This window comes from Polaromonas sp. JS666, assembly GCF_000013865.1.
Classification (GTDB): Bacteria; Pseudomonadota; Gammaproteobacteria; order Burkholderiales; family Burkholderiaceae_C; genus Polaromonas.
The window spans coordinates 3,109,654-3,165,453 of the sequence record NC_007948.1; the positions used below are offsets into that span (position 1 = coordinate 3,109,654).

Annotated in this window: 60 protein-coding genes and 2 tRNA genes (2 of these 62 cut by a window edge); 48 read left to right on the forward strand and 14 right to left on the reverse strand. The window is 62.3% G+C overall.

The genetic code is table 11. The features are described 5' to 3' along the window. The 6 genes from BPRO_RS14680 to adk all read left to right on the forward strand — a co-directional run. Window positions 1-509, forward strand: partial view of a MotA/TolQ/ExbB proton channel family protein gene (locus tag BPRO_RS14680; protein WP_011483859.1) — the 3' portion only. Its footprint begins 130 nt before the window's first position; the window shows 509 of its 639 coding nt (coding positions 131-639); its start codon lies off the left edge, out of view; its stop codon occupies window positions 507-509. A gap of 127 nt (window positions 510-636) precedes the next feature. Then, a complete protein-coding gene (locus BPRO_RS14685) occupies window positions 637-1,065 on the forward strand; it encodes an ExbD/TolR family protein (RefSeq protein ID WP_011483860.1) in 429 nt (142 codons plus the stop codon). A gap of 63 nt (window positions 1,066-1,128) precedes the next feature. Then, entirely contained in the window at window positions 1,129-2,160 is a 1,032-nt protein-coding gene (gene lpxK, locus BPRO_RS14690) for a tetraacyldisaccharide 4'-kinase (RefSeq protein ID WP_041388843.1), read from the forward strand. Then, window positions 2,141-2,323: a Trm112 family protein gene (locus BPRO_RS14695; protein WP_011483862.1), complete on the forward strand. Its 183-nt coding sequence runs from the start codon at window positions 2,141-2,143 to the stop codon at window positions 2,321-2,323. Before lpxK ends, BPRO_RS14695 begins: the two co-directional genes overlap by 20 nt. A gap of 28 nt (window positions 2,324-2,351) precedes the next feature. Further along, window positions 2,352-3,119, forward strand: coding sequence for a 3-deoxy-manno-octulosonate cytidylyltransferase (gene kdsB, locus BPRO_RS14700; protein ID WP_041389857.1), 768 nt, complete (start codon window positions 2,352-2,354; stop codon window positions 3,117-3,119). A gap of 185 nt (window positions 3,120-3,304) precedes the next feature. Further along, entirely contained in the window at window positions 3,305-3,961 is a 657-nt protein-coding gene (adk, locus tag BPRO_RS14705) for an adenylate kinase (protein ID WP_011483864.1), read from the forward strand. A 51-nt stretch (window positions 3,962-4,012) separates the two neighbouring features. Here the strand turns inward: adk and BPRO_RS14710 are convergent, their stop codons facing one another. After that, entirely contained in the window at window positions 4,013-4,963 is a 951-nt protein-coding gene (locus tag BPRO_RS14710; protein ID WP_011483865.1) for an asparaginase, read from the reverse strand. A 140-nt stretch (window positions 4,964-5,103) separates the two neighbouring features. Between BPRO_RS14710 and lexA the strand changes: the two genes are divergently transcribed. The 9 genes from lexA to BPRO_RS14755 all read left to right on the forward strand — a co-directional run bounded on the left by lexA (window position 5,104) and on the right by BPRO_RS14755 (window position 15,007). Next, window positions 5,104-5,808, forward strand: a complete 705-nt coding sequence (gene lexA, locus BPRO_RS14715; protein WP_011483866.1) for a transcriptional repressor LexA — start codon at window positions 5,104-5,106, stop codon at window positions 5,806-5,808. A gap of 149 nt (window positions 5,809-5,957) precedes the next feature. Further along, complete coding sequence (locus tag BPRO_RS14720) at window positions 5,958-6,326, forward strand: hypothetical protein (protein ID WP_157045806.1); 369 nt, start codon at window positions 5,958-5,960, stop codon at window positions 6,324-6,326. A 193-nt stretch (window positions 6,327-6,519) separates the two neighbouring features. Beyond that, entirely contained in the window at window positions 6,520-7,527 is a 1,008-nt protein-coding gene (locus BPRO_RS14725; RefSeq protein ID WP_011483868.1) for a D-2-hydroxyacid dehydrogenase family protein, read from the forward strand. 592 nt (window positions 7,528-8,119) lie between these two features. Continuing rightward, window positions 8,120-9,637, forward strand: coding sequence for a 3-hydroxyacyl-CoA dehydrogenase (locus BPRO_RS14730; RefSeq protein ID WP_011483869.1), 1,518 nt, complete (start codon window positions 8,120-8,122; stop codon window positions 9,635-9,637). A 162-nt stretch (window positions 9,638-9,799) separates the two neighbouring features. Beyond that, entirely contained in the window at window positions 9,800-10,579 is a 780-nt protein-coding gene (locus tag BPRO_RS14735) for an oxepin-CoA hydrolase, alternative type (RefSeq protein WP_011483870.1), read from the forward strand. Window positions 10,580-10,874: 295 nt separating this feature from the next. Continuing rightward, window positions 10,875-11,600: a Crp/Fnr family transcriptional regulator gene (locus tag BPRO_RS14740; protein WP_011483871.1), complete on the forward strand. Its 726-nt coding sequence runs from the start codon at window positions 10,875-10,877 to the stop codon at window positions 11,598-11,600. A 4-nt stretch (window positions 11,601-11,604) separates the two neighbouring features. Beyond that, the gene (locus tag BPRO_RS14745; protein WP_011483872.1) at window positions 11,605-12,696 is read left to right on the forward strand and encodes a phosphotransferase family protein; all 1,092 of its coding nucleotides are present in this window, start codon (window positions 11,605-11,607) and stop codon (window positions 12,694-12,696) included. A gap of 47 nt (window positions 12,697-12,743) precedes the next feature. Beyond that, complete coding sequence (locus BPRO_RS14750) at window positions 12,744-14,003, forward strand: acyl-CoA dehydrogenase family protein (RefSeq protein WP_011483873.1); 1,260 nt, start codon at window positions 12,744-12,746, stop codon at window positions 14,001-14,003. A 299-nt stretch (window positions 14,004-14,302) separates the two neighbouring features. Next, window positions 14,303-15,007 carry a glutathione binding-like protein gene (locus tag BPRO_RS14755; RefSeq protein WP_011483874.1) on the forward strand — a complete coding sequence of 235 codons (705 nt, stop codon included), beginning with the start codon at window positions 14,303-14,305 and terminating at the stop codon, window positions 15,005-15,007. A 26-nt stretch (window positions 15,008-15,033) separates the two neighbouring features. On the opposite strand, the gene BPRO_RS14760 is transcribed toward BPRO_RS14755, so the two are convergent. Next, window positions 15,034-16,047: a TRAP transporter substrate-binding protein gene (locus BPRO_RS14760; RefSeq protein ID WP_011483875.1), complete on the reverse strand. Its 1,014-nt coding sequence runs from the start codon at window positions 16,045-16,047 to the stop codon at window positions 15,034-15,036. Window positions 16,048-16,493: 446 nt separating this feature from the next. Here BPRO_RS14760 and BPRO_RS14765 point away from each other — a divergent pair, with 446 nt between their 5' ends. From BPRO_RS14765 to BPRO_RS14850, 19 genes are all read left to right on the forward strand, one after another. Next, a complete protein-coding gene (locus BPRO_RS14765) occupies window positions 16,494-17,657 on the forward strand; it encodes a tyrosine-type recombinase/integrase (RefSeq protein WP_011483876.1) in 1,164 nt (387 codons plus the stop codon). Further along, window positions 17,654-18,196: a hypothetical protein gene (locus BPRO_RS29615; RefSeq protein ID WP_011483877.1), complete on the forward strand. Its 543-nt coding sequence runs from the start codon at window positions 17,654-17,656 to the stop codon at window positions 18,194-18,196. Before BPRO_RS14765 ends, BPRO_RS29615 begins: the two co-directional genes overlap by 4 nt. A 99-nt stretch (window positions 18,197-18,295) precedes the next feature. Then, window positions 18,296-18,496, forward strand: a complete 201-nt coding sequence (locus BPRO_RS14775) for a helix-turn-helix domain-containing protein (RefSeq protein ID WP_041388845.1) — start codon at window positions 18,296-18,298, stop codon at window positions 18,494-18,496. After that, a complete protein-coding gene (locus tag BPRO_RS14780) occupies window positions 18,496-18,774 on the forward strand; it encodes a hypothetical protein (protein ID WP_011483879.1) in 279 nt (92 codons plus the stop codon). The genes BPRO_RS14775 and BPRO_RS14780 overlap by 1 nt, the downstream gene beginning before the upstream one ends. Further along, the gene (locus BPRO_RS14785; RefSeq protein WP_011483880.1) at window positions 18,767-19,228 is read left to right on the forward strand and encodes a CHC2 zinc finger domain-containing protein; all 462 of its coding nucleotides are present in this window, start codon (window positions 18,767-18,769) and stop codon (window positions 19,226-19,228) included. The genes BPRO_RS14780 and BPRO_RS14785 overlap by 8 nt, the downstream gene beginning before the upstream one ends. After that, the gene (locus BPRO_RS14790; protein WP_011483881.1) at window positions 19,225-20,463 is read left to right on the forward strand and encodes an AAA family ATPase; all 1,239 of its coding nucleotides are present in this window, start codon (window positions 19,225-19,227) and stop codon (window positions 20,461-20,463) included. Before BPRO_RS14785 ends, BPRO_RS14790 begins: the two co-directional genes overlap by 4 nt. Further along, window positions 20,463-20,795, forward strand: coding sequence for a hypothetical protein (locus BPRO_RS14795; RefSeq protein WP_011483882.1), 333 nt, complete (start codon window positions 20,463-20,465; stop codon window positions 20,793-20,795). Before BPRO_RS14790 ends, BPRO_RS14795 begins: the two co-directional genes overlap by 1 nt. A 171-nt stretch (window positions 20,796-20,966) precedes the next feature. Continuing rightward, window positions 20,967-21,440 carry a terminase gene (locus tag BPRO_RS29620; protein WP_157045807.1) on the forward strand — a complete coding sequence of 158 codons (474 nt, stop codon included), beginning with the start codon at window positions 20,967-20,969 and terminating at the stop codon, window positions 21,438-21,440. Next, entirely contained in the window at window positions 21,437-21,694 is a 258-nt protein-coding gene (locus BPRO_RS14800) for a hypothetical protein (RefSeq protein WP_011483884.1), read from the forward strand. The genes BPRO_RS29620 and BPRO_RS14800 overlap by 4 nt, the downstream gene beginning before the upstream one ends. 5 nt (window positions 21,695-21,699) lie before the next feature. Continuing rightward, window positions 21,700-21,996 carry a hypothetical protein gene (locus tag BPRO_RS14805; protein WP_011483885.1) on the forward strand — a complete coding sequence of 99 codons (297 nt, stop codon included), beginning with the start codon at window positions 21,700-21,702 and terminating at the stop codon, window positions 21,994-21,996. Beyond that, a complete protein-coding gene (locus BPRO_RS14810; protein ID WP_232291413.1) occupies window positions 21,993-23,159 on the forward strand; it encodes a phage major capsid protein in 1,167 nt (388 codons plus the stop codon). Before BPRO_RS14805 ends, BPRO_RS14810 begins: the two co-directional genes overlap by 4 nt. Then, window positions 23,159-23,446: a hypothetical protein gene (locus BPRO_RS14815; protein WP_011483887.1), complete on the forward strand. Its 288-nt coding sequence runs from the start codon at window positions 23,159-23,161 to the stop codon at window positions 23,444-23,446. Before BPRO_RS14810 ends, BPRO_RS14815 begins: the two co-directional genes overlap by 1 nt. Beyond that, window positions 23,443-23,658: a hypothetical protein gene (locus BPRO_RS14820; protein ID WP_041388848.1), complete on the forward strand. Its 216-nt coding sequence runs from the start codon at window positions 23,443-23,445 to the stop codon at window positions 23,656-23,658. The genes BPRO_RS14815 and BPRO_RS14820 overlap by 4 nt, the downstream gene beginning before the upstream one ends. Further along, window positions 23,658-23,852, forward strand: a complete 195-nt coding sequence (locus BPRO_RS14825; RefSeq protein WP_041388849.1) for a hypothetical protein — start codon at window positions 23,658-23,660, stop codon at window positions 23,850-23,852. Before BPRO_RS14820 ends, BPRO_RS14825 begins: the two co-directional genes overlap by 1 nt. A 164-nt stretch (window positions 23,853-24,016) precedes the next feature. Beyond that, on the forward strand, window positions 24,017-24,607 hold the full coding sequence (locus BPRO_RS29625) for a hypothetical protein (RefSeq protein WP_157045808.1): 591 nt from the start codon (window positions 24,017-24,019) through the stop codon (window positions 24,605-24,607). A gap of 46 nt (window positions 24,608-24,653) precedes the next feature. After that, window positions 24,654-25,199 carry a DUF2569 family protein gene (locus BPRO_RS14835; protein ID WP_081430520.1) on the forward strand — a complete coding sequence of 182 codons (546 nt, stop codon included), beginning with the start codon at window positions 24,654-24,656 and terminating at the stop codon, window positions 25,197-25,199. Between the two features lie 141 nt (window positions 25,200-25,340). Continuing rightward, the gene (locus BPRO_RS30720) at window positions 25,341-25,463 is read left to right on the forward strand and encodes a hypothetical protein (protein WP_011483890.1); all 123 of its coding nucleotides are present in this window, start codon (window positions 25,341-25,343) and stop codon (window positions 25,461-25,463) included. 68 nt (window positions 25,464-25,531) lie between these two features. Continuing rightward, window positions 25,532-25,819 carry an ADP-ribosyl-[dinitrogen reductase] hydrolase gene (locus BPRO_RS14845; RefSeq protein ID WP_041389863.1) on the forward strand — a complete coding sequence of 96 codons (288 nt, stop codon included), beginning with the start codon at window positions 25,532-25,534 and terminating at the stop codon, window positions 25,817-25,819. Between the two features lie 18 nt (window positions 25,820-25,837). After that, window positions 25,838-26,212, forward strand: a complete 375-nt coding sequence (locus BPRO_RS14850) for a hypothetical protein (RefSeq protein ID WP_011483892.1) — start codon at window positions 25,838-25,840, stop codon at window positions 26,210-26,212. 150 nt (window positions 26,213-26,362) lie between these two features. Here BPRO_RS14850 and BPRO_RS14855 read toward each other — a convergent pair. Together BPRO_RS14855 and BPRO_RS14860 are read right to left on the reverse strand one after the other, a co-directional pair. Continuing rightward, window positions 26,363-26,439: transfer RNA gene (locus BPRO_RS14855), tRNA-Arg, on the reverse strand. Between the two features lie 58 nt (window positions 26,440-26,497). After that, window positions 26,498-26,574 (reverse strand) — tRNA-Pro (locus BPRO_RS14860). A 283-nt stretch (window positions 26,575-26,857) separates the two neighbouring features. On the opposite strand from BPRO_RS14860, the gene BPRO_RS14865 reads away from it, so the two are divergent. The 10 genes from BPRO_RS14865 (at window position 26,858) to BPRO_RS28035 (ending at window position 39,080) form a co-directional block, all read left to right on the forward strand. Then, window positions 26,858-27,256 (forward strand): DUF488 domain-containing protein, encoded by a 399-nt coding sequence (locus BPRO_RS14865; protein WP_011483893.1) that lies wholly within the window; start codon window positions 26,858-26,860, stop codon window positions 27,254-27,256. Window positions 27,257-27,340: 84 nt separating this feature from the next. Continuing rightward, window positions 27,341-27,832: a flavodoxin domain-containing protein gene (locus BPRO_RS14870; RefSeq protein ID WP_011483894.1), complete on the forward strand. Its 492-nt coding sequence runs from the start codon at window positions 27,341-27,343 to the stop codon at window positions 27,830-27,832. A gap of 127 nt (window positions 27,833-27,959) precedes the next feature. Beyond that, window positions 27,960-29,546, forward strand: a complete 1,587-nt coding sequence (locus tag BPRO_RS14875; RefSeq protein WP_011483895.1) for a benzoate-CoA ligase family protein — start codon at window positions 27,960-27,962, stop codon at window positions 29,544-29,546. Window positions 29,547-29,715: 169 nt separating this feature from the next. Further along, window positions 29,716-30,903: an ABC transporter substrate-binding protein gene (locus BPRO_RS14880; protein ID WP_011483896.1), complete on the forward strand. Its 1,188-nt coding sequence runs from the start codon at window positions 29,716-29,718 to the stop codon at window positions 30,901-30,903. A gap of 296 nt (window positions 30,904-31,199) precedes the next feature. Beyond that, entirely contained in the window at window positions 31,200-31,826 is a 627-nt protein-coding gene (locus tag BPRO_RS14885; protein WP_011483897.1) for a LysE family translocator, read from the forward strand. 9 nt (window positions 31,827-31,835) lie between these two features. Further along, the gene (locus BPRO_RS14890; RefSeq protein WP_011483898.1) at window positions 31,836-32,699 is read left to right on the forward strand and encodes a branched-chain amino acid ABC transporter permease; all 864 of its coding nucleotides are present in this window, start codon (window positions 31,836-31,838) and stop codon (window positions 32,697-32,699) included. Beyond that, entirely contained in the window at window positions 32,696-33,718 is a 1,023-nt protein-coding gene (locus tag BPRO_RS14895) for a branched-chain amino acid ABC transporter permease (protein ID WP_011483899.1), read from the forward strand. Before BPRO_RS14890 ends, BPRO_RS14895 begins: the two co-directional genes overlap by 4 nt. After that, entirely contained in the window at window positions 33,711-34,463 is a 753-nt protein-coding gene (locus tag BPRO_RS14900) for an ABC transporter ATP-binding protein (RefSeq protein WP_011483900.1), read from the forward strand. Before BPRO_RS14895 ends, BPRO_RS14900 begins: the two co-directional genes overlap by 8 nt. Further along, a complete protein-coding gene (locus BPRO_RS14905) occupies window positions 34,460-35,200 on the forward strand; it encodes an ABC transporter ATP-binding protein (protein ID WP_011483901.1) in 741 nt (246 codons plus the stop codon). The genes BPRO_RS14900 and BPRO_RS14905 overlap by 4 nt, the downstream gene beginning before the upstream one ends. A gap of 190 nt (window positions 35,201-35,390) precedes the next feature. Next, a complete protein-coding gene (locus tag BPRO_RS28035) occupies window positions 35,391-39,080 on the forward strand; it encodes a PAS domain S-box protein (protein WP_198140935.1) in 3,690 nt (1,229 codons plus the stop codon). Between the two features lie 20 nt (window positions 39,081-39,100). Here BPRO_RS28035 and BPRO_RS14915 read toward each other — a convergent pair whose 3' ends face one another. Beyond that, complete coding sequence (locus BPRO_RS14915; RefSeq protein ID WP_011483903.1) at window positions 39,101-39,943, reverse strand: IclR family transcriptional regulator domain-containing protein; 843 nt, start codon at window positions 39,941-39,943, stop codon at window positions 39,101-39,103. Window positions 39,944-40,072: 129 nt separating this feature from the next. Here BPRO_RS14915 and pobA point away from each other — a divergent pair, with 129 nt between their 5' ends. Both pobA and BPRO_RS14925 read left to right on the forward strand, forming a co-directional pair. Beyond that, entirely contained in the window at window positions 40,073-41,242 is a 1,170-nt protein-coding gene (gene pobA, locus BPRO_RS14920; RefSeq protein ID WP_011483904.1) for a 4-hydroxybenzoate 3-monooxygenase, read from the forward strand. A gap of 184 nt (window positions 41,243-41,426) precedes the next feature. Then, window positions 41,427-42,359: a CoA transferase gene (locus tag BPRO_RS14925; RefSeq protein ID WP_011483905.1), complete on the forward strand. Its 933-nt coding sequence runs from the start codon at window positions 41,427-41,429 to the stop codon at window positions 42,357-42,359. Between the two features lie 85 nt (window positions 42,360-42,444). On the opposite strand, the gene BPRO_RS14930 is transcribed toward BPRO_RS14925, so the two are convergent. From BPRO_RS14930 to BPRO_RS14970, 9 genes are all read right to left on the reverse strand, one after another. After that, on the reverse strand, window positions 42,445-43,356 hold the full coding sequence (locus BPRO_RS14930) for a DMT family transporter (RefSeq protein ID WP_011483906.1): 912 nt from the start codon (window positions 43,354-43,356) through the stop codon (window positions 42,445-42,447). 229 nt (window positions 43,357-43,585) lie between these two features. Then, window positions 43,586-46,081: a YgiQ family radical SAM protein gene (locus tag BPRO_RS14935; RefSeq protein ID WP_011483907.1), complete on the reverse strand. Its 2,496-nt coding sequence runs from the start codon at window positions 46,079-46,081 to the stop codon at window positions 43,586-43,588. Window positions 46,082-46,335: 254 nt separating this feature from the next. Further along, window positions 46,336-47,613, reverse strand: a complete 1,278-nt coding sequence (gene fahA, locus BPRO_RS14940; RefSeq protein ID WP_011483908.1) for a fumarylacetoacetase — start codon at window positions 47,611-47,613, stop codon at window positions 46,336-46,338. 56 nt (window positions 47,614-47,669) lie between these two features. Beyond that, entirely contained in the window at window positions 47,670-48,974 is a 1,305-nt protein-coding gene (gene hmgA, locus BPRO_RS14945; RefSeq protein WP_011483909.1) for a homogentisate 1,2-dioxygenase, read from the reverse strand. A gap of 21 nt (window positions 48,975-48,995) precedes the next feature. After that, entirely contained in the window at window positions 48,996-49,460 is a 465-nt protein-coding gene (locus tag BPRO_RS14950; protein ID WP_011483910.1) for a MarR family winged helix-turn-helix transcriptional regulator, read from the reverse strand. Window positions 49,461-49,482: 22 nt separating this feature from the next. Then, a complete protein-coding gene (locus tag BPRO_RS14955; RefSeq protein ID WP_011483911.1) occupies window positions 49,483-50,457 on the reverse strand; it encodes a Bug family tripartite tricarboxylate transporter substrate binding protein in 975 nt (324 codons plus the stop codon). A gap of 53 nt (window positions 50,458-50,510) precedes the next feature. Continuing rightward, on the reverse strand, window positions 50,511-50,714 hold the full coding sequence (locus BPRO_RS14960) for a hypothetical protein (RefSeq protein WP_232291414.1): 204 nt from the start codon (window positions 50,712-50,714) through the stop codon (window positions 50,511-50,513). A gap of 17 nt (window positions 50,715-50,731) precedes the next feature. Continuing rightward, window positions 50,732-52,315, reverse strand: a complete 1,584-nt coding sequence (locus BPRO_RS14965; protein WP_232291567.1) for an FAD-dependent oxidoreductase — start codon at window positions 52,313-52,315, stop codon at window positions 50,732-50,734. Window positions 52,316-52,550: 235 nt separating this feature from the next. Beyond that, complete coding sequence (locus tag BPRO_RS14970; RefSeq protein WP_041389875.1) at window positions 52,551-53,012, reverse strand: CHRD domain-containing protein; 462 nt, start codon at window positions 53,010-53,012, stop codon at window positions 52,551-52,553. Window positions 53,013-53,445: 433 nt separating this feature from the next. On the opposite strand from BPRO_RS14970, the gene BPRO_RS14975 reads away from it, so the two are divergent. Further along, on the forward strand, window positions 53,446-54,381 hold the full coding sequence (locus BPRO_RS14975) for a Ku protein (protein WP_011483914.1): 936 nt from the start codon (window positions 53,446-53,448) through the stop codon (window positions 54,379-54,381). Between the two features lie 25 nt (window positions 54,382-54,406). After that, window positions 54,407-55,800, forward strand: partial view of a DNA ligase D gene (gene ligD / locus BPRO_RS14980; protein ID WP_011483915.1) — the 5' portion only. 1,255 nt of this gene lie beyond the right edge of the window; only the first 1,394 of its 2,649 coding nucleotides appear in the window; it begins with the start codon at window positions 54,407-54,409; its stop codon lies beyond the right edge, outside the window.

The following is a 55,800-nucleotide window of genomic DNA, read 5'->3' on the forward strand; positions in this document are numbered from 1 at the left end:
TTGACGAAGCCATCACGGTCTCCCGTTCCGCCGTACCGGCGCCAGAGGTGGTGTCGCAACTGGAACAAAACTCGGTTCTTGGCGAGGTGCTGGCCAGCGGGTTTCGTGCCCTGAACGCCAACCCGCGGATCAGCGAGGACGATTTGCGCTCCATCCTGGAGGGAGCCGGTCGCCAGGCAGCCCACAAGCTGGAGCGTTACCTGGCCGCCCTGGCCACCATTGCCTCTGCTGCGCCCTTGCTGGGACTGCTGGGCACCGTCATCGGCATGATCGAGATTTTCGGCGCCCAAGCTGGTGCCGGCGGCGTCAGCAGTTCCGGCGGCGGTAACCCGGTGCAGATGGCGCAGGGTATCTCGATCGCCCTGTACAACACCGCATTCGGGCTGATGGTGGCCATACCATCCCTGATTTTCTGGCGCTATTTCCGGGCCCAGGTTGACGGTTACCTGCTCACGATGGAGCTGGCTGCGGAGCGCTTCGTGCGCCACCTCAATACGCTGCGGAAATGAATATGGCCCCCACGCTTGCCACTGCGTGTGCTGCGCTGCCCCCCGAGGGGGCTGAACTTGCTCGGGGCGGCCCTTCGCTGCGTTCAATGGCCCCCACGCTTGCCACTGCGTTTAAAGGGAGCCCCTTATGAACTTTCGCCCTCACCCGCATGATGAACCGGAGATCAACCTGATCCCCTTTATCGACGTGTTGCTTGTTGTGCTCATCTTCCTGATGCTGTCGACAACCTACAGCAAGTTCACCGAACTGCAGGTAAAACTACCGGTAGCCGACGCTGAACAGCAGCGCGACTACCCCAAAGAGGTGATCGTCGCAGTCAGCAGCGATGGCCGCTACATGGTCAACAAGACCCTGGTGGAAGGCCGCGGGATCGGGGTGCTCGGTGCGGCACTGGTCGAAGCGGCCAAAGCCGGCAAGGACAGCATCATCATCATCAGCGCCGATGCCAGCGCCACGCACCAGGCGGTCATCACCGTCATGGAAGCGGCCCGCCGCCAGGGGCTGACGCAGATCACCTTTGCCACCCAAAGCAGCGCCATGGCCGGCGCGAAATAGATTTCCGGGCTCTTGCCGGCTCTTCCTTAACCGGCTCTTCCTTAACAACATGGCGAGAAACGCGTGAAAAACCTCCTGTTGAGGACCTGGCTCACACGGGGTTGGCTGGCTCGTCTGCTGTGGCCGCTGGCGCAACTCCACGGCCAGGCCGTACGCCTGCGCCGCGCCTTGTACCGCAGCGGCATTCTCGAATCCTGTCGTTTTGGGGTTCCCGTGATCGTGGCCGGCAATGTCGTGGCCGGTGGTGCAGGCAAGACGCCACTGGTGATGGCGCTGGTCCGGCATTTGCAGGCACAAGGCCTGCAAGTCGGCGTGGTGTCGCGCGGCTACGGACGGTCCAGCCATGAAAGTCTTGAGGTGAGCATCGGAACACCAGTGGCCCAGTCGGGTGATGAACCGGCCCTTATAAAGCGCGCAACCAATGCGCCTGTTTTTGTCGCCAAAAAAAGAGCGGATGCCGTGCGCCGGCTGCTGGCGACATACCCCTCCACGGCCGTCGTGGTGTGCGACGACGGCTTGCAGCACTACGCCCTTCAGCGAGATATTGAAATTGCCGTGTTTGACGACCGGGGCGTGGGCAACGGCTGGTTGCTGCCGGCTGGCCCACTGCGCGAACCGTGGCCAGGGCGCAGGCAGCAAGGCCTTGACCTGGTGCTGCACACCGGCCTGAAGCCGGCTTTTGAAGGCTTCACCTCCGGCCGGCAACTCGCCGACCATGCCATCGCTGCCGATGGCAGCCAGATCGCGTTAACCGCGCTGCGGGGCCGCACCTTGGTGGCACTGGCCGGCATTGCCAATCCCGAAGCCTTCTTTGCCATGCTCAGGGCACGCGGCCTGGTGCTGGAGCAGACCTTGTCCTTGCCGGATCACCACGATTTTGGCGCCGGCGATCTCGCGGCCTGCGCAGGCAAGACCGTGCTGTGCACCGAAAAAGATGCCGTCAAGCTGTTTGGCAAGCCGGGCCTCGCCTCCTTGCAGCTTCTGGCCGTTCCCCTGGTGTTTTCGCCCGAACCGGCTTTTTTTGCGGCGCTTGATGCACTCCTGGCGCCTCTGCTTTCTCAATTACCATCAGGCCATGGATACCAAACTGCTTGAATTGCTGGTCTGCCCCGTGACGAAGGGCCCGCTGGTCTACGACCGTGAAAAACAGGAACTCATCTCCCGCAGCGCACGGCTGGCCTACCCGGTACGCGACGGGCTGCCGGTGCTGCTGGAAAGCGAAGCCCGAACCCTGACCGATGAGGAACTGGGTCTGTGATGTTTGCCAATTTCCTGCCCGCATGAGCATGCGCTTCACTGTCCTCATCCCGGCCCGCCTGGCTTCCACGCGCCTGCCCAACAAACCGCTGGCCGACATGGGCGGCGCACCCATGGTCGTGCGGGTGGCGCAGCGTGCCATGCAAAGCACAGCTGCCCGCACGGTGGTCGCGACCGACAGCACCGACATCATCGACAAATGCGCGGCGTTTGGCGTTGCAGCGGTACTGACCCGTGCCGACCATCCCAGCGGCAGCGACCGGCTGGCTGAAGCCTGCACCGCACTCGGCCTGGCTGACGATGACATCGTTGTGAATGTGCAGGGTGACGAGCCCCTGATCGACCCGGCCCTGATCGACGCGGTGGCGCGCCTGCTCAATGAACGCCCTGACTGTGCGATGAGCACGGCGGCGCATTCGATTGACCAGATGGCTGACCTGCTCAATCCCAATGTGGTCAAGGTGGTGCTGGATGCGCGCCAGACCGCGTTGTACTTCAGCCGTTCGCCCATCCCCGCGGCACGGGACTTTGCCGGCAAACCCTGGTGGGAAGATGGCGAAAAGGGCTGCAAGCTGCCCAAACCGCTGCGCCACGTCGGCATCTATGGCTATCGCGTCGGCTTCCTGCGGCAGTTTCCCACCCTGCCCCAGGCCCCGCTGGAGCAACTGGAGTCGCTGGAACAGCTGCGCGCGCTCTGGCATGGCCACCGGATTGCCGTGCACATTACCGATGAAGCGCCCGGCCCCGGTGTGGATACGCCGGAAGACCTGGCCAGGGCACGCCAGTTCTTTCCATAGCAGCCCGATCAGCCTGCACCGGCTGTGTAAGCTGCCGTCAGGGGCGTGCATGCTATCCTTGCACAAGAAACAGGCGTGAGGTTTGCGTGACGTGCCCCTCAACACCTGACAAGCAGCCCATGGAGATACCGGCGCGCCGGACTCCCGGGTTGCCTTCCTGAATTCATAAAAATCCGAGGACATCCATGAGACTGATTTTGTTGGGCGCGCCTGGCGCAGGAAAAGGGACGCAAGCGACCTTCATCTGCCAAAAATACGGCATTCCCCAGATTTCCACCGGCGATATGCTTCGTGCAGCCGTCAAGGCAGGAACCCCGTTGGGCGTTGAAGCCAAAAAAATCATGGATGCTGGCGCGCTTGTCAGTGATGACCTGATCATCAACCTGGTAAAGGAACGTATCGCCCAGCCCGACTGTGCAAAGGGTTTCTTGTTTGACGGTTTTCCCCGCACCATTCCCCAGGCCGACGCCATGAAAGCTGCCGGCGTGAAGATCGACTACGTGCTTGAAATCGATGTGCCTTTTGAAGCCATCATCGAGCGCATGAGCGGGCGCCGCTCACACACGGCATCGGGCCGCACCTACCACGTGAAATACAACCCGCCCAAGGTCGAAGGCAAGGACGACGTCACCGGTGAGCCGCTGATCCAGCGCGAAGACGACAAGGAAGAGACCGTGCGCAAGCGGCTGGAGGTGTACAGCGCGCAAACCCGCCCCTTGGTGGAGTACTACTCAAGCTGGGCAAAAACTTCGCCCCAGGCAGCCCCCAAATACCGCGCCATCAGCGGCATGGGCGGTGTGGATGAGATCACCGAAAGAGCCTTCCAGGCCCTGTCAAGCTGAGGCGACCCGAAAGGCCTTCGGGCCATCCTGAAGACGGCATGGCGCCGGGCCTCAGCCCAGCAAACGAAGCATCAGGTCTATCCGCGCCTTCACCGGACTCAACCCCTGCGAATCGGGAATGAGATCACCCGGTTTGGGCAACACCCGGCCATTGGGGCAGCGCGTTGCGCGAACCACGCTGACGCCGGCGGCCTGCGCCTTGAGCAAAGCAGCTTCCAGTGCCTGATGTACGGTGCCGTTGCCCGTAGTGGCGACAACCAGGCCCCGGACGCCTTGCTGCATAAGGGCTTGCACCACGGCGCCACGGGCACCGGCGTGACTCATGACGATTTCAACATGCGGCCAGTCCGTGGCGTCGTCGAGGGCTGCCATTATTTTCGTGGCGTCCGGCGCCCGGCTTGCGTCAGCTTCAGGCCAATTCCTCAATAACCTCAGGCTACCCTCCTCGACATAGCCCAGCGGGCCCGCGTCGCCCGAACTGAACGCGTCCACCTGGTAGGGATGCACCTTCTGCACGTCCCGCGCAGTGTGGACGGAGCCAGCGCAGACGGCCACCACCCCTTTCGCCCCGGAGTGCCGGGCCACGGCCACGGCATCGAGCACGTTCTGCGGGCCGTCCGGTACCAGGGCCGTTGCCGGGCGCATGGCACAGGTCAGCACCACCGGCTTGGCGGGACCGCAGACTGCCTGTAAAAAATACGCGGTCTCTTCGAGCGTGTCGGTGCCGTGGACAACAACGATCCCTGCGACATCAGGCTGCGCCAGAAAATGGTTGACGCGTCCGGCCAGTTTCGCCCACACGGCAAAGCTCATGTCCTTGCTGTCAAGCTGCGCAACCTGCTCGGCGATCAATGGGCCGGCATCGGCCAGCCCGGGAATCGCCGCCACCAGCTGCTCAATACCGACTTCCGCCGCGGTGTAACCGATATTGTCCGAGGCCGAGGCTGCGCGACCGGCAATCGTGCCGCCGGTACCCAAAATCACAATGGTTTGACGATTCATATGGAGGGACTTGCGTTCTTTTAAAAACTGGATGAAAATACAGTTACTGGATATTAAAACAGGTCACTACAACAGATGACGCACGCGACAACCCCGGGTTGCCCGGCGCACTCAACCTGAGAAACCAAGGAGTCCTGGTCATGAGCATATTGAACGATTTTTCGCACTTATCCTCCGAAGGTCCCAAGCTCACGGCACGGCAGCAGCAAATCCTGGAATTGATCCAGAGCGCCATCACCCGCACCGGCGCGCCGCCAACCCGCGCCGAAATCGCCAACGAATTGGGCTTCAAGTCTGCCAACGCCGCTGAAGAGCACCTGCAAGCCCTGGCCCGCAAAGGCGTGATTGAACTGGTCAGCGGCACCTCGCGCGGCATACGCCTGCGCAGCGATACCTTGCGCTCCATCCACGAATCCAGAGTCAAACAGTTTTCCCTGCCGTTGCAAAGCCTGGCCCAACTCGCCCTGCCTCTGGTGGGGCGGGTTGCTGCTGGCAGCCCGATTCTCGCGCAGGAACACATCGAGCAGACCTATTATTTTGAAAGCAGCCTGTTCCAGCGACAGCCCGATTACCTGCTCAAGGTGCGTGGCATGAGCATGCGGGACGCCGGCATCATCGACGGCGATCTGCTGGCCGTCAAGCAGGCCAAGGAAGCCAGGAACGGCCAAATTGTCGTGGCCCGTATCGGCGACGAAGTGACGGTCAAGCGTTTTAGGCGCACCAAGCATCTGATTGAATTGTTGCCTGAGAACCCGGACTTCAAAACCATTGTGGTCGAGCCCGGCGAGCCCTTCGAGCTCGAGGGCCTGGCCGTCGGTTTGATCCGCAACACCATGCTCATCTAGTCAACCCCTTTCCGGCCGCGCGACAGGTGGCGGGCGTTTGGTCATTGATTGACCAACACCCTGGCGTTGCGGCCCCACTGGCGATTAGCCAGTCCGAAATCCTGCCTGTAAACATTGGGGTGCAAGCCCCTCTAATTCAGGAGTTCATCATGGGAATCGTCAGTTTTTCAAATTCACCCGTGCTCTCGGTTTTACTCGCCCCCATGCAAGCCTTGGCGGCGTGGTTTGTGACTGCGCAGTCCGCTTCAGACCCGTTTGCCACCCCAGCTCGCGCCCGGCGCGCACCTCACCAGCTGGCCGTACCCTTCAAGCCCGGCAGCATTCCCTCCCGGCGGCGCGCGGCCGCTGCACATGCCGCGGCAGCAAAAACCTCCGGCTCCAGCCGCTTGAAGGTGGTGCGCGAGTTTGACGCTGCCGTCGGCCCTGCTTGCGCTGGCCGCATGGTCATATCGGGTCGCATGTCTGATGTCTGTGCAGAACTCGAGCGCATGGCTCAGCGCGAGACCGCAGTCCAGTAAAGCGTGCTTACCTTCGAGCCGGCCCAATCCGCTGGCCATGGTGGTGCCGTGGCGCCGTGGTGCAGCGGCGCAATGCACCCACTGACCCCTTGAATAGCCCGGGCAGGGGGACAGGTTGCCTTCCGATACAAGTTGACGGCTTTCGGGCGCCCCTGTCCGAAGGGAAGAAAAATCTTGCAGGCACAATATCGGCATGAATATTGTGATCCTCGATGACTACCAGGATGCAGTGCGAAAACTGAACTGCGCCGCGAAACTGGACGCCTACCCTGCCAAGGTCTACACCAACACGGTCAAAGGCATAGGCCAGCTGTCCGTCCGGCTCAAGGATGCCGACGTAATCGTGCTGATTCGCGAACGAACCCAGCTAAACAGGCAGGTGATTGAAAAACTCCCCAAACTCAAGCTGATTGCCCAAACCGGCCGCGTCGGTAGCCATATCGATGTTGCGGCCTGCACCGAGCGCGGCGTTGCGGTGGCGGAAGGCGTGGGGTCACCAACCGCACCTGCCGAGCTGACCTGGGCGTTGGTGATGGCCGCGATGCGACGCATTCCCCACTATGTATCGCACTTGAAGCACGGCGCCTGGCAGCAAGCTGGCCTCAAGGCCGCATCCATGCCCCCCAATTTTGGTATTGGCTCAGTCCTCAAGGGCAAGACATTGGGCGTCTGGAGCTACGGCAAGATCGGACAAATCATTGCAGGCTATGGCCGGGCGTTTGGCATGCGCGTGATCGTCTGGGGCCGGGAAGCATCGCTGGAGCGGGCGCAGGCTGACGGTTTTGAAATTGCCGACAGCAAAGCCGAATTTTTCGAACAAAGTGACGTGCTCAGTTTGCACCTGCGGCTGCATGATGAAACACGCGGCATCGTGACCCTCGAAGATCTGTCGCGTATGAAACCAACGGCCTTGTTGGTCAATACCTCACGGGCCGAGCTGATCGAGCCCGAGGCCCTGATTGCCGCGCTGAACCGCGGACGCCCGGGACTGGCGGCTGTTGATGTCTTTGAGTCCGAACCCATTTTGCAAGGCCACGCACTGCTGCGGCTGGAAAACTGCATCTGCACGCCGCACATAGGCTATGTGGAGCAGGACAGTTATGAAATGTATTTCGGGGCGGCCTTTGACAATGTCGTGAACTTCATCAAGGGAACCCCGACGAACATCGTCAACCCCGGTGCGCTGCAGGTACGCCGCTGATTTTCCCTGATGCCGGGCACCACCGGCTACGGTAAAGCTCAGCAAGGCTGCACCCACACAGGCGATCCGCAGTCGGATGCAGCTACGCGGCTCGGGCTGCCGGCCAATTCTGCGGGAAGTTCCCAGGGTCGATGCCTAACCGTTCGGTTCCACGCCGGGCGTGGATTTTCAGCGCACTGTCGGGCCGGCTGGGCCGGCTGAAATGCCGCGAAGGTCCAACGATCCTAGAAACAGCAGTTGACCGCTCGCAAACTTTAGGAAAGCCGCATGCCCACTGACTTTCCCCTCTTCGATGGCGTTTACCTTCTGGGTGACAGCGCTATGCGCCCGGTGGCACCATGCCGGGCGCGCCATGCTGCGTTGTCACGCCTTGCCTGGCACGCCGATCACGGCGCACTCGGACGCGTCCGACTGCCGTTTCCAGGATGATCAAACCCGACCAGGCGGCCCGAATCCGATGCACGGCTCGACGGTGCGTCAGCAGAATTTCGTCGCTATCTTCATCGCGCCAGCCAGCCCGGCCAGATTGATATCAGCCGCTGCGGCGTCTGATACGGTCGCAATGCCGGGCCCTGCGTAATAATCCATTTCCATGAAACCAATTTACAAAACCGTTGGCATCGTTGGCACGGGTGCCATGGGCCGTGGCATTGCCCAGATTGCGGCGCAAGCCGGGAGTGTCGTCAAGTTGATGGACAACCAGGCGGGCGCGGCGGAAAAGGCGCGGGAGGCCATCTGCGCGCAGTGGGACAAGCTGGTGGAAAAAGGCCGGATGGAAACCACCGCTGCGACCAGCCACAAGGCCAGCCTTCTGACGGCCGGCACGCTGGCCGATCTGGCGGACTGCGATCTGATTGTTGAAGCCATTGTGGAGCGGCTGGACGTCAAGAAAGCCCTGTTCGCCGAACTCGAGACCATCGTGTCGGCGCAAACCGTGCTTGCCACCAACACCTCGTCGCTGTCCGTGACCGCCATTGCGGCCGCGCTCAAACACCCGGAACGCTTTGCCGGCTACCACTTTTTTAATCCCGTTCCGCTGATGAAGGTGGTGGAGGTCATCGCCGGCCTGAAAACTGATGCGGCGGTGTGCAGCGCACTGGCCGACTACGCCCGCCAGATGGGGCACACGCCGGTGCAGGCCCAGGACACTCCCGGCTTCATCGTCAACCATGCGGGGCGGGGCTATGGCACCGAAGCGCTGCGCATCGTCAGCGAAGGCGTGGCTGATTTCGCCACCATAGACCGCATCCTGCGGGACCAGGCCGGCTTCAAGCTGGGCCCCTTCGAGTTGATGGACCTGACCGCGCTGGACGTATCGCATCCCGTGATGGAGTCCATTTACCACCAGTACTACGAGGAAGCGCGCTACCGCCCCAGCGTGATCACGGCGCAGCGGCTGGCAGGCGGCATGCTCGGCCGCAAGACCGGCGAAGGCTTTTACCGCTATGCCGACGGTGTGATGCAGCTTCCGGCCGAAGCACCCGTACCCCGGGTCGCCGAGATGCCGCCGGTCTGGGTGTCACCCAGAGCGTCCCGGCGCTCGGAGTTGCTGCAATTGCTGAAAAATCTCGGCGCCAAGATCGAAACCGGCCAGTCCGCATCGCCCCAGGCCCTGATGGTGGTGGCGCCCCTGGGATTTGACATCACCACGGTGGCCGTGGTGGAGCGGCTGGACCCGGCGCGTACCGTGGGTATAGACATGCTGATTGATGACGCGGCGACCCGGCGGCGGGTCCTGGCCACCAACCCGGCCACCCGCACCGACATGCGCGACGCCGCCCATGCCCTGTTCGCCCGGGACGGCAAGGCGGTGAGCGTGATACGGGACAGCGGCGGATTTGTCACGCAGCGCGTCGTGGCCACCATCGTCAACATTGCCAGTGATATCTGCCAGCAAGGCATCTGCAGCCCGAAAGATCTTGAAACCGCCGTGACGCTGGGGCTGGGCTACCCGCTCGGGCCGCTCGCCATGGGCGACCGCTACGGGCCCACCAACGTGCTGGAGGTGCTGTTCAACATGCAAACCGTCTATGGCGACCAGCGCTACCGCCCTTCCCCGTGGCTGCGCCGCCGCGGCGCCATTGGCCTGAGCCTGATGCATGAAGAGTGAGACACCCCCTTCGGATGCTCACTTCGTGTAGCACCTTCCCCCCTCCAGGGGGCGGCGCCTGCGGCCTGGCGAAGCCAGTTCCGCGGCCCCCATTGGTAAGTGGACTTGTACGGGGACTCGGTCCCTGCCTATTTCTCATTTCGATGCATTGGAAAAACTGACATGGCAGGCGCAATCAAAAGTACCAGTGAGGGCCAGACCCTCATCCTGACGCTGAGCAACCCCGAGTTCCGCAATGCGCTGGGGCCGGAGATTTACGCCGCAGGCATTGAGGCCCTCAATGCCGCCGAGAACAACCCCGAAATCCGCAGCGTGGTGATCACCGGCGAGGGCGCGGTGTTTTGCGCGGGCGGCAACCTGCAGCGCCTGCAAGCCAACCGGCGTGAGGCACCCGAGGTCCAGGCCCAGAGCATCGAAGGGCTGCACAACTGGATTGACTCGATACGCACTTATCCCAAACCCGTGATCGCCGCAGTCGAAGGTGCGGCGGCCGGGGCCGGCTTTTCGCTGGCACTGGCCTGCGACTTTGTCGTCGCCGCAAGCAACGCTGTGTTTGTGATGTCCTACAGCACGGTCGGGCTGTCCCCCGACGGTGGCGGCAGCTGGAGCCTGGCGCGCTCTCTGCCACGCGCCCTTGCCAGCGAGCTGCTCATGGGCGGCGAACGCATCAGCGCCCAGCGCCTGCATGACTTGGGCCTGGTGAACAAGGTCGCATCCGCGGGTGATGCCCTGAGTGAAGCGCTCAGGATGGCCGGGCAACTCAATGCGCGCGCGCCCAATGCGCTGGCCAGCATCAAGGAGCTCATCAATGAGGCGTCCTCAAACACCCTGAGCCAGCAACTGGCCTGCGAGCGCGACCATTTCGTGCGCAACCTGCACCACAGCAATGGCGGCGAGGGCATCGCCGCATTCCTGGGAAAGCGCACACCGCAGTACCGCTGAGGAGCCGCCGGTTTTGCCCCGCCAACCGGTGGCGGCAATGCATGGCCAGACGGATGGCAAGGCGCAGTGGCAGAACTTGCTTTGCATGGGAAGCGATACCCAAAAGATGAGGCTCATCTGCAGCGCGCTCGCCCCGCCACACCGGGATCACGGGAGTCCCGGCCGCATCGGGCGTGCCTGGGGGACAGGTTTGAACAGCGAGCGTCCCCCGCGACGCCGAGGTGACAGCGGGGTGGCGCAAGGGGCGTGCCTGGGGTGACAATGGTGGTCTTGTTAGTCACTTAAAAGACAGGCCATGGACGATCCTATTCTTACGATAGATGAAAGAGCGGCCATCAACAGTGGTCGCTGGTTTTCATCACTGTCCCCGTCCCTGAGGCACGACATCCTGCGATGCGCTTACGTCAAACGCTACAAAGACGGCGAATTGATTGCCGCCCGCGGCGATCCGCCGGAAGAATGGATTGCCTGCGCGAAGGGAGCCGTGCGCGTAAGCTCCACCTCCCTCTCGGGCAAGCAGATCACCCTGACCTATGTCGAGCCAGGCATCTGGTTTGGCGACGTGGCGATTTTCGACGGCGACCGCCGCACGCACGACGCGTATGCGCACGGCGACACCACGATCCTGTGCGTGGCCAAGGCCGATTTCAGAAAAATTCTGGCAGCCCATGTGGAGCTCTACGAGGCCATGCTGCGGCTCCATGCACGGCGCCTGCGTCAGCTCTTCGGCCTGGTGGAAGACCTCAACACCCTGCCCCTGCGCGCGCGCCTGGCCAAGCAGCTGTTGCACCTCGTTCGCTGCTACGGCGTGCCCAGCCTGGCCGACGGCCAGGAGATACGCATCGGCCTGCAGCTGGCCCAGGAGGAGTTGGCCCAGTTGCTGGGTGCCTCCCGCCAGCGCGTCAACCAGGAGCTCAAGTCCATGGAGCGCGAGGAGGCGATCCGCATCGAGCCAGGGGGCCTGGTGGTGCGAAACCGCGAAGCCCTGATGCGCATCTCCGAAGCCGATATGGACAAATAAGCACATGAGCAATTTCGACCATTTTGTAGGCACCCGGGCCGTTTCCGGGCAGCAGGCTTTTGACATCGACGTCCTCAGCACCTATCTGAAACAGCACCTCGAGGGTTTCGAAGGACCGTTGACCGTCGAGATATTCAAGGGTGGCCAGTCCAACCCGACCTACAAGCTGATCACACCGGGGCGGTCTTACGTCATGCGGGCCAAACCGGGCCCTGTGGCCAGGCTGCTGCCGTCGGCCCACGCGGTGGAGCGCGAATTCAAGGTCATGCAGGGCCTGCAGGGCACCGACGTGCCCGTCGCCAGGATGCACTGCCTGTGCGAAGACGAGTCCGTGATCGGGCGGGCTTTTTATGTGATGGAGTTCGTCGAGGGCCGGGTCCTCTGGGACCAGTCCCTGCCCGGCATGACCAACACCCGGCGCGGCGAGATCTATGACGAGATGAACCGCGTGATCGCCGCCCTGCACACCGTGAGGTTTGCGGAACGGGGCCTGGCCGATTACGGCAAGCCCGGCAACTACTTTGAGCGCCAGATTGGCCGCTGGAGCAAGCAGTACGCGGCATCCATTACCCAACCGATTCCCGAGATGGATTCGCTGATCCAGTGGCTGCCAGCCAATATCCCTGCCGGCGCGCGCGATGACAGCATGGTCTCCATCGTGCACGGCGACTTCCGGCTCGACAACCTGATGTTTCATCCCACCGAGCCGCGCGTACTGGCGGTGCTCGACTGGGAGCTGTCCACCCTGGGCCATCCGCTGGCAGACTTCAGCTACCACTGCATGGCCTGGCACATACCACCGGGCGCGTTTCGCGGCATTGGCGGCCTGGACATCGCCAGCCTGGGCATTCCTTCGGAAGCCGAATACATCCGCCGTTATTGCGAGCGCACCGGCCTGGCCACACCCGAAGCCCTCAAGGCCGACTGGAATTTCTACCTTGCCTACAACCTGTTTCGCCTCGCAGCGATTTTGCAGGGCATTGCCAAACGGGTGGAAGCCGGTACCGCCTCCAGCGCGCAGGCGGTCAGCTCGGCAGCGGGTGCACCGCTGCTGGCCGGGATGGCCTGGCGCTTTGCGCTTGAAAGCCAGCGCTGACGCTGGCAACTTTTTACCCCATCACCAACACCCCTGCAGGAGACCTCATGGATTTCAGCTACACCCCCAAAGTCAAGGAACTGCAGGCGCGCCTGTTGACGTTCATGGAGGCGCATATCTACCCGAACGAGGCCCGCTTCTTTCGGGAAATCGCCGAAAACCGGGCCAAGGGAAACGCCTGGATTCCCACGGCCATCATTGAAGAGCTCAAACCCAAGGCACGCGCCGCCGGCCTCTGGAACCTGTTTTTGCCGCACTCCCCGCGCGCGCCTGAAGGCCTGTCCAACCTCGAATACGCGCCCCTGTGCGAAATCATGGGCCGCGTGCCATTTGCGGCCGAAGTGTTCAACTGCTCGGCGCCCGACACCGGCAACATGGAGACCATTGCACGCTACGGCTCCGAGGCCAACAAGGATCAGTGGCTGGAACCGCTGCTCAAGGGCGAGATCCGTTCGGCCTTCCTGATGACCGAGCCGGAAGTGGCTTCGTCCGACGCCACCAACATCCAGTGCCGCATTGAGCGCGACGGCGATCACTATGTGCTCAATGGCCTGAAATGGTGGTCCTCCGGCGCCGGTGATCCGCGCTGCGCGATTTACATCGTGATGGGCAAGACCAACCCCGAGGCGGGCCGCCACGAGCAGCAGTCGATGATCCTGGTGCCCGCCAACACGCCAGGCATCACCGTGATTCGCCCGCTCTCTGTCTTTGGTTACGACGACGCACCGCACGGCCATATGGAAGTGCGGCTGACCAATGTGCGTGTGCCCGCCGGCAATCTGCTGCTGGGCGAAGGCCGGGGCTTTGAAATTGCCCAGGGCCGTCTTGGCCCCGGACGCATCCACCACTGCATGCGCAGCATCGGGAGTGCCGAGCGTGCGCTGGAGCTGATGTGCAAACGGCTGAACAGCCGCGTGGCCTTCGGTAAACCGGTTGCACGCCAGTCGGTCTGGGAGGAACGCATCGCCGAGGCACGCTGCATGATCGAGCAGGCCCGCCTGCTGACACTCAAGGCCGCCTACATGATGGACACCGTGGGCAACAAGGTCGCCAAGGCCGAGATCGCCATGATCAAGGTGGTGGCGCCCAACATGGCCTGCCAGATCATCGACTGGGCCATCCAGGCGCACGGCGGCGGCGGCGTGTCGGATGATTTCCCGCTGGCTTACGCCTATGCCCACCAGCGGACATTGCGCCTGGCCGACGGGCCGGACGAAGTACACCGCGCCTCCCTGGCCAAGCTGGAACTGGCCAAATACCTGGCGATGCCCGGTGAGATCGACATGCCCGTGACGCGCGGCTCCTGAGCCGCTTCGGGTTTTTGACGGGCCCGGCGCCATACAGCCCATGGCTGCCGGCGGCTTATTTGCGCGTTGCGCGTTGCGCGGGCGCGCCCATGTCAGTCCAGAGCGCAAATGTCGCCAAATGCCGGCTCGCGTTTCAGGGCCGTTTCAGGGCCATTTGAGAAACAGCATCCATCCAGGCCACGCAGCGAATATCCGCGCCCCAGGACATCCGCACGTTTCAGAGCCGATCAAACAGGGTTTCTGCTTTTCTTTTACAGTGCAGCAGGCACCCTGATACTAAAGAAAACACGGAAACACCAATGATCAACGTTTACTCATGGCCCACTCCCAATGGCCACAAAGTCCATGTCATGCTCGAGGAGTGCGGCTTTCGCCTCGGCCGTGACTGGCAGGCCTTTCCGGTCAACATCGGCAAAGGCGACCAGTTCAAGCCCGACTTTCTCGCCATCAGCCCCAACAACAAGATTCCCGCACTGGTCGACCCCCATGGCCCGGACGGCAAGCCCATTTCGCTGTTTGAATCCGGCGCCATTTTGCTCTACCTGGCCGCCAAAACCGGCAAGCTGCTGCCGAAAAGCGACCGGCTCAAATTCCAGGTTTTGCAATGGCTGATGTTCCAGATGGGCAGCGTGGGCCCCATGATCGGCCAGACCCACCACTTTCGCCAGTACGCCCCCGAAAAGATCGACTACGCCGTCAACCGCTACACCAATGAAACCAGGCGGCTCTACGGCGTAATGGACAGGCAGCTGGCCACCAGCAAATTCATCGCCTGCAACCAGTACACCATTGCCGATGTGGCCATCTTCCCCTGGCTGCGCAACTGGGCCAACCATGGCATCGACTGGGCCGACTACCCCCACCTGAAAAAATGGTTCGACCTCGTCAGCGCCCGCCCGGCCGTGCAGCGCGGCGTACAGGTACTGGCGGACCTGCGCCGCCCGCTCACGGGCGACAAGGAACGCGACATCCTGTTTGGCAAAACACAGTACGCAAAGCGGTAACTGCGGGGCCGGTGAGGGCACCGTCCTTATCGCACGGCGGCGTCCAGGGTAGCCTGAACGAGGTCCGCGCCGGCTTTTTGGCGCACGCTGTCGACGATACCTTCCGTCGCCTTGCGCATGTCGGCCCGGAACGAAGGGCGCACGGGTTCAAACTTCATGCCCCTGTTTGCCAGATCGACAATCGCGCCGATATCTTCCGCGGCGGCAGAGGTCCGCTGCGCGATGACCGCCTTGGTGGCCGCGTCCTGGATGATTTTCTGGTGCTCCGGCTTGAGCGCTTCGAACCTTTGCTTGTTGGCGACCAGCACGATGAAATCGAAAAAATGCGAGGTGTTGGTCAGGTATTTCTGCACCTCATGGAAGTTCCTGTCCCGAATTACGGCAAAGGGATTTTCCTGGGCATCCAGCGCACCGGACTGCAGCGCGCCATAAACCTCCTTGATGTCCATCTTCACCGGGTTCGCGCCCAGCGCCTGAAACGTCGCGATATGAATTTCATCCGGCTGCAGACGCAGCTTCAGCCCTTTTAAATCGGTGATCGAGCGGACCGGCCGCTGGCTGTTGGTCAGCTGACGTGGCCCCAACTCCATGAAGCCCAGGGGTAAAAAACCTTTGGCGGCAAACTTGCCTCCCAGCATGGCGCCAACCTTGCCGTCGACGACCTTGAAGGCGAGCTGACGGTCGGTAAACAAAAATGGAATGCTGAGTACCGACAGCTCCGGGACGGTGCGCGAGAGATAGGCGGTCGAGATCCAGGTCATGAACAGCTTCCCGCTGCGAACCTGGTCCACATTGTCCTGGGCACTGCCCAACTGCATGGCCGGGAAGACCTCGACCTGGATCTGCCCGCTGGAGACCTTTTCGACGTCCAGCTTGAACTGGGCCATTGCCAGGCTGCTGGAGTGATTCGCTGCGAAGTTTCCCGCAACGCGCAGCGGCTCCGCGAAGGCCGAACCCAAAGCCAGCAAAGCCAGGGCGGCCCACGCCGGCACAAGCCTGATGACCTTCCAGCCGCCAGGCCGGGATATTGAGCTTCTCATGAGGGTATCTTTCCTTGATTGAACACCATCAACATTAAAGTAAACAATTATGTCGACGACAATGTGCGCAAAAGTTAAAGCTGTTTGTTGCAAAAGTGCACCATCAAACAGGCCAAAAATCAGCCAGGAAGCGCTGTAAGGCGACGATCCGGGGATTCGAGGGACCCAAGAAGGGGTCAGGCGGGAGGAGGATAAGGCGCAGCGAATGCCACGGCACGCTGGCTTGGCGCCGTGGCCTGCCCGGAGGGGATCGAACCCCCGACCCTCAGCTTAGAAGTCAGTTTTTGTTGCTTTTTACATACCGACCCTAAGCTTTATCAAGCTTAATAAATATATACAAATCAATGCTTTGCGCTATCATTGACCTTAATGGGTAACAATGAAACTTCATCAAGTTTTATCAAATCTGTTACCCCGGCGTTACCCCGGAAGGTCAAAAACGGCGTATGAGCGAAAAATTCAGATTCACAAAGCCCCGAATCGAAGCATTACCCCCTGCCCTACCTGGTAAGCGCGACGAATACCGGGACGAGGCTTTGCCCGGCTTATGGCTACGCGTCAGCTCGGCAGGCGTGAAAACCTATGCGGTATTGGCTCGAAAGAAAGGCGGCGCATTGGAGCGCGTGACTATTGGCACGGCCGACAAGCTGACGCCCGAAAACGCCCGCGATAAAGCGAAGAAAATCATTGCCGACCTGGCGACCGGCGTAAGCCACGCGGCATCGGCCCGGGCAAAGCGCGGCGAGACAACCTTTGCCGAATTGTTGACCGACTACCTGAGCAACACCACCATGAAGCCGCGAAGCCTTGAGGCGTATCAGTGGCTCTACAAAAAGCACGTCGAGGCCGACTTAGGCAAACGCAAGTTGTCCGATGTTAGCGTTGAGCGGATTCGGGCCCTTCACAAGAAAATCTCCAAGGACACCCCCACCACGGCAAACCGCTGCGTTTCAATGGTCAAGGCTGCGTTCAACTGGGCCCTGAAGGAAGGCACCTACACGGGCGCAAACCCTGCCGGCCACGTCAAGAAAAATACCGAGACTTCCCGCACGCGGTATCTGCAGCCGGCAGAGCTGGCGATATTCTTTCAGGCGCTGGAAGAGTCAGAGGAGCCTGCGAAAAGCTTTTTTATGCTGTGTCTGCTGACCGGCGCGCGGCGCGCCAACGTGCTCGCGATGCGCTGGGCCGATATCAGCCTGGAGGATGGAATATGGCGTATTCCTGCAGGCGATGCGAAGGCCGGCGAAGAAATGAATATCCCGCTAGTTCCCGAAGCCGTAACGCTACTCACAAGGCTAAAAATCGAGGTAGCCGACACGTCGCCCTGGGTGTTCCCTGCTGACAGCAAAACGGGCCATTACCAAGAGCCGAAACGAGCTTGGGCAACCCTGCGCCGCCGTTCTGGATTAGCGGATTTACGCATTCACGACTTGCGGCGAACAATGGGATCCTGGCTTGTCAGGACGGGTGCCAATACCGCGATTAACGCCAAGGCACTCGGCCACAAGTCCATGCAAGCCGCTGCTGTGTATCAGCGTATTGCAGACGTTGACCCGGTTCGCGACGCAATGGAAAAGGCCACCACAGCATTCATGGGAGGCAAGCGATGATTGCATTTGACCCCTTTACCGCTACCCTAGCCGAGGCATTTGCCCAACCAAATCCACATGACGCAGTGCCTCTCCACGGCGAGGCGCAAGCCATCATTGAAGATCGTCCATATTTGGAAAAGAATCCGCTTGAAGGTGTAGCTCGCTGTGTTCGATATGGCCTTGTTGCCCCCGCCTGGCTCGCCGCCGCCTTCCTTCGACAATACGACGAAGTTCTGTGGTGCCGCCTTTCGACATGGGACGAAGCATTCGGGCCAGCACACCCCCCTGGAAAGCATCTATCAACCCTACTTCTGCGCCGTGAGTTGGAAGGACGATTACAGAATTTGTTTACCGGCATAAATAGGCTACCCAGAACGCTGGCTGGCCGTCAGGAAGCCGCCAGAATTTTCGGCATCACAGAGAAGCAGGTTCGCACACTACTTGGGAAGACCAGAACAAACGTCAAAGGCCACAAGCCATACACCCGGAGCTCATCGACGGCGGCACGCGCGAATGATCCATTTTCAATCACCAGCAGAAAAGTACCCAAAAAGTGATATTTCGGGCCCTTTGAATGATGGAGGATAGATAGGCCAAATCTTTACAGACCCAAACGAAACACGCTGTGTGTTGTCGGGGGAATGTGAAGGAATATCTTGGACAATCAAGCCGTTTTTGATCCGCTTCGCAATGAAGCTGAATCTGCTGAATTCCTGGGCGTCAAACCCACCACCCTGCAAATCTGGCGTTGCACAAAACGCTATCCGCTGCCCTACATCAAAGTAGGGCGCCTGGTTCGTTACCGTCAAAGCGACCTTGAGGCGTTTTTGACTTCACGCACTCAGGGCGCTATTTAATGAGCGCCCCCAAAAAAAGCGAATGCCCATCGGGGGATGGGCAAAACGCAGAGCGAAGCAGTAACACCGTCATTATCCCGCCTGCTCAATCTTTGGGCAAGCAGTATGCAAACCTGCGCGCCCGCTGCGCCCTGGCCGGCGTGGTGCTGCACCAGATAGAAAACGATTTTGGAAAAACGGTTTATATCGTTTCTCGCTGGGCGCTGACTCGCGAGCTGTCCGACCTTGATGCTGTGGCCGCCTGGCTCGATTGTGTGACGGGGAGGAATCATGGGTGACTTCATCCGCGATCAACTTCCCGAGCCGCTCAGCTACTTTGAAAGCCAAGGGCTGAAACTGAGCCCGCGCGGGAAGTGGCGCACCACCGAATGCAAGTTCCACAGCGGCAGTGATTCCATGAGGATCAACACCACCAGTGGCGCATGGGTGTGCATGTCCTGCGCTGCCAAGGGTGGCGACGTGTTGGCCTATCACATGGCCGCTAACTGCCTGGACTTCATCAGCGCTGCAAAAGACCTAGGAGCATGGCAGGACGACGGCAAGCCTGGCAAGCACCACCGGCCCAAGCCGCTGCCCGCTACAGAAGCCATCCGCGTGCTGGCGTTTGAATCGAATCTGACGGCCATAGCGGCCGCGAACCTTGCGCATGGCGTAGTGCTATCAAACAAGGATCGTGCGCGTCTCCTGGTGGCTGCCGGCCGCATCCAGCACGTTGCGGAGGTGTTCGCATGAACGTGGAAAACTACGACCACTTCGCAGCGTTGCTGGATGCTGACGCGGGCATAACCGAAACGACTATCCCCGATGGCGTGGTGCTGATTAACGGTAGCGACCTCACCCCGGAGGCTGTGCGCTGGCTTTGGCAATACTGGCTGGCGCTGGGCAAGCTGCACATCCTGGCCGGTGCGCCCGGGCAGGGTAAAACCACCATCGCACTTGCTGCAATGGCAACCGTGACGATTGGCGGACGCTGGCCCGATGGTTCACGCTGCGAACCCGGCAACGTGTTGATGTGGAGCGGCGAGGATGACCCAGCCGACACACTGTTACCCCGTCTTATAGCCGCAGGCGCGGACCGTTCCCGCTGCTACTTCGTGAGTGGCACGCGTATTGATGGCGAGCTGCAAGCGTTTGATCCGGCCCGCGATATGGAGGCGCTGGAGTATCAGGCACGCGCCATCGGGGGCGTGAAGCTGATTGTTGTTGATCCGGTTGTGTCTGCTGTGGCTGGCGACTCGCACAAAAACACCGAAGTTCGCAGGGCGCTGCAACCGCTGGTTGACCTGGCTAGCCGCCTTGATTGCGCTGTGCTGGGAATCAGCCACTTTTCTAAAGGTGGCGCGGGCAGTGATCCAGCTTCCCGCGTAGTCGGCTCGATTGCCTTTACCGCCGTGGCCCGCGTTGTGCTGGTGGCGGCAAAGGTAAGGGGCGAAGACGGCGAAGACCGCCGGATCCTGGCACGCGGCAAGTCCAACATCGGCCCGGACGATGGCGGGTTTGAATATCAGCTTGAGCAGATAGAAGCCCTGCCGGGGATTCAGGCCAGCCGCATCACATGGGGCAAGGCTGTAGAGGGTACGGCCCGCGAACTGCTGACAGACCCGAACGAAACCGATTCGAACGATGCCACATCGGACGCCGGCGAGGCTGTAGCAATGCTCAGGGCCGAACTGTCCGCCGACCACTGGACACCTTGCGACACCTGCACCCAGCCGCTGAAAGATGCGGGTTTCACGAAAAAGCAGATATGGACCGCATCTAAAAAGCTGGACGTCAAACGTCAAAAAGCCGGCATGGATAAGGGTTGGCAGTGGCGCTTGCGTGACCCCGGCGAGGGAACATTCACCACCGCTTATCCCGAAGATTCCGCCGAAGGTTCCGAAGGCTCCAACATTCTGAACGGGGAATCTTCGGAATCTTCGGGGCGTTTGGAATCTTCGGTGGCCGCTGATTCGGAGGTGTTTTGATGACACCAGAATCCATTCTGGAACTGCTTTGGGCGCAAGGGTTCACCGTCTGCCTTGTGGAACGCTACAGGCTGGCCGTCAGCCCTGCCAGCACCCTGCAAGACAGCCAGCGCGAATTGTTGCGGGCCAACAAAGCCGCCATCGTTGCCGCACTGCGCGAGGCCGACAGCATCATCGCCGATCTGCTCAAAGCCGCCATGCTGGCCTGCGACCACCACGGCGACAACCCTGCGGCGCGGGAGGCCATGTGCGCCGATTGCTTGGCAACACCGCCACACCTCCGCGCCGACCTGCTGGCGCATTTCAAACAAACCTATAGAGGCCAAGCATGACCAGCAGCAGCCCCGGGGGGCCGTGTGATGTTCCATGACCTCGCGAAGTCAGGACCAGCCACTCCCTCATTTAGACAAAAATTTCCCCTTTTGAATTGGAAATCAAATGGCAGGCAATTCAAATGGCTTGGACGGGTGGCCGCTGGAGTAGCCCCCCCGGGGGGACCTGAAATGTTCATTTCGAAGCCTTTGGGAAACCGGACCGCTACTTTTTTTTTACGTCTCCAAAACAGGATGTCTATGGCACGACCACGCAAACCTACAAGTGTGCTTGAGCTGACAGGCTCTTTCAAGGCCCATCCCGAGCGGGCGGCGGCACGCAAGTCAGAGCCTGTGCCTTCGGGTGAAATCGGTGACGCACCAAGCTATTTTGATGACGAATCCCGCAAATGTTGGACAGAGATTGTCGGTATGTGCCATGTCGGCACGTTATGCGCGGCTGACCGTTTGATTGTTGAGCATGGCGCCAGGGTGCTTGCCGCCTTGCGGGCCAGTCCAGTCTATGCAGACGCAAAGTTGATGATCCGTCTTGAGGCTACTTTGGGGAAATTGGGTCTGACGCCGGCCGACCGCTCAAAAGTCCAAGTCATCAAGCCCAAGGGAAATACGAACCCGTTTTTACGCAACGGAGCGGGCAGGCGATGAGCACGCCACCGAACCCCATGGAGCGGCTGCCCGAGCTGCCGAGCGAAATTGACCCGACCGCCGCCGGCCTTTGGGCGGCATCGATTCTCTTTCAAGCCGCACTGACCCGAGGATGGGACCGCGAGAAATTGCGATTCCTAACGTTCACGCTCGTCGTGGGGGTTGCGGTTGGCGACCTGACCGACGCCGAGCTGCATGCCGAGTTTCAGACCGCTATTGATGCGGCGCGCTCGCACGGTGCGGTGAAGCAGTAAAGCATATGCGCAACACATACTTGGACGATCAGGCCCGCGCAGCCGACCTGCAGGCCCGCGCCGAAGCCACGCGCCTGCTGCTGCGGGCGAAGTGCCAGGAGGCGGGTTGCGTCGTGGCCGCTGATGAGCGTGTAACCGAGGAAGCCGCCGCGCAGCTGATCGGCATGACCCAAGGCGGGCTGAAGAATATGCGCCACCAGGGGCGCGCGCCTGTTGCCTACAACCTGCCGGTTGAACGAAGCCGGGTCAGTTATCGCCTGCTGGACCTGGCGCTGTGGATCGAACAAAAAAGAGGTCATTGAACGTCATCCAACGACATCGGGCGTTATCGCTTTTGCAGCTGCGCGATGGCCCAATTAAAGAACTTTTGAAGGACCTCCTCATGTACGAAAACACGAACTTTCCACCCCGCGGCTCCGGCGTCGTGCGCGCGTTGATCTCGAACATACTCGCGCAAAAGAATGCCGAAGGGCCAGTCGGCGCACTGCGCATTGCTGAGCAGCGCTGGGGCAAGGGCAGTGAAGTGGCTGTCATCACACGCGCAGCGGTTGCAGGTGGAAGCACAGCCAGCGGCGCCTGGGGCGCCGAGCTTGAAGCCCAATCTGCTGTTGCTGAATTCCTGGAGATCGTGACGCCTATGACCATCCTCGGACGGACGGCGAACTTGCGCCGGGTGCCAGTGGGTGTGCCAGTGGTGAAACAAACCGGCGCTGCGACCGGCTACTGGGTCGCACAAGGCAAGGCGACCCCGTTGAGCAGCATGGCATTTGATCGCACGACGCTCGAGGCCAAAATGCGCGTCGGCGCGATAGTGGTGGTCTCAAATGACTTGCTGGAGGCACCAGGCGGCGACGAGGTGTTGCGCGGCGACCTGGCCCTGGCCGTAGCAAGCGCCACTGACGCGGCATTCATCGACCACCAGAATGCAGGCGTGGCTGGCGAAAAGCCGCCGGGGATCGCTTACGGGATGCCCGCGATCCCTGCCTCGGGCAGCGATGCCGCAACGTTCAAGGTGGACATCGCCAACGCGCTCGAGGCCTTCACGGGCTCCCTGATGAACGCGGTCTGGGTCATGCATCCTCGGGCAGCCGCGGCAATCGGGCTGTTGATGGGTGCGGCGGGCGTGGCCTGCAACTTGGGCGCCCGCGGTGGCGAGTTGGCCGGCCTGCCCGTCCTGACCAGCGAGCTCGTGGAAATCACCACGGACGGCACCGCGATTACCCTCTTTGACGCCTCGTCGGTTTTGATCACCGAAGGTACGCTGATCATGGGAAAAAACTCCGACGGCGCCGTGGAAATGGACAACGAGCCAACGGGCGACGGCACGCCGACCGCCGCGACCACCCTGGTCCCACTCTGGCAAACCGAATCTACCGGCCTCAAGGTGGGGCGCCATATCGAATGGGAGCTCGGCCGGCCAGGCGCTGCTGTGGTCATTACTGGTGTTCCTTTCGGGGCGCTCTGATGAAACTGGACAACCCGGAACTGCGGGACTCGAAAACGCAGGTAACTATGGGCTTTCTGCTCAGAGTGGCAGACATGCTCATCGCGAAGATGACAGAGCAGCAGAAAGCCATCTCCGAACTGGAGACGCGCCGAACAATGAGCTTCGAAGGCGCCCACGATCCGGGGCGGCAATACCGTCAGGGCGATTGCGTGCAGCGCTCAGGCGGTCTTTTCGTGTGCTTGGCGGCGACCGACGAACTGCCCGGCGAATCTGCCCGCTGGCGCCGAATTGGAGATGCGAAATGAAATTGACCGAAACAGATCTGTGTGAATTCTGCGACGCACTTCGCGAGCGTCTGGCGAACCCTGAGCTTGGAGACATCGCTGCCCCGCATGAGGTAAGCGGCCTACACTCCGACGACATCGCCGAAGACGGCAAACGCATTCGGCTGTACGACTTGGCCGGCGGCCGCACCGGCGCACAGATCGACGACGGCGTAATCAGGTACTGCGATTGATGCCGCGTCCGCCCGATTCACCCGAGGCGCAGCTCGCAGCCGAAGCGCACCGCATCGGTGTGCTGGCGTTTTTTTCGCCAACACTGAAAGCCGAGGGACGGCCGCATGTCCGGTTGTTCTCCCGAGGCTCGAATCTGGCTGAGCTACACACGATTGACGAAGCGCGTGAGTGGCTGCGCCTGCAAGAGCAGTAGCGGCGCGCTTAGTCCCAGCAGGTTGGCACAGCACCGAGGCCGCCAGTAGCTCCCGTTTTACCGCAGACTGAGCACTTGAGCGGCCGTTCACCCTCCGATTAGAGGAGGCGCTTGATTGACGCCTATGTCACGATGTGCCCATAAGACATGAGGGAGTATTCAGCTTGAGCAATTCGTCCTATTCCGTCGGCAAATTCCTCGGCAGAAATTGGCTTGGGCTTTTAGTGGCGGCCTGCTTCTTCGCGCTATGGGGGTATCTGGACAGCCGGCCAGTAGAACAACCCACCTCGCCAGTCACCGCACAGAAACAGGGCACTCAGGATATACAGGCAGCGAAAGAAAAACGCGACGAAGAAGAACGGCTACGGAGATGCACAACGGAAAGCGCAGCACTTCGCGCGGAGGCTAAAGCCTTGATGAAAGCCAAAGATCCGCAAAAGGCTTTCGAACTACTCGCCCCATGCCGAAATTTACCCATCGACCAAGACACCACGAAATTAATAACGGAGGTGCTGACCGCAACCCGGGCAAACGATGAAATTCGGATAAAAAGAGAAGCTCTCGCCGAAAAATCACGCCGCAAAAAAGAGGGTGTCAGCATTGGTATGACGCAGCAGGAAGTCTTAGACAGCAGCTGGGGCAGGCCTCAACGGATCAATAAGACTACTTCAGCAAACTATCAGCACGAACAGTGGGTCTACGACGGCGGCTACCTGTACTTTGAAAGTGGAATTCTGAAAACGATTCAACATTAGCGACGGACCCGCACCCACGCGGCCCGTGGGATATAGGGAGGAGAAAATGAATTTTTCTATGTGGCACGTTATTGTTATTGTGTCTGTTGGGTTGGCGATTTGGGGCGCGATCGCACTAAGTAGATGGTCGCGCCGTGCCGAGAAGCCGGGAGGTGTGGGGGGGTGGCTCGCTTTGCTCATAGCCGGATTAATATTTTTGGGGCCGCTATTTAGCGCGGGACGCATCAGCAGCGATTTTATGGATACCGAGAGCAAATATCCAAAGCTACTTACGGTAGAGGCGTGGTTGAATTACAAAAACACAGCATGGATATTCTTTGGAATCGCAACACTTTTTGGGATATATGCGGGCTGGTGCTTGGCACGTAGGAGAATCTCGACAAGTCCCTTCATAGCAATCGCGGCCATCTGGATTCTTGGGCCGCTTCTTAGCGTAATCCTTGCAATCATCTTGCCGATAATTTTCTTTGGTGCCACAGGCTTGGACGCAGCGGGAGCCGGTGCGCTTGCTGTCTCGGGACTTCCAGCGGTCGCATGGACCTTATATTTGCTGAAATCCAAACGGGTGAAAGCGCTATATCACCAAGTGTAGAGGGATGGGAAAAGCCATCCTTCTATTGGCGACCCTTGTCCTATCTGTGGGAGCAGACGCGGAATTAAGCGCAGCCAGAGCGCCAAGATCGAGTTCAAGCAGGAATACCCCTGCCCTGTCACGGGAGCCAGCAAGGGCTACGTGATCGACCGCATCAAGCCTCTCGCCTACAGCGGCGCCGACGGGCCCGACAACATGCAATTGCAGACCATTGCGGAGGCCAAAGCCAAGGACAAATGGGAGCGCGAGGCTTGTGGCAAGTAGCATACGTCTAGCAAGTGTTTAAAAAAATCAAGGTTTGAAGCCTTGTTTTTGTATATACAATGCCTAAAATGAAGAATCTAGCGATGTCTCCGGATGTACTGGAGAAGCTTCGGGAGAAGCACAACGTTTCGTTGCGAGAAGTCGAGCAATGCTTTGAAAACAAATGCGGGCTTTACTTGGAGGATGATCGTGAAGAGCATCGAACAGACCCGGCCACTCTTTGGTTTGTAGCCCCAACCAATCGAGGACGACCACTCAAGGTTATTTTTATTTTTATTGACGGAACCGTTCACATCAAGACAGCGTACGAACCCATTCAAGAGGTTATCGACCTGTACGAACGGCACGCTAAATAGCCAACCCAGGAGAAAGAAATGAAAGAAAAGGCACGGATTCCCGGCACGATAGAGGCATGGGAAAGCGGGGCTCTCGGTAATACCGAGGCCAACGTACGCCAGGCCTCACGCGACATGGAACAGGAAATAGATGAGGCCCTTGGGCTTCAGGCAATCTCGATCCGGCTTCCAAAGAGCACAATCGACACATACAAGGCGCTTGCTAAGATGCACGGCGTCGGCTACCAGCCGCTGATGCGTGATGCGATCTGCCGCTGGGCAGAAGGTGAACTCAAGTTGATGCTGATTGCATCGGCTGAAAGCAAGCGCCAAGAGGAGATTCAGAAAACGGGCAAGGCGCCTGCCGGCGGTGGCGGAATTCTCCCAACAGAGCCAATGCGCAAAGCCGCTTGAGCATCACATACCCCCAACACTGAGCCCGCCCCGAGCGGGCTTTTTTGTCGCCTGGCCGCCACGGGTAACAGAATGCACCCAAATTGTTACCCCAGCGTTACCCCAACCTCTTATTGCTATTATTTTAATAGCTACAGACCGTCTATTTACTGGCCTGCCCGGAGGGGATCGAACCCCCGACCCTCAGCTTAGAAGGCTGATGCTCTATCCAACTGAGCTACGGGCAGGTATGAAACGCAGATACAAAAAAAGCCCACACAGGTGAGCTTTTTTTGATGGATTCGTTGGTCGGAGTACAAGGATTCGAACCTTGGACCCCCTGGTCCCAAACCAGGTGCGCTACCAGACTGCGCCACACTCCGACTAGTCTGCTATTGTAGCGCGGACAGAGGCGATTCTGCAGGCGCCGTGTATTTTTTTGCAATCCCTGATGCCGGAAGGCGCCCGCACCGCCGCAAGATGGGCTCTCTCACCGGAATAATCGAACGTGGGTTCGGAACGCCTTGAAGGCCTTGGACGCGACAGGGCTTCGAGCCGATTTCAGTTTCAAATGGTGTTGTTTCAAAAGACAGCTATCAAAACAGCTATCAGCGGCGCCTGCCCCACCAAAAAAAAGGGGGCCGGCCGGCAAACGAGGAGACTGGCATGACTGTGAGGATCGTCAAATTGGGTACAGCCCGCGGCGCCGACGAAGGCCTGCGCATAGGCACGGTCCGCAGACCTCCCCGGGGCGTTCCCAAAAGCCAGTTCTCGTCACAGAATTGGTACGACGTCTGGTACCCCAACCTCGCGCCGAGTGTGGAAACCATGAAACTGGGCCAGTCGGCCCAGGCTGGCCCCGATGGTGACCGGGACTGGGTCGCGTTCAGAAAGAAATACCGCGCCGAGATGGCCGAACCGGACGCCAACCGCAGCCTGGACCTGCTGGCCGCGCTGTCGCAGCGCAGCAATTTTTCCGTGGGCTGTTACTGCGACAACGAAGCGCGCTGCCACCGCTCGCTGCTGCGCGAACTGCTCCGCGAACGCGGCGCAAATATCGCTTAACCTTGATGCTCGAGCCGACTGGCGCGAATGCCGCGGTGCGCTGTTTTTGACAACTTGCCACATACTTTTTCTGGAGATTATTCGATGAAGCTCAAAATCCTGGTGGGCACCATGACCAGCACCGCCGACCATGTGGCACAGGCAATTCAGATGGATTGCGCAGACCTGGTGAGCGGCATCGACATCCAGTTGATGGACGCACTGGATATCACGATCTTTGATGCCGCCCAGGCGGAAGATGCGCTCTATCTCATCTGCACCTCCACGTATGGTGCGGGCGATGTCCCGGACAATGCCCGCACCCTGTATGAATCACTGGGCTCCCAGCCGCAGTTCCTGGGCCACGTGCGCTACGGCGTGATCGCGCTGGGTGACAGCGCCCACGCCCAGACATTCTGCTTTGGCGGCAAGCAATTTGACGAGCGCCTGCAGGATCTTGGCGCGCAGCGCATCGGCGAGGTCTGGTGTCACGACGCCAGCAGTGGCACCATACCCGAAACAGAGGGTACCGAATGGTGCCGCCAGTGGCTCGCCGAAGCGTTGCAAGCCGTGGGGGCCAGCCCGGCCACCGCCTGAGGGCAGGAAAACCGTGGCTCGCCTCGTTGTTGCCTCCCGCTCTTTGTTGTTCTCTCGTTCTTGTTGCCTCTCGCTCTTGATTAGCAGGTGAAATAAGCGATACAAATAGAAGTAACCGGAGACACGCATGCAACTGAGTCGCGCCGACCATTCGGCAAGCCCTCCCCTGGTAGACATTCCCCGTGACTACAACGCCGCGCACGACCTGCTCGAGCGCAATGCGCAGCGCCCCGACAAGGTCGCTTTCATCAACGGCCTGAGCGGGGAGCAACTCACCTACGGCGAACTCGCCCGGCAATCCCATGGTTTTGCCAATGCCCTGCGAAACCAGGGCTTCGCACCTGAAAGCCGCGTCCTGCTGGCGATGCTGGACACCCCCGAGTGGCCCGTTGCCTTCCTGGGCTGCATCCTGGCTGGCGTGGTTCCCGTGGCTGCAAACACCCTGCTCACGACCCAGGACTTCGAGTTCATGCTGCGCGACTCGCGCGCCCAGGGGCTCATCGTCTCGGAGGCCCTGCTGCCGGCCTTTGAGCCGCTGCTGGGCAGAGTTGACACACTCAAGGCCGTGATCGTCTCGGGCGCCGAAACTTCCACGCCTCACATGACGCTGGCCCAGCTTCTGAGAGCATCTCCGGCTACTAAATCTATCGCAAACACATGCGCCGACGAGGCTTGCTTCTGGTTGTATTCCAGCGGCTCGACGGGAACGCCCAAGGGCACGGTCCATCTGCACAGCCACCTGATCCAGACCGCCGAACTGTATGGCCGGGGGGTGCTGGGGATCCAGGAATCCGATGTCGTGTATTCCGCCGCCAAACTGTTTTTTGCCTATGGCCTGGGCAATGCGCTGACCTTCCCGATGAGCGTCGGCGCCACCACGGTGCTGCTGCCAGCACGCCCCACGCCGGCCGAGGTGTTTGGGCTGCTCAAGAAATACCAGCCCACGATCTTCTATGGCGTACCCACGCTCTATGCCGCGCTGCTGGCAGACCCGGCCCGGCCGGCGAAATCCGAACTCCGCTTGCGCATTTGCACCAGCGCCGGTGAAGCCCTGCCGGCCGAGATTGGCAAGAAATGGACGGCGCAGTATGGCTGTGACATCCTGGACGGGATTGGCTCGACGGAAATGCTGCATATTTTCCTGAGCAACCGGCCCGGCGAAGTGCGTTACGGCACCACCGGTCAGGCCGTGCCAGGCTACTCGCTGCGCATCGTCGCCGACGATGGCCACGAATGTGGCGTCGGCGAGATCGGCGAGCTTCAGATCAGCGGCCCGAGCGCTGCCCTGATGTACTGGAACAACCGCGCCAAAACCAAGGCCACCTTTGCCGGCGAATGGACCAGGAGCGGCGACAAGTACACGCGCGACGCCGACGGCTTCTACACCTACGGCGGACGCAGCGACGACATGCTCAAGGTGGGCGGCATTTATGTCTCGCCGTTCGAGGTGGAAGCCTGCCTCATGGGCCACGCATCTGTACTCGAGGTCGCGGTGATCGGTGTGATGGACGCCGATCAGCTGGTCAAACCCAAGGCTTATGTGGTGATGAAGTCCGGCCAGAGCGCAACCGCCGGGGAGCTGCAGGCCCACGTCAAGCAGCTGCTGGCGCCCTACAAGTACCCGCGCTGGATAGAGTTTGTGAGCGAGTTGCCCAAAACCGCGACCGGCAAGATACAGCGCTTCAAGCTGCGCCAGACCCAGCAAGCCAGATAAAGGCTGCGGAAGATTGTTCAAACTGCTTCAAGCAGCTTCAAACGGGCACGGCAATTGCTTTAAACATAAACAATTTAATCTTCAATCTCGGGTTTTACACTAGGGCTGCAGGCGCACCGCACCCTTAATATCCGTCTGGTACGTTTCCGTCTCAACCAGGAGTTTTTCCATGACCTCACGCCGACTTGTTTTGACCCGCAGTGCTGCCGTTATCGGCGCCGCATCCACTGGCCTGCTGCTGCCCGAAATCGTGCGCGCACAGTCGGGCAAGGTGCGTGTGGGCTTCATGTTGCCCTACACCGGCACCTTTGCCCAACTCGGGGTGGCCATTGAAAACGGCTTTCGCCTGGCGATCAATGAGCAAGGCGGCAAGCTGGGCGGCCGCGAGATCGAATACTTCAAGGTCGACGATGAGTCCGAGCCGTCCAAAGGCATTGAAAACGCCAGCAAGCTGGTGCAACGCGACAAGGTCGATGTACTGGTCGGCACGGTGCACTCCGGTGTGCAGATGGGTATCCAGAAGGTCGCGCGCGACAGCGGCGTACTGAGCCTGATTCCCAACGCGGGCGTGCATGCCGCCACCCGCAGCCTGTGCGCACCCAATGTGTTCCGTACCTCCTTCAGCAACTCGCAACCTACCCGCGCCCTGGGTCAGGCCATGATCGCAAAAGGCCATAAAAAAGCCGTCTGGATCACCTGGAAATATGCAGCCGGCGACGAGGCCTTTGAAGGCTTCAAGGAAAGCTACACAGCGGCCGGCGGCACCATTATCAAGGAACTGGGCCTGCCCTTCCCCAACGTTGAATTCCAGGCGCTGCTGACCGAAATCGCCGCACTCAAGCCCGATGCCGTGGCCTGCTTCTTCGCCGGCGGCGGCGCCGCGAAGTTCATCCGCGACTACGCAGCGGCGGGCCTCAAAGGCAAGATCCCGCTCTACGGTTCCGGCTTCCTGACCGAAGGCGTGCTGGACGCGGCCGGCCCTGCGGCGGACGGCATCATCACCACCATGCACTACAGCGACTCGCTGGACACGCCGCGCAACAAGAAATTCCGCCTCGACTACGCCAAAGCCTTCAAGACGCAACCCGATGTGTACGCGGTGCAGGGCTATGACACCGGCCTGCTGCTGATCCAGGGCGCCAACGCCGTCAAGGGCGACCTGGCCAACAAGCCCGCGCTCTACAAGGCCATGGAAGGCGCCACCATCGACAGCCCGCGCGGCAAGTGGACCATGAGCAAGGCACACAACCCGGTGCAGGACATGTACCTGCGTGTGGTGGAAAACAAGGAAAACAAGGTGCTCGGCGTTGCGGCCAAGGCACTGGCCGACTCCGGCGCCGGCTGCAAGATGGGCTAGGCATGGCCCCCACGGTCGCTCACTGCGTGTAGCTCCCGAGGCCTTGCAGGCCGCGGCTCGCGAGACGCTTCGCCTCTGTCGCCTGTCCAAAGCTGCTCAAGCAGCTTTGGAGCCGCAGGCTCCAGCCCCTCGGGGGCCGCTGCGCCTGCGGCCCGGCAAAGCCGGTTCCGCGGCCCCTGCTGGTGGGGAGAGCCCCACGCTCGTTCACTGCGCGCAGCTAGCCGTTCTGCCTCATTTTTTGAACAAACTGGTACGGCGCGTGCTTGCCGTCTTGTCGCGATACTATCTTCACCACCATGACGCTCACCACCTACCTCCTCTACATAGCGGCCGTCGCGCTGCTCATCCTGACACCGGGCCCGACCATGCTGATGTGCATGACGAATGCCCTGAACCACGGGCCACGCAAGGCCATGACCTCGGTTGCCGGAAGCGTCAGCGCTGTGCTGTGTGTCATGCTGCTGTCGGCCATGGGCCTGGGCGCGCTGCTGGCGACATCCGAGACGGCCTTCACCGTGGCCAAGGTCATCGGTGCTGCCTACCTGATCTGGCTGGGCATCAAGACCTTTCGCAGCGAGGCCGCCGTGCTGGACGCCAGCGCAGAGCGTTCGCCACAGCAGCGCCGCTCGTTTTTCCTGCGCGGTTTTCTGGTCGGCGCCAGCAATCCCAAGGCATTGCTGTTTTTTGCGGCCTTTTTTCCGCAATTCCTGAACCCCGCCGCACCCTTTGTGCCGCAATTCGCCATCCTCGCCCTCACCTTCATGGCCTTTGAATTCACGGTGCTCACCTGCTGCGCGCTGGGCGTTTCACGCATCGCGCCTTTGCTGCGCTCCAGCCGCGCCGTACGATGGTTCAACCGCGGTTCGGGCAGTCTTTTCACGCTCATGGGCAGTCTGTTATTGCTGACACGCCGGCATACCTGAGACCGATTTATGGACATAGCCAACTTCCTCATCCAGCTGCTCAACAGCGTGCAGTACGGCCTCTTGCTGTTCATGCTGGCGGCCGGCCTGACCCTGATCTTCGGCATCATGGGCGTGGTCAACCTGGCGCACGGCAGCTTTTACATGCTCGGCGCCTACCTCGCCTGGTCGCTCAGCGCCCAGCTCGGCAGCCTGACGCTGGCCATCGTGGTGGGCGCCGTGCTCTCGGTCGTGTTCGGCCTGGCCCTCGAATGGCTGCTGTTTCGCCATTTCTATAAACGCGACCACCTCGACCAGGTGCTGCTGACCTTCGGGCTGATCTACATCTTTGAAGAGCTGCGCTCCATCCTGTGGGGCGACGACGTGCACGGCGTGACCATTCCCGACCTCCTCGGCGCCTCCATCCCGCTGACCGAGAACCTGTCCTACCCGGTGTATCGCCTGTTCATGTCCGGTGTCTGCATCGCGCTGGCGCTGGGCCTGTATGGGCTGATCTCCAGGACCCGCCTGGGCATGAAGATACGCGCCGGCGCCTTCAACCGCGAGATGGCCGAATCGCTGGGCATCAACATCAAGCGCATCCATGCCGTGGTGTTTGCCCTGGGCGTCGGCCTGGCGGCCGTCGCCGGCATGATCGCCGCACCGATCGCCAGCGTCTACCCCAACATGGGCTCGCAGGTGCTCATCATGTGTTTTGTCGTCGTCGTGATCGGCGGCATCGGCTCGGTGCGCGGCGCGCTGATCGCCGCGCTGCTGGTCGGGCTGGTCGATACCTTTGGCAAGGTCTTGCTGCCCTCGGTCGCCGGCATGCTGGTCTACATGCTGATGGCCGGCGTTCTGCTGTGGAAACCTGAAGGGCTGTTCAAGCAATGAGCGCACAAAAATCCAACCTCGAAGTCCTGCCGCGCGGCGTGCAGGTGGCGCTCGTGCTGGGGCTGGTCGCCCTGCTCGCCTTCCCCTTCGCCGGCACCGAGTTCTACACCCAGATGGTGACCCGCATGATGATCATGGCGATCTTTGCCATGAGCCTGGACCTGCTGCAGGGCGTGACCGGCCTGGTCTCGCTGGGTCACGCCGCCTTCTTCGGCATTGCCGGCTACGCCCTGGCCTTCCTCACCCCGCAGGGCGAGCCGGTGAGCCTGTGGTGGACCCTGCCCGTTGCGGTGCTGGCCTCGGGCCTGGCGGCGCTGGTGATCGGCTTTTTTGTGGTGCGCACCCACGGCATCTACTTCATCATGGTCACCATGGCCTTTGCCCAGATGGTGTTTTACCTGTTCTTTGACAACAAGGTGCTGGGCGGCTCCGACGGGCTGTACATCAACTTCAAGCCCAGCGCCGAGCTCTTCGGCTGGACGCCCTTTGATCTGGACGGCAAGCGCACGCTGTACTACTTCACGCTGGGCGTCCTGCTGGCCGTCTATGCCTTTTTGCGGCGCCTGCTGTGGAGCCCGTTTGGCCGGGCGCTGGCCGGCATCCGCGTCAACGAGCACCGCATGCGGGCCATGGGCTATGGCACCTTCGGCTACAAGCTGGCGGCCTTCACGCTGGCCGGCAGCCTGGCCGGGCTGGCCGGCTACCTGTGGGGCGCGCAGACCGGCTACATCAACCCGGAGCTGATGGGCTTTCACATGAGCGCGCACGCCATCATGATGGTGATCCTGGGCGGCATGGGCAACTTCGCGGGTGCCATCGTCGGCGCCTTTGCCTTTGAGTACCTGCTGCATGTGTTCAAGGACCTGCCCACCCTCGAGGTATTGGGCAGCGTCAACCTGGGCAAGCACTGGCAACTCTGGATGGGGCTGTTCATCGTGGCGGTGGTGGTGTTCGCGCCGCGCGGCCTGCTGGGCCTGGCGCAAAAGTTCATGAAGCGCAAGGAGGCCGACCATGGCTGAAATACTCCTGTCGGCAAGGAGTCTGACCAAACGCTTTGGCGGCCTGGCGGCGGTCAACGATGTTTCTGTCGATCTCTGGCGCAACCACATCCATGCGGTGATCGGCCCCAATGGGGCGGGCAAGTCGACGCTGACCAACCTGCTGTCGGGGGACCTGCCACCGAGCTCGGGCACGGTGATGCTGGGCGGGCACGACGTGACGGGCTGGAGCCCGGAGAAGATTTCAAACCAGGGCCTGGGGCGCAGCTACCAGAAGACCAACATCTTCCTGCCCTTCACGGTCTGGGAGAACGTGCGGCTGGCCGCGCAGTCGCGCCAGCCGCGGGCGGCACGCTGGCTCAGCCGTGCCAGCCGATTTACGGCCATCAACGAGCGGGCCGAGCGGGCGCTGGCGCTGGCCGGGCTGCAGAGCCGCCGGCACAGCATCGCCGGCACCATCAGCCACGGCGAGCAGCGCCAGCTGGAGATTGCCATGACGCTGGCCACCGAGCCGCAGGTGCTGCTGCTGGACGAGCCGCTGGCGGGCATGGGGGTGGCGGAGGCCGAGCGCATGGTGGCGCTGCTGCTGGCGCTGAAACAAGAGCACGGCATCTTGCTGGTCGAGCATGACATGGATGCGGTGTTTGCGCTGGCCGACCAGCTGACGGTGATGGTCAACGGCCAGGTGATCGCCAGTGGCACGCCGGCGCAGATCCGGGCCGATGCCGGGGTGCAGGCCGCTTACTTGGGCGAGGAACACGCATGAACACCGCTATGAGCACCGCTATGAGCACCGGTTTGTTGATTGATGCGAAAGACATCCACACCTACTACGGGGCCAGCCACATCCTGCGCGGCATCAACTTCCGGGTGGCGCGCGGCGAGACGATTGGCCTGATGGGGCGCAATGGCATGGGCAAGAGCACCTTGCTCAAGAGCCTGATGGGGCTGGTCAGGCCGCGCTCGGGCTCGATCGACATCATGGGCCGGCCGATGCTGGGCCGGGCGCCGTATGAGATTGCCCGGCTGGGCGTGGCCTATGTGCCGGAGGGCCGGGGCATCTTTGGCAACCTGAGCGTGGTGGAGAACCTGAAGATGGCGGCGCGTGCGGGCACGCGGGGCCAGCGCGACTGGACCTATGAGCGGGTGCTGGAGACGTTTCCGCGCCTGAAGGAGCGCCTGGGCCACGGCGGCCAGCAGCTGTCGGGCGGGGAGCAGCAGATGCTGACGATTGGCCGGGCGCTGATGACCAATCCGGATGTGCTGATCCTGGATGAGGCGACCGAGGGCCTGGCGCCGCTGATTGCGCGCGACATCTGGCGAATATGCCAGATCGTGCGGGAAACCGGTATCTCCAGCGTCATCGTGGACAAGAACTGGAAGCATGTCACCCAGATCACCGACCGCAATGTGATCCTGGTCAAGGGCCAGGTGGTGTTCGAGGGCTCCTCCGACGAGCTGCACGCCAGGCCTGAACTGCTTGAGCTGTATCTGGGGGTTTGAAGACGCGCAGGCGCAATCGACAAAGTACCCCCCGCATGGCATCATCGCCAGGTACTGAGCAACTGGCCACAGTCACCCGCAGGACTTGGTGACGGGGGCAAACTGAAAGGTCGGACGCATGCGGTGGCCCTGGCAAGACGCGCCCTTCCGGCAGTCCCACTTCCCACGAGATTCCGAGCAGCATGCATCCGTGGGACGCCAGATCATCTGGACGGCCACCGCCCTCATCGTCTTTTCGGGCTGTGCCGTAGCCGTCGCGCTGTTCCACCTTCGAAACGAAGCCCTTCGCTCCGGTGAGAAGCTGACCCAGTCGCTGGCGCAGGTGATTGCGGAACAGACCAGTCGTACCTTTCAGGCCGCCGACCAGCGCCTGCAGCTGGCAGCCAGCCGGCTGCAGGCGCTCGACGCGGAAAAGCGGCTGACGGAGGAATCAGTCAGAGCGTTGCTGCGCGAGCAGCTCAGGGGGCTGCCTTTCGCACGCGCGATCTGGGTGCTGGATCGCCAGGGCCGCACTGTTTTTGATTCGGACACCGGCAACATCGGCACCCAGCTGGCGGACCGCGAGTATTTCCAGGTCTACAAGCAGCGCCCGGCCACGGGCTTTCACATCAGCGCTCCGGTGCGCAGCCGCTCTACCGGCACCTGGCTGATCAGCACCTCGCGACCCTTGCGCTCGGCCAACGGAGAGCTGACGGGGGTGATCGTCGCAGCCGTGGAGCCGCCCTATTTCGACACCCTCTGGCGGGACATCGACCTGGGCGCAGGCGGTGCGATCGCACTGTTTCGCAGCGATGGCCTGCTCATGATGCGCAGCCCGGTTGATGAGCAGGCCATGGGCAGGATTTTCTCCACCCTGCCCCTGTTCACCGAACGGCTTTCCAACGGACCGCAGGGCACATTTACGGCCACCAGCGCAGTCGATGCCCATGTACGCATCATCTCTTACCGCACACTGTCACCGTACAGCGACATGCTCGTCACGGTTGGCCCCTTGTACGACGACGTGCTGGCACCCTGGAGACGCTTTGCCGGGCTGTCATTCCTGATCTGGCTGGCCGCTGTGGCCACGGTGGTCCTGCTGTCGGTGCTGCTGTACCGGCAGTCGCGCCTGCGCGCAGGCACCGAATTGCGCTTTCGCCAATTGGCGCAAGCCATGCCGCAAATTGTGTTCATCACCGATGGCAACGGGCGGCTGACCTTCGTCAGCGACCAATGGAGCGAGGTAACCGGCGAGCCTCTGGACGTAGCGCTGAAAGGCGGCTGGCTCGACCGGATCCATCCCGATGACCTGCAAAGAGCCACAGACTGTATGCGGCACATGCTGGACACCGGCGAGAGTATCCGCAACGAACATCGCCTGCGCTGCAAGGACGGCAGCTACCGCTGGCAGCTGGTACGCGCCACGCCAAATCGCGACCGCAGCGAACGCATCGTCTCCTGGTACTGCACCTCGACGGATATCGACGAGCTGAAGCAGGCCGAAGCGACACTGAAAGCCCAAACCGGCTTGATGCAAATGGCCGGGCAAATTTCCAGGCTCGGCGGCTGGGCGCTGGAGGTGCCCGAGATGCGTGTCCTCTGGTCTGATGAGGCCTCCGCCATTCTTGGGCTACCGAAGGGCAGCGCACCAACACTGGAATCGGCCATTGGTCTTTGCGAGCCAGAGTGGCGCGAACTGGCAACGCGGGTCGCGCAGGCTTGCCTGAATCACGGCACGCCTTTCGATGTGGAAGTGAAGATGCTCACGCCCGCCGGGCGCAGTGTCTGGATCCGCTCGATGGGCCAGGCGGTGCGCGATGGCAGCGGCAGCATCACGCGCATGCAGGGCGCGCTGCAAGACATCACAGAGCACAAGCTGGCCGCACAAACCCTGCTCGAAAGCGAGCAGCGCCATGCGGCCTTGTTCGATACCGCGCCCGTTCCGATGTGGGTAATGGACAGGAAGGACCACCACTACATTGCCGTCAACGACACCGCGATCCAGCTCTACGGCTATTCGCGCGAAGAATTTGTCGTCATGACACCCCTGCAACTGTTGTCCGCGGCAGAGCATCCCCGCATGCAGCACCTCATGACGACCGGGCTGCCAATGGACACGCCCGAGTTCTGGATGCACCGGCAAAAAAACGGCACCGAGTTTCCGGTGGAAGTGATTCGCCGCGTGATCCGCTACGGTGGGCGGGACGCGGTATTCGCTGTGGCGTTCGACATCACCCTGCGGGTCCGGGCCGAACAGGAGGTACAGGCTTACCTGCTGACCCTGCAACGCGTTGCGGATGCCACCCAGACCATCACACAGCATCAGTCGCTGGACACCATGATGCAGGAAGCGGCCGAGCAGTCCCGCGCCATCATCGGCGCCCATCAGTCGGTCATCAGCCTGCCGCGTGACGGCCATCGCTCGCAGGCCATCACGGCCCGGTCGCTGTCTGAAAAATATGCGGGGCAGCCGCACTGGAGCGACAGCCCCGAGGAAAGCGGCATCCATGCGATGGCCTGCGAGACCCGGCGCGCCGTGCGGCTGACGCAGGCCGAGCTGGAGGCCGATCCGCGCTGGTGCGGGATCAGCAAATCCTCCGAGCCCTGCCGGACCCTGCGCGGCTGGCTTGCCGTGCCACTGACAGGCCGCGATGGCGCCAATATCGGCTGGCTGCATCTGTCGGACAAGTTCGTGGGCGAATTCAACCTGCAGGACGAATACGTGGCCACCGAACTGGCCCAACAGGTCTCGATCGCGATTGACAACTTGCACCTGTTGTCCCAGGTCAAGGAGCTGAACAGCGGGCTGGAGGAAAAGATCATCCAGCGCACCGGTGAGCTGTCGCGCCAGGAGGCGCTGTTCCGGACGCTAGCCGAACAGGCTCCCCAGCCGATCTGGACTGTCGATCCGCGGGGCGCCGCCACCTTTTTCAGCCGGGCCTGGTACGAGCTCGTCGGCGGTGCACCGCCCGACTGGCACGGCCACGCCTGGGTCGGGCTTGTGCATCCGGACGACGTGGTCGCGGCGACGCAGAACTGGCGGGAGCCCAGCGCAGAGCCCACCCTGATTACCGGCACGCGGCGGCTGCGTGCCAGGAGCGGGGCCTACCACACGATGTCGTACCGCGCCTCGCCGGTGAGCAATGAACACGGCGAGGTGATCTTCTGGGTAGGCGTCGATACGGACATCACCGAGATCAAGGCGATCGAGACCGCCCTGCGACTGTCCAACGCAGAGCTCGAAGCCTTCTCGTACTCGGTCTCCCACGACCTGCGTTCGCCGCTGACGACGGTAGACGGTTTCAGCCGCCTGCTGGCCAAGGAACTCAAGGACAACCCGGGCAAGAAGCTACAGCACTACCTCACCCGAATACAGTCCGGTGTCGGCCAGATGGGCCAGTTGATAGAAGCCCTGTTGTCGCTGGCGCATGTGGCGCGCCTGGAACTTCGGCGGGAACCTGTCAACCTGAGCGTCCTGGCCAACGAGACGCTTGAGCGACTGAAAGCCGGCGATGGCGCGCGCCAGGTGGATTGCAGCGTCGAGCCTGGGCTGCTGGTGCATGGTGACGGCCGGCTGCTTCGCTCCGTCATGGAAAACCTGCTGAGCAACGCCTGGAAGTTCAGTTCGCGCCGGCCCCGGGCCACGATTGCGGTTGGCCGGTCAACGGCACATGACGCGTTCTTTGTGCGCGACAACGGCGCCGGCTTCGACATGGCCTATGTCGACAAGCTGTTCGGCACCTTTCAGCGTCTGCACAGCGTGTCGGAATACACCGGAACCGGTGTCGGCCTCGCGACCGTGGCCCGGGTGATTGCGCGCCACCGCGGCCGGATCTGGGCCGAGTCGGCGCCGGACAAGGGGGCGACATTCTTCTTCACGCTGCCGGGCGAGGAGTTTTGAAGCGCAGCCCGCCTGAACCCCTACAGCAGGGGACGCAGTTCTCGCGCAGCGTCCAGCAGCAGGGGCAGCAGGTCGCGCCGCAAGGCCTCAGGCGTCATCCGCTGCGGAGACGACACCACATTGAGCGCCGCCACCGTCCGCCCCTGCATGTCGCGCAGCGGCACGGCCAATGCATGCACGCCGAGTTCATGCTCTTCACTGGCGATGCAGTAGTCATCAAGACGCGCCTGGTCAATCAGCGCCCGGAGCTTGCGCGGATCGGTCGTCGTGTGCAGCGTCAGCCGGGCCAGGCTGCCGGCTTCGGCCCTGGCCTTGAGCCACGCGTTCAACTCGCTTTTGGTCTTGGCCGCCAGCAGTACCCGGCCAGTCGACGTCGCGTGCGCCGGCAAACGCGCCCCCAGATGCAGGCCATAAGCCAGCAGCCGGGCCGGCGCGGTCTTGCCGTCGGCGAACGTCTTCCACTCAAACCCGCTGCGCCCGATGATGACAATCTCGTCGCCGTCCAGCACCACAACTGAAAACGACTCCTGGGTCTGGGCGGCCAGCCGGTTCAGGGTGGGTTGCACGGCGCGTGGCAGCCGCGCAGTCGCCAGATAGCTGCCGGAAAACCGCAGCACCTTGGCCGCCAGCCAGAAATAGCTGCCGTCCGTCTCAAGGTAGCCCAGGTGCGTCAGCGTCAGCAAATGGCGGCGCGCGGCCGCCCGCGTGATGCCGGCGCGCTCGGCCGCCAGCGTGGCATTGAGGCGCTGGCGCTGGGTGTCAAAGCTCTCCAGCACCGCCATGCCCTTGGCCATGCCTTCGATCATGTCGGCCTTGGCGATCTCGAAGCGCCGGGAAGTTGAAACGGTTTTTGCAGCGACCATTGCGCGATCATCGCACAAGTACGCCAAACATCGTGCAATGGCGACCTGCCGCCCCTAGCGGTGCGACGCCCGTCAGCCTACGCTTGGAGACCAGGACAACATGCCATTGAAGAGGCACAGGAGACGACCATGCGAGTACAGGTAGCGATTGTGGGTGGTGGCCCGGCCGGGCATTTGCTGGGCCAGCTGCTGCACAAGGCCGGCATAGAGGCCATCGTGATTGAGCGGCACAGCCGCGAGTATGTGCTGGGCCGCATACGCGCTGGCGTGCTGGAGCAAGGCACGACCGACCTGCTCGACGAGGCGGGCGTGGGTGCGCGCATGCACCACGAAGGCCTGCTGCACGGCGGCATCTCGCTCGACTTCGGAGGCACCCATCACCGCATTGATCTGCACCACCTCACCGGCGGCAAGCAGGTCATGGTCTATGGCCAGACCGAGGTGACCCGCGACCTGATGGACGCCCGCGCCGCAGCGGGCCTGGCCACCGCCTACGAGGCCGAGCAGGTGAGCCTGCATGACTTTGATGGCGAGCGTCCCCGGGTGCGCTACGTACAGCACGGTGTCGCGCACGAGGTCGAGTGCGACTTCATTGCCGGCTGTGACGGCTACCACGGCGTGAGCCGCGCCAGCGTGCCGGCGAGTGCACTGCAGACCTTTGAGCGCATCTACCCCTTTGGCTGGCTGGGCATGCTGACCGACACGCCGCCCGTCTCCCACGAACTGGTCTACACCAACCATGCACGCGGCTTCGCGCTGTGCAGCATGCGCAGCCACACGCGCAGCCGCTATTACCTGCAATGCTCACTCGACGACAAGGTAGAGAACTGGAGCGACCAGGCCTTCTGGGACGAGCTGCGACGACGCCTGGCACCCGATCTCGCGGAGCAACTGCAGACCGGCCCGTCGATTGAAAAAAGCATTGCCCCCCTACGCAGCTTTGTCGCCGAACCCATGCGCTTCGGCCGACTCTTTCTGGCCGGCGACGCCGCTCACATCGTGCCGCCCACCGGCGCCAAGGGCCTGAACCTGGCCGCCAGCGACGTCGGTTACCTGGGACGCGCGCTGACGGAGTTTTATGCGGGCAACGAAGGCGGTATCAACGCCTACTCAGACACCTGCCTGCGCCGGGTCTGGAAGGCCGTGCGCTTTTCGTGGTGGTTCACCTCGCTGATGCACAAGTTTCCCGACTCAGGCGGCTTTGGAGAGAAGATTCAAGCGGCGGAACTGGACTACCTGATTCACTCACAGGCAGCATCCACCGCGCTGGCAGAAAACTACGTCGGCCTGCCGCTGTGACCGAAGTGGTTTGAGTGGCTGTGCCGTAAGCGGCTTGATTGGCCGAGGGCCGGTTGACGGCGGTGAATAGCCGTTCAACAAGTGCCCGGCACGAGGTGGGCTCACCGGGGACCGGCTGACAGGTGCCAGCGAACCACGCCGGGCTCACCCATAATCAGCCTCCTGTCCCATCAGGTCCCCACCCATGCCGCCTTCTGATTTGCCCCCCACCCGCAAAACCCTCGCCCCACTTCAGTCGCTCAAGGGCGTGCGCGTGGTCAGCCTCGCGCTCAACCTGCCCGGGCCTGCCGCGCTGATGCGCTGCCGCCAGATGGGCGCCAGCTGCGTGAAGCTGGAACCGCCCGCGCCCCCGGGTGCACCCGCCGGCGCATCAGGCGATCCGATGAAGCAGTACAACGCCACGGCCTATGCCGCACTGCACGCCGGCGTGCGCACGGCCGCGGCCGACCTCAAGACCGAACGTGGCCAGCAGCTGCTGCACCGCGAACTGGCCAAGGCCGATGTGCTGCTCACCTCCTTCCGGCCCTCGGCACTGGTCAAACTGGGGCTCACATGGAAGGCACTGCACAAACAGCACCCGCACCTGAGCCAGGTCGCCATTGTCGGCAGCCCGGGCGAGCGCGCCGAAGAGCCCGGCCACGACCTCACCTACCTGGCAGAAAACGACCTGGTCACCGGACTCGAATTGCCCGCAACGCTCTACGCCGACATGGGCGGCTCACAGATGGCCAGCGAGGCCGTGCTGCAGGCCGTGCTGCACCAGCGCAGCAAAGCCAAAGGCCTATACCTTGAGGTGGCCCTTTCAGGCGCCGCAGGCTACCTGGCCCTGCCGCGCGCCTGGGGCCTGACCCAGCCCGGCGCGGCCGTCGGCGGTGGCCACGCCGGCTACCGCGTCTACCCGTGCAAGGATGGGCGGGTGACGGTGGCGGCACTGGAGCCGCATTTTGCGGCCAGCCTGTGCGCGGCTGCGGGCGTTGAGGGGTCCGGCATGAAGGCGATGTTTGCGCCCGCGACGCACCAGGCGATAGCAAGCTGGCTGCTGGGCAAGACGCGCAAGGAGCTGGACAAGCTGGCGGCAGAGAAAGATATTCCGCTGCATACGCTGCCAAATTGGTAGTTGCCCACACGCCTAAAAAATATTGAGCTTGAGGCCGATTTCACTTTGCAAAAGCCAACATGAAACCGGCCTCCTCGCGTATCACTCAGCGCCAGGCCAGCACCACCATCGCCGCCCCCAGCAGCAAGGCCCCCGTGCCCTGCTGCCCTGTCAGCGGCTGGGAAAACAAGCACGCAGCAGCCACCGCAGCCACCAGCGGCTCAACCAGCGTGCCCACCACCGCCGCCGTCGGTGACAGGCGGCGTGCGCCCCAGGCAAATGCCAGGTAGGCAATCGAGGTGGTGAACACGCCGGTGTAGCCCACCTGCAGCCAGGCGGTGGTATCGCGCGGCCAGGTCAGGCCTTGCGCGCTGGCCAGCAGCAGCATCAGCAGCGCAGCCACCGTCATGCTCCAGGCCGAAGCGCTGACCGCCGGCACATGCGCAGGCATGCGCGCATTGCCCAGCACCACCACGGAATAAAGGCCCGCTGAAGCAAACGACCAGGCGAGGCCCACGGCGTAGTCCTTCGGCAGGCTCAGGCCCTCCGCAGGCATCACGATCAGCCCGACCCCACCCAATGCCAGGGCCAGCGCCGCCACCAGCCGCCCGCTGGCGCGCTCATAGCCGCGTGACACGGACAGCACAGCGACGATCACCGGTGCGCAGCAGATTGAAATCACCGTGGGCAAGGCTGCCCCGATGTAGGTGATGCCGGCAAACCAGCTGGTCACATTCATGGCCATCGCCAGACCCGTGCCCACAATCAGCGCCCGTTCGCGCCAGGGCAATTGCCGCCATTCGCCCGATGTTTTGCCTGCATTCCTCACAGGCACCGCCTGCCGCAGATGCCACCACCACAGTAGCGGCAGGCCCAGCGCAAAGCGCGCCAGAGACAAGCTGTACGGCGCCATGCCGCTAGCCATCACAGACTGGGCGACCAGAGCGCCCACACCCCACAAGACGCCCGCGAGCAGGACGCCACCCCAGGCCAGGGTGGCCGATGTTTGGGTTTTCATGAAAAAATTTCTCCATCCGTGCGCCGGCCCGCAGGGCTTTGTTGCCAGATCAATGGAGCAGGCGCGTCAACTCAAGGCCGCACGCCGTTCAATAGTGAACAGGCGCGGCCGCATGCGCAGCCCGGCATCAAGCCGGGTGCATTACAGAGTTGCGGAGGGGGGAGAAAGCTGGAGATGCATGGGTGACATCATAGCCAAAGCCATGGATTGCGGGTCCCGCAATGACAGATCAACGTGCTTTACGCACTGGCGGTTTGCCGCCCGGTTTGCCCGACCCGTTGTCGCGCGGCGGCAGGCCGGTGTGCTGCGTCAGGATGCGGCCCTTGACCGGCGTGGGGGTCTTCAGCACCACGGTGGTCGAGTTCTTGCGGCGCGCGCTCTGGTAGCTGCCATCGGTCAGGGGCTGGAAGGTCGGGATCAAATGGTGCTTGCCATTGCCGATCAAATCCGCGCGGCCCATGGCTTTCAGCGCTTCGCGCAGCACCGGCCAGTTGTTGGGGTCGTGATAGCGCAAAAACGCCTTGTGCAGCCGGCGGCGGCGCTCGCCTCGCACGATGTCCACCGTTTCGCTGTCGCGCGTGATCTTGCGCAGCGGGTTCTTGTTGGTGTGGTACATCGCCGTGGCCGTGGCCATGGGTGACGGGTAGAAGGTTTGCACCTGGTCGGCGCGGAAGCCGTTTTTCTTGAGCCAGATCGCCAGGTTCATCATGTCTTCGTCGCTGGTGCCGGGGTGGGCGGCGATGAAGTAGGGAATCAGGAACTGCTTCTTGCCGGCTTCGAGCGAGTACTTCTCGAACATCTGCTTGAACTTGTCATAGCTGCCGATGCCGGGCTTCATCATCTTGGTGAGCGGGCCCTGCTCGGTGTGCTCGGGCGCGATCTTGAGGTAGCCGCCGACGTGGTGCGTCACCAGCTCTTTCACGTACTCGGGGCTTTGCACGGCCAAGTCGTAGCGCAGGCCGGAGCTGATGAGGATTTTCTTCACGCCCTTCAAGGCCCGCGCCCGGCGGTACATCTTGATCAGCGGGTTGTGGTTGGTGTTCAGGTTGGAGCAGATGCCCGGGTACACGCAGGAAGGCTTGCGGCAGGCCGCCTCAATCTCGGGCGACTTGCAGCCGATGCGGTACATGTTGGCCGTCGGCCCGCCCAGGTCGGAAATCGCGCCGGTAAAGCCCTTGACGGTGTCGCGGATGGCTTCAATCTCGCGGATCACCGAGTCTTCGGACCGGCTCTGGATGATGCGGCCTTCGTGCTCGGTGATCGAGCAGAAGGTGCAGCCGCCAAAGCAGCCGCGCATGATGTTCACGCTGAAGCGGATCATCTCCCACGCCGGGATCTTGGTGGCATGGTCGTGGCTGCCGTTTTCGTCGGCATATATCGGGTGTGGCGAACGTGCGTAGGGCAGGTCAAACACGTAGTCCATCTCGGCCGTGGTCAGCGGGATGGGTGGCGGGTTGATCCAGACGTCGCGCGCGGTGGCGCCTTCACCATGGGCCTGCACCAGCGCGCGGGCGTTGCCGGGATTGGTTTCGAGGTGCAGCACGCGGTTGGCGTGGGCGTACAGCACCGGGTCGCTTTTGACCTGCTCGTAGGACGGCAGGCGGATCACCGAGCGGTCGCGCGGCGGGACCTTGATCTTGCCCTGCATGTGCGAAAGGCTGGGGTTGGGCACAAAGGTGAGCGGCTTGATGGCCGGGTTTGCTTTTATTCCCTCTCCCCCTGGGAGAGGGTCAGGGTGAGGGCTCCCCGCATTGGCTTTGAATGCAGTCCTGGCATCAGATGCGACCTGAAGCGGCTTTGTCGCGCCCTCACCCCTGCCCTCTCCCTGGGGGCGAGGGAGTAAGGCAGCGTCTTTCTCGGCCTGCGCGGCCACGTCAGCGGCCTCGTCTTCGCGGGCGCAGGTCGCGCCCTGCTCTTTGGCCTGCTCCGAAATCATCAGATAGGGGTTGACATGCGCCTCGACGCGGCCCGGTGTGTCGACGTTGGTCGAGTCGATCTCGAACCAGCCCTGCGCCGTTTCGTCGCCGCTGCGGCGAATGAAAGCGGTGCCACGGATGTCGGTCATGGTGGCAACCGGCTCCCTGGCGGCCAGGCGGTGGGCGATCTCGACAATCGCGCGCTCGGCGTTGCCATACAGCAGCAGATCGCATTTCGAATCGACCACGATGGAGCGGCGGACTTTGTCAGACCAGTAGTCGTAGTGCGCAATGCGGCGCAGCGAGCCTTCAATGCCGCCCAGGATGATGGGCACGTCTTTGTAGGCTTCCTTGCAGCGCTGCGAATACACCAGCGCCGCGCGGTCGGGGCGCTTGCCGCCCACGTCGCCGGGCGTGTAGGCGTCATCGCTGCGTATCTTGTGATCGGCCGTGTAGCGGTTGATCATCGAGTCCATGTTGCCGGCGGTCACGCCGAAGAACAGGTTGGGCTTGCCCAGCACCCTGAAGGGGTCGGCGCTTTGCCACTCGGGCTGCGCGATGATGCCGACGCGAAAGCCCTGCGCCTCCAGCATGCGGCCAATCACCGCCATGCCAAAGCTGGGGTGGTCGACATAGGCGTCGCCGGTGACGATGATGATGTCGCAGCTGTCCCAGCCTAGCGCCTCCATCTCGGCCCGACTGGTGGGCAAAAACTTGGCCGTGCCGAAACGGGCCGCCCAGTACTTGCGGTAACTGGTCAGCGGCTTGGCGGCACGCGCAAAGAAAGAGACGTCGATGGGGGCGTTCATGGGGGGCTTGGGTAACCCGCCATTGTAAGGTTTACCCTGATTTTTACCTCTTTAATTGGCATTTAGGCCCTACAAACTGCCTGCGGAGTGGTTAAAGCGCCGGCCCTGACGCTCACCTCGCTCGACGCGACGCTTCCGGCCGGAACTCCACAGAAGGGCCAGACTCGTCCATTGAATAAACCTTCATCCCAATGGATACGGGATTCATACGCTATCAACTCGATAGCATTCGCCGGGCCAGGATCAGCGGGCAGTTAGCTGCGCGCGGGCAACAGCCGGCCCTGGCAATCGCCAAAGCCGATACGACGGAAACCGGCGCGCGCGCAGTAACCGCGCAGGATGATGGAGTCACCGTCTTCGAGGAAGGTGCGCGTTTCCCCATTGGCCAGCGTCAGCGGGTTCTTTCCGCCCGAACTCAGTTCCAGCAGCGAGCCAGCCTGCTCGGGCCTGGCGCCCGACAGCGTGCCGGAGCCTAACAGGTCGCCCGGCTGCAGGTTGCAGCCGTTCACGGTGTGGTGCGTGATCATTTGCGCCACTGTCCAGTAGGCATCGCGAAAGCTCGACTGCGACAGGCGCACCGGACCCTGGCCGGCATCGCGCATGGCCAGGGTCTGCAGCCAGACCTCGAGTTCCACGTCGATACCGCCTTGCTGCCGGTTGCCTGCTGAGTCGAGGTACGGCAAAGGTTGCGGGTCACCCTCGGGCCGCACGAAGGGCGCACGAAAAGGCGCCAGGGCCTCCATCGTCACGATCCAGGGCGAGATGGTGCTGGCAAAGTTTTTGGCCAGGAAGGGCCCCAGCGGCTGGTATTCCCAGGCCTGCACATCGCGCGCCGACCAGTCATTGAGCAGCACCATGCCAAAGGCGTGGGCCTCCGCCTGGTCCATCGTGAGCCGGTCGCCCGGCGCATTGCCCTGCCCCATGAAAACGCCCAGCTCCAGCTCGTAGTCCATCCGGTGACTGGGCCGCAAAACCGGTACTTCTTCGTTGGGGCCTTTGGTCTGGCCCAGCGGTCGGGGAAACGACTGGCCGCTGACCCCGATGGACGATGCACGGCCGTGGTAGCCAATCGGTACCCACTTGTAGTTGGGCAACAGTGGCGCATCGGGGCGAAACAGCTTGCCGACGGTGGTGGCGTGATGAATGCCGGTGTAGAAGTCGGTGTAGTCGCCGATACGGCAAGGCAAGGTCATTTCAAGCCCCGCCTGCGGCAACAGCGCGCTGAGCCATGCGGACTGGCTTGGGCTGCCTTCGCGCAGGCCTTCAGAGATCGCTGCGCGCAGGGCCTGGCGCTCTGCAGCGCCCATGGCCATCAGCACATTCATGTCATCCGTGGCGATGAGACCGGCCGCTTTCAAATCAAGCGCCTGGTCGCCAATGGCAACACCGATGCGAAAGGCTTCAGCGCTGCCGACGCGCCGAAAACGGCCGAAGGGCAGATTCTGGATCGGAAAGTCGGTGTCCGCCGCGTTGGCGGAAGTCACCCAGCTGCGAAGCGCCGGGTCGTGGGTGGCATTGAGCGAATCATTCATGGTGCAAATCCTTGACGCCAGGGCGCCGTGAAAGGGGTGATGAGCCGTGCGAAAACTCAGGGCTTGAATTGATCCTTGAGGCCCGCCCAGCAGCTGAGGTAACCGGTATCCAGCGCACCGCCTTCCATGGCAAATGCGGTGGGAATAAAGCGGTAGCGGCTTTCAAACATGAAGGCCAGCGTGTTGTCCAGCTTGTGCGGCGCCAGCTCGGCGGTGCTGGCTTTCTCAAAGGCCTCGGCGTCCGGTCCGTGCGGCACCATGCAGTTGTGCAGCGAAGCGCCGCCCGGCTTGAAGCCTTCGGGCTTGGCGTCATACTGGCCATACACCAGCCCCATGAATTCGCTCATGAGGTTGCGGTGGTACCAGGGCGGACGGAAGGTGTTTTCGGCCACCAGCCAGCGCGGCGGGAAGATCACGAAGTCGCAGTTGGCCGTGCCGGGGGTGTCCGATGGCGAAGTCAGCACCGTGAAAATGGACGGGTCCGGATGGTCGTAACTGATGGAGCCGATCGTCATGAAATGGGCGGTGTCGTACTTGTAGGGCACCAGGTTGCCGTGCCATGCCACCACATTGAAGGGGCTGGCGGGCTGCTTCGCAGTCCACAGGCGGCCGCCATACTTCTTGATGATGTCGAACCCGCCGGCGGGGGCTGCCACGTCATCGAACGCCGCCGTGGGCGCCATGAAATCCCGCGCATTGGCCAGGCCATTGGAGCCGATCGGGCCCAGTTCCGGCAGGCGGAAATGCGCGCCGTAGTTCTCGCAGACGTAGCCGCGTGACGCGCCGTCTGGCAGCGCCACGCTGAAGGCCATGCCGCGCGGCACCACGGCCACCTCGCCGGGCCTGACCTCCAGCAGGCCGAGTTCCGTCTTCAGCACCACCCGGCCCTGCTGCGGTACCAGCAGCATTTCACCGTCGGCATTGACCATGGCGCGTTGCGACATGGACCGGTTGGCCACATACACGTGCGCAGCCATGCCGGTTTGGGCCTCGGCATCGCCGTTGGCCGCCACGGTGCGCATGCCGTCCACAAAGTCCAGCGCCTCGGCCGGGATGGCAAACGGGTTCCAGCGCAGCGGGTCGGGCGCAACGGCCATGCCGCCCGCCGCACCGGTCGTCCACTGCGGCTGTGCATAGGCCTGGTAAGCGCCGCTGACCACGGAGGGCTGGCGGCGGTACAGCCAGCTACGGCGATTCTCGGCGCGCGGTGCCGTGAAGGCGGTGCCCGACAACAGCTCGGTGTACAGGTCATGGGGCGCGCGCTGCGGGCTGTTGCGGCCCTCGGGCAAGGCACCCGCAACGGCTTCACTGACAAACTCGTTGCCAAAACCGGACTGGTAGCGCAAGGCGTCTGTGTTCATCGCATCTCTCCAAAGTAAATTTCAGTCATCGGCGCCATCAGCATCAGCCGCGTCGCCATTGGCCCGGGCCTGATCGATCAGGCGGTCGAAAAAATCGCTGAGCTGGGTTCGCTCGGCAGCGCTCAGCACATTGAAAATTTCCTGGTTTCGCTGCCCCACCACCTGCATGGCACGCTGCCATGCCGCCTTGCCCCTGGGCGTGAGCGTCAGCACCACGCCGCGCCCGTCCGTCGGGCTGGCAGCCTTGAGCACCAGGCCCTGGTCAACCAGCGACTGCGCGGCCCGGCTGGCCTGCCCCTTGTTCAGGTTGGCCTTTTTTGCCAGGTCGTTAACCGACAGCGGCGCAAAAGTGCCCACCGCCGTGAGGCAGCGGCCGTCGCTCATGGACAGCCCTGCCCCGGCCACATAGGCGCGCTGACTTTCAATGTCGGTCAGCTTGTGCAGCAAATGCAGGCGGTAAGTCAGGGTCCTGTCGAGCTTGATCATGGTCAGTCCGGCTTGTTCATGTTCAGTCCAGCTTGATGCCGCTGGCGCGAATCACCTGCGCCCACTTTTCGCGTTCGGCCTTGGCATAAGTAGCCATCTGGGCCGGCGTGCTGGGCGTGGGCTCCAGCCCCAGAACCTGGAAACGCGCCTTCACCGACGTGGAATTGAGCGCGTCGACCAGCGTTTTGTTCAGTTTACCGATCACGTCGGCTGGCGTTCCGGCCGGTGCCACCAGACCTTGCCACACATAGGCTTCAAAGCCCTTGAGGCCCTGCTCGTCCAGCGTGGGAATGGCTTCGAAGTTCTTCACGCGGTGCGGACTGGCAATGCCGATGGGACGCAGGCGCCCCGCATTGATGAAAGCCATGCCGCTGGCCGTATCGACAAACATGAAGGGCAGCTGGCCACCCGTCACATCCTGCACCGCCGGCGCCGCACCGCGGTAAGGAACATGCACCAGGTTCAATCCGGTCTTGCCGCGAAACAGTTCCGTGGCCAGGTGGTGCGGGCTGCCCGCGCCTGGCGTGGCGTAGCTGACCCCGGACTTCTGGGTCTTGGCCCAGGCCGTGAATTCGGCCAGGTTCTTCACGGGAATCGCCGGGTTGACCACCAGGATCATGGGAAAGCGGGCCAGCAGGCCAATGGGCGCCAGGTCTTTTTCGGCGCTGTAGCTCAGCTTGGTATAAAGCGCCGGGTTCGCGGCCAGCGTGGCGGTGTCGCCGGTGAGCACCGTGTAGCCGTCCGGTTTGGCATGGGCCACATAGTCAGCGCCAATGTTGGTGGCGGCGCCCGGCTTGTTGTTGATGACGATCGGTTGCCCCAGCGCGCTGCCCATCGCTTCTGTCAGCGCCCGGGCCACCACGTCGGATCCGCCACCGGCGGGGTAAGGCACCACCCACTCGATGGGCCTGGTGGGAAAGCTTTGCGCCGAGGCGGCCGTTGCGGCCAAGGCCAGGAGCGCCATAGAACGGCGGATGAAGGCGGGAAGGTTTTGCATGTTGTCTCCAGACAGAAATGAATCGGTAGCCGTCGGTGGCGCGGCAGAAAAAATCAGGTACCTGCCAGGCGCTCGGCCTGGGCAATCAGCGCCAGTGCCTCGCCGGCATCGGCCTGGCGGCTGAGCAGTGCAAGGGACAGCGTGGCCAGAAACAGCGGAGCCCTGGCCTCGCCCACACGGGCCGTCGCCTCTGCGAGTGCCGTGTAGGTCTGATCAAGGTGGTCAGCGTTGGGGGCGGTCATGGTCAGGGTTGTCATGGTTGTCTCCTGCGGTTTCACAGCGGGCGGGCCGGGCTGGCGGTGAGGTGTTGCTGAAAAGGCTGCAAGGCTGCCTGAACAGCGGCGGGCGGTGCGCCCGTCCAGCGCCCCATCAGGTACCCGTCAGGCCGCACCAGCCACACCGAGCCGTCGGCCGCGCCGTAACGCTCCCGGGCTTGTCCGGCCTCGTCGACCAGCGTGTTCACGGCAGGCTCACCCTGGCTGGCAATGCAGATCACGCGGACCGCGGCGGGACTGCCCTCTGCGGGCGCGGCCAATGCGGCGATATCGTCCGGCAGCCGGCCATGCTGCGCGAAATACAGCACCACAAAACCGGCACCGAAGCACGACGTCAGGTGGACGTGGCCACTGGCGCCGAGCAACCTGGCCTCCGGCGCGGGCATGCCGGCGCGGAGCCCGGCCTGAGGCGCGCCCCCCTGCGAAGGCAGGTTCAGCGGAGAGCCCACATATTCAACGGGTGTGGACTGGCGTGGGTTGAGCAGCGAATTGACGGCTGCGTCTTCGGTGGCCAGACGCAGCGCCGCCTCGCGCAGCAATTTGAAACCGTAATTGGGCGGCGCCATGAACTCCGTGCTTTTGGCGCCGTAGGCAATGTTCTCGCGGGTGGCAAGCACGCGCTCGGTCGAATAGCTGTCCAGCAGGGAATCGGCCGCCCGCCCCTGCTGCACCAGCGCCAGCTTCCAGGCCAAATTGGCCGCATCGTCGAGACCCGAGTTGAGTCCGCGCACCCCGAAAATCGGCACCAGGTGGGCCGCATCGCCGGCAAACAGCACACGGCCATGGCGATAGCTGGGCAGCGTGAGGCATTTGGCGTTGTAGATCGAAATCCACAGCGGCTCCCAGGGCTCGTCCTCGCCAATCATCGAAAGATGGCTTTGCACACGCGGCAGCACGTTTTCAGGCTTCACCGCCTCCACCGGATCCTCGTCGTCGCGGATCTGGTAGTCGATGCGCCAGACATCGTCAGGCTGGCGATGCATCAGAATGGTCGAGCCGGGATTGGACGGGGGGTCAAACCAGGCCAGGCGCTCCACGGCGCGGCGGGTTTTTTGCACCACGTCCACGATGACGTAGCGGCCTTCGTACTGGGTGCCTTCCAGTTGCAGGCCAAGCTGCTCACGCACCGTGCTGCGGCCCCCGTCACAAGCCACAACCCAGTCCGCCTGCACCGTGTGCACCCCATCGGCCCCCTGGACATCCACCTGCGCGCCATCCGCCTGCGGCCGGACCGCGGTCACCTTGCTGGACCAGCGCACGTCGACAAGGCCGCCCTGCGCCAGGGCCGCCTTGTGGGCGAACTCCTCGGCATAGAACTGCTGGATGTTGACCATGGGCGCGAAGCGCTGTGTCGGCTCGCTCGGCATCTGGAAATGCAGCACCTCCCGGTCGCGAAAATAACTGCGCCCGCCGACCCAGGACAGGCCCTTTTCGACCAGCGGTTGGTCGGCGCCGACCCAGCCCAGTATTTCCTGCGAGCGGCGCGACATGCAAATCGCCCGGCTGCCGGCGCAATAGCCGTCGTCGGCTTCAATCACAAGACTGGCAATGCCATGGTGTCCGAGCAGGGCCGCCAGGCTCATGCCGACAGGTCCGCCGCCGGCGATGAGCACGGGAACCCTGTCGGGCCAGTGAGTGGGAAGTGGGGTAGTCACGATGCGTTTGTCCCGGTTGATTTTGGTTGCGGGCGCAACTATAAATCAACCTGGTTGCGCGCGCAACCATTTTCTCAGAATGGCTTTTGGCCGCCGCAGTGGCTCCCCGCCCCGACGCGCAAAACAGTCAGGACCGCAGCGAAACCATCAGGCCACTGCCCCGCTAATTGCGCACTGTCATCTGGCCACGTACTTCGCCTGCGGGGTTGGCCACCGTGTGAATATTGGCGTACCAGCGGCCAGCCATCAGGTCCGCAGCCTGTGTCGGCGTCAGCGTGGCCCGGCCTTCGAGGGGGCTGACGATGGGGCCCTGCCAAGGCAGCACAATACCTGCGTTGACACCAATGGCAGCAGGGCCGTGAAAGTGGGCGCCCGTGGCGGGCCCGGTCAGGCCGCTGAAGCTGACTTTCCAGCGAAACAGGTTGGTGTCTTTATTGAGCACCGCGTCGACCGAGCCGGTAGCGCGGCTGGCAGTGGGCGGCACCTCGTTGGCGCCCCGCAACTGGGTGGTAAACGCCACCAGGTTGGACTGGCGATCCATCAAGCCGCAGCCGGTGATGGCGGTCACAGCCGCCACCATGATGGCGGCACGGGAAATACGGCTTGCTTGACGATGGAGGAGCATGATCAATTCCTGTAGATCAAAAAAGCCATTGTCGGCGGGGCAAAACCGCGCCATCGTAGGATAAACCCGGTGTGGCCGGCGGGCATGGGACGACATGCCCGCCAGGCGGCCAGCCTGGTTGCCGCGGGGGTGGCATGGCGCCGCAATTAATGGGGTCGCTGTCCTACGGCACAGGCGCATGGCAGCCGACAGGCAACTGCCAGCCATCTTGGGAAAGTGACACTATGTCCATCCTCATTCACCATGACTCACCATGAGCACCCATGCCTAAAGCCCATGGTTAAACACACATGGTTAAACCACATGGCTGACACGCTGCAACACCATCTACTGCAACACCATCTGCGTCTGCGCGGTTTGCGGGAAAGCATTCACGGCACCGCCGCCGACAGGGGCGGCTGACGCAGTACGGTACGACCGGAAGGAGCTGGCAATGGCTTCACGCGTTCTATGGAAAGGTGCCATCAGCTTTGGGCTGGTCCACATCCCGGTGGCGCTGCATGCGGCCACGTCTGACAGCGGTATCGATTTTGACTGGCTGGACAAACGCAGCATGGACCCGGTTGGCTACAAACGCATCAACAAAAAGACCGGCAAGGAAATCAGCCGGGAAAACATCGTCAAGGGCATCAAATACCAGGATGACCAGTATGTGGTCCTGTCCGCAGAGGAAATTGCCGGGGCTTATCCCAGGACGACCCAGACGATCGAGATCGAAAATTTCGTTTCCAATACGGAAATTCCCTTCATCTACCTGGAGCGGCCCTACTACATCGCGCCCATCAACAAAGGGCAAAAAGTCTATGCCCTGCTGCGCGACACCTTGCTTGACACGCAGCGGGTCGGCATCGCGCGGGTGGTGATCCAGACCAAGCAACACCTGGCCGTGCTGGTGCCCTCCGGCCCTGGCCTCATCCTGAACCTGATGCGCTGGGGCGAAGAAATCCGCTCCTGGGAAGACCTGGACCTTCCACCCGAGGGCGCGAAGGCGGCCGGGCTGTCGGCGCGCGAACTGTCCATGGCCAAACAGCTCGTCAATGACATGACGGAGACCTGGCATCCGGAAAAATTCAAGGACTCGTTCAGGGACGAAATCATGGCGCTGGTCGAACGCAAGGCCAGGGAAGGCAAGATCGAAACCGTGGAACAGCCTGAAGCGGCGGAGGATTCCGCCGCACGTTCGGGCGCCACCATCCTCGACCTCACCGAATTGCTCCAGCGCAGCCTGCGCAAGGGCGGCGCGGCGGCCGCAGCAGATGACAAGGCGCCCGCCAAGTCCGACACCAGAGCCCGGACGGCCACCCGCACGACCCCCCGCAAAAATACGGTAAAAGCCGCTTCGCGCACGCACGCCAAGCGGGCCGCCTGAGGCTTGCCGCCAACACATCCGAACCATGGGTTCCGCGGATTTGCTGAAAACCTACCGCGCCAGGCGCGACTTCAAGCAGACGCCCGAGCCCGCCACGGGAGGCGAGCGCTCCGGCAAGGCGTTGAGGTTTGTGGTCCAGAAGCATGCGGCGCGCAGCCTGCACTACGACTTCCGGCTGGAACTGCAGGGCACGCTGAAAAGCTGGGCGGTTCCCAAGGGGCCGAGCCTGGATCCGGCCGTCAAACGCATGGCCGTGCATGTCGAAGACCACCCGATGGCCTATGCAGGCTTTGAAGGCACCATTCCACCCGGGCAGTACGGTGCCGGCCACGTCATTGTGTGGGACCGCGGGCTCTGGACGCCGGTGGGCAACCCGGCCGCAGGCCTGAAGAACGGCAAGCTCAAATTTGAACTGCATGGTGAAAAGCTCAAGGGAGGCTGGACGCTGGTGCGCATGCACGGCCATGCCGGGGAAAGCCATGAACCCTGGCTGCTGATCAAGGAGCAGGACGACCACGCACGCCCCGAGCAGGTATTTGATGTACTCCAGGCGCTGCCCAACAGCGTGCTTTCCGGCAAGCCCTTGCCTGGCAAGGCAGCCACCGGCACACAGTGCGCCCCTCGCGCTGCGCGCACCAGAAAAGCAGCGCCTGAAAGCCACGCCGGGAAGCACGCCAGAACAACGGCGGCCAGCGCACGGTCCGGTAAAAGCATTCCCAAAGGCATTCCCGAAGGCGCGGTGAAATCCAGGCTGCCCGGCACGCTGGCCCCGGAACTGGCCACGCTGGTCAACCGCGTGCCTGCCGACCCGCAAGACTGGATCTACGAAATCAAGTTTGATGGCTACCGGCTGCTCACCCGCACCGAGGGAGACTCGGTGCGCTGCATCACGCGCAACGGCAACGACTGGACCGCCAGGCTGCCTGGGCTGGCCAAAGCCGTTGCACAACTGGATATACGCTCCGCCTGGCTGGACGGCGAAATCGTGGTGATGAATGACCAGGGCGTGCCCAGCTTCGGCGCGCTGCAAAACGCCTTTGACAGCGCCAGCACGGCCGACATCCGCTACTACGTGTTCGACCTGCCGTTTTACGATGGGCTGGACCTGCGCCAGGTGCCGCTGGCGCAGCGGCGTGAAATCCTGCGCACGGCCCTGACGCGCAATCCGCAGGACAGCATCCGTTTCAGCGAGGCGTTTGACCAGCCCCCGCAAGACCTGATCGACTCGGCCCAGCGCCTGGGCCTGGAAGGCGTGATCGGCAAGCGCGCAGCCTCGCCCTACGTCTCGCGCCGCTCGCCCGACTGGATCAAGCTCAAAACCCGGCTGCGCCAGGAGTTTGTGATTGGCGGCTACACCGAGCCCAAAGGCTCCCGCACCGGCCTGGGAGCCCTGCTGCTGGGTGTGCATGATGCGCAGGG

Coding starts and splice junctions, on each gene's coding strand:
- BPRO_RS14815 (WP_011483887.1), top strand. CDS start 23,159: ATGAAACTGGACAACCCGGAACTGCGGGACTCGAAAACGCAGGTAACT.
- BPRO_RS14785 (WP_011483880.1), top strand. CDS start 18,767: ATGGGTGACTTCATCCGCGATCAACTTCCCGAGCCGCTCAGCTACTTT.
- BPRO_RS14955 (WP_011483911.1), bottom strand. CDS start 50,457: ATGCAAAACCTTCCCGCCTTCATCCGCCGTTCTATGGCGCTCCTGGCC.
- BPRO_RS14950 (WP_011483910.1), bottom strand. CDS start 49,460: ATGATCAAGCTCGACAGGACCCTGACTTACCGCCTGCATTTGCTGCAC.
- fahA (WP_011483908.1), bottom strand. CDS start 47,613: ATGAATGATTCGCTCAATGCCACCCACGACCCGGCGCTTCGCAGCTGG.
- BPRO_RS14965 (WP_232291567.1), bottom strand. CDS start 52,315: ATGAGCCTGGCGGCCCTGCTCGGACACCATGGCATTGCCAGTCTTGTG.
- BPRO_RS14695 (WP_011483862.1), top strand. CDS start 2,141: ATGGATACCAAACTGCTTGAATTGCTGGTCTGCCCCGTGACGAAGGGC.
- BPRO_RS14725 (WP_011483868.1), top strand. CDS start 6,520: ATGAATATTGTGATCCTCGATGACTACCAGGATGCAGTGCGAAAACTG.
- lexA (WP_011483866.1), top strand. CDS start 5,104: ATGAGCATATTGAACGATTTTTCGCACTTATCCTCCGAAGGTCCCAAG.
- BPRO_RS14865 (WP_011483893.1), top strand. CDS start 26,858: ATGACTGTGAGGATCGTCAAATTGGGTACAGCCCGCGGCGCCGACGAA.
- BPRO_RS14835 (WP_081430520.1), top strand. CDS start 24,654: ATGAATTTTTCTATGTGGCACGTTATTGTTATTGTGTCTGTTGGGTTG.
- BPRO_RS14755 (WP_011483874.1), top strand. CDS start 14,303: ATGATCAACGTTTACTCATGGCCCACTCCCAATGGCCACAAAGTCCAT.
- BPRO_RS14710 (WP_011483865.1), bottom strand. CDS start 4,963: ATGAATCGTCAAACCATTGTGATTTTGGGTACCGGCGGCACGATTGCC.
- hmgA (WP_011483909.1), bottom strand. CDS start 48,974: ATGAACACAGACGCCTTGCGCTACCAGTCCGGTTTTGGCAACGAGTTT.
- BPRO_RS14895 (WP_011483899.1), top strand. CDS start 32,696: ATGAGCGCACAAAAATCCAACCTCGAAGTCCTGCCGCGCGGCGTGCAG.
- pobA (WP_011483904.1), top strand. CDS start 40,073: ATGCGAGTACAGGTAGCGATTGTGGGTGGTGGCCCGGCCGGGCATTTG.
- BPRO_RS14880 (WP_011483896.1), top strand. CDS start 29,716: ATGACCTCACGCCGACTTGTTTTGACCCGCAGTGCTGCCGTTATCGGC.
- BPRO_RS14850 (WP_011483892.1), top strand. CDS start 25,838: ATGAAAGAAAAGGCACGGATTCCCGGCACGATAGAGGCATGGGAAAGC.
- adk (WP_011483864.1), top strand. CDS start 3,305: ATGAGACTGATTTTGTTGGGCGCGCCTGGCGCAGGAAAAGGGACGCAA.
- BPRO_RS14845 (WP_041389863.1), top strand. CDS start 25,532: ATGAAGAATCTAGCGATGTCTCCGGATGTACTGGAGAAGCTTCGGGAG.
- BPRO_RS14720 (WP_157045806.1), top strand. CDS start 5,958: ATGGGAATCGTCAGTTTTTCAAATTCACCCGTGCTCTCGGTTTTACTC.
- BPRO_RS14935 (WP_011483907.1), bottom strand. CDS start 46,081: ATGAACGCCCCCATCGACGTCTCTTTCTTTGCGCGTGCCGCCAAGCCG.
- BPRO_RS14870 (WP_011483894.1), top strand. CDS start 27,341: ATGAAGCTCAAAATCCTGGTGGGCACCATGACCAGCACCGCCGACCAT.
- BPRO_RS14930 (WP_011483906.1), bottom strand. CDS start 43,356: ATGAAAACCCAAACATCGGCCACCCTGGCCTGGGGTGGCGTCCTGCTC.
- BPRO_RS14760 (WP_011483875.1), bottom strand. CDS start 16,047: ATGAGAAGCTCAATATCCCGGCCTGGCGGCTGGAAGGTCATCAGGCTT.
- BPRO_RS14825 (WP_041388849.1), top strand. CDS start 23,658: ATGCCGCGTCCGCCCGATTCACCCGAGGCGCAGCTCGCAGCCGAAGCG.
- BPRO_RS14900 (WP_011483900.1), top strand. CDS start 33,711: ATGGCTGAAATACTCCTGTCGGCAAGGAGTCTGACCAAACGCTTTGGC.
- BPRO_RS14975 (WP_011483914.1), top strand. CDS start 53,446: ATGGCTTCACGCGTTCTATGGAAAGGTGCCATCAGCTTTGGGCTGGTC.
- BPRO_RS29615 (WP_011483877.1), top strand. CDS start 17,654: ATGATTGCATTTGACCCCTTTACCGCTACCCTAGCCGAGGCATTTGCC.
- BPRO_RS14740 (WP_011483871.1), top strand. CDS start 10,875: ATGGACGATCCTATTCTTACGATAGATGAAAGAGCGGCCATCAACAGT.
- BPRO_RS14890 (WP_011483898.1), top strand. CDS start 31,836: ATGGACATAGCCAACTTCCTCATCCAGCTGCTCAACAGCGTGCAGTAC.
- BPRO_RS14915 (WP_011483903.1), bottom strand. CDS start 39,943: ATGGTCGCTGCAAAAACCGTTTCAACTTCCCGGCGCTTCGAGATCGCC.
- kdsB (WP_041389857.1), top strand. CDS start 2,352: ATGCGCTTCACTGTCCTCATCCCGGCCCGCCTGGCTTCCACGCGCCTG.
- BPRO_RS14750 (WP_011483873.1), top strand. CDS start 12,744: ATGGATTTCAGCTACACCCCCAAAGTCAAGGAACTGCAGGCGCGCCTG.
- BPRO_RS14730 (WP_011483869.1), top strand. CDS start 8,120: ATGAAACCAATTTACAAAACCGTTGGCATCGTTGGCACGGGTGCCATG.
- BPRO_RS14885 (WP_011483897.1), top strand. CDS start 31,200: ATGACGCTCACCACCTACCTCCTCTACATAGCGGCCGTCGCGCTGCTC.
- BPRO_RS14765 (WP_011483876.1), top strand. CDS start 16,494: ATGAGCGAAAAATTCAGATTCACAAAGCCCCGAATCGAAGCATTACCC.
- BPRO_RS14960 (WP_232291414.1), bottom strand. CDS start 50,714: ATGACAACCCTGACCATGACCGCCCCCAACGCTGACCACCTTGATCAG.
- BPRO_RS14800 (WP_011483884.1), top strand. CDS start 21,437: ATGAGCACGCCACCGAACCCCATGGAGCGGCTGCCCGAGCTGCCGAGC.
- BPRO_RS14790 (WP_011483881.1), top strand. CDS start 19,225: ATGAACGTGGAAAACTACGACCACTTCGCAGCGTTGCTGGATGCTGAC.
- BPRO_RS14925 (WP_011483905.1), top strand. CDS start 41,427: ATGCCGCCTTCTGATTTGCCCCCCACCCGCAAAACCCTCGCCCCACTT.
- BPRO_RS14780 (WP_011483879.1), top strand. CDS start 18,496: ATGAGCGCCCCCAAAAAAAGCGAATGCCCATCGGGGGATGGGCAAAAC.
- BPRO_RS14905 (WP_011483901.1), top strand. CDS start 34,460: ATGAACACCGCTATGAGCACCGCTATGAGCACCGGTTTGTTGATTGAT.
- BPRO_RS14970 (WP_041389875.1), bottom strand. CDS start 53,012: ATGCTCCTCCATCGTCAAGCAAGCCGTATTTCCCGTGCCGCCATCATG.
- BPRO_RS14805 (WP_011483885.1), top strand. CDS start 21,700: ATGCGCAACACATACTTGGACGATCAGGCCCGCGCAGCCGACCTGCAG.
- BPRO_RS14745 (WP_011483872.1), top strand. CDS start 11,605: ATGAGCAATTTCGACCATTTTGTAGGCACCCGGGCCGTTTCCGGGCAG.
- BPRO_RS14795 (WP_011483882.1), top strand. CDS start 20,463: ATGACACCAGAATCCATTCTGGAACTGCTTTGGGCGCAAGGGTTCACC.
- BPRO_RS14875 (WP_011483895.1), top strand. CDS start 27,960: ATGCAACTGAGTCGCGCCGACCATTCGGCAAGCCCTCCCCTGGTAGAC.
- BPRO_RS29620 (WP_157045807.1), top strand. CDS start 20,967: ATGTTCATTTCGAAGCCTTTGGGAAACCGGACCGCTACTTTTTTTTTA.
- BPRO_RS14735 (WP_011483870.1), top strand. CDS start 9,800: ATGGCAGGCGCAATCAAAAGTACCAGTGAGGGCCAGACCCTCATCCTG.
- BPRO_RS14685 (WP_011483860.1), top strand. CDS start 637: ATGAACTTTCGCCCTCACCCGCATGATGAACCGGAGATCAACCTGATC.
- BPRO_RS14820 (WP_041388848.1), top strand. CDS start 23,443: ATGAAATTGACCGAAACAGATCTGTGTGAATTCTGCGACGCACTTCGC.